Genomic DNA, 56,246 nt, shown 5'->3' on the forward strand with positions numbered 1-56,246 from the left:
CTCGTGTCGACCGTCTTCACCGGCATCTACTACCTGCGGATTCCCGCGGCGCTGTCCATCGGGAGATACCACGTCACCGTCGAGCTGCCCAGAGCCGGCGGGCTGTATCAGAGCGCGAATGTCACCTACGACGGTCACACCATCGGGCGCGTCACGTCGGTCGATCTGCACCCGAGCGGTGTGAGAGCCACACTCTCACTGATCGATTCGGTGCGAGTGCCCAGCGCTCTGATCGCCCGGGTGCGTTCGATGTCGGCGATCGGTGAGCAGTACGTGGACCTGCAGCCCAGCAGCAACGGCGGGCCCTACCTGCACGACGGATCCACCATCCCGGTGAATCAGGTTCGCGTCGCGGACCAGATCGGTCCCATCCTGGACCAGACCCGCACCATTCTCGCGTCACTGCCGCCGGGCACCCTGCACTCGGTGCTCGATCAGGCAGCACGCGCACTGGGCGGCGAAGGCGGGGACCTTGCCCAAATACTGGACTCCACAACGAATTTCGTCGATGCCCTCGCCGCCAACGGCAACGCGCTGGTCACTCTGGTGCAGCAGCTCACGCCACTGCTGAACACCCAACTGGTGAGCAGCGCCGAAATTCGTTCCTGGGCACAGAATCTCGCCGATCTGACCGAGCAGCTCCGCACCGCCGACCCCGCGGTGCGGGACATCCTGCAACGCGGCCCCGCCGCGGCCGACCAGGCCGATCAACTGTTCCAGCAACTCGCACCCACATTGCCGCTGCTGCTGACCAATATGACCACCCTCGGCCAGGTCGCACTGACCTACAACCCCGCCATCGAGCAGGTCCTGGTTCTGCTGCCGCCGCTGATCGCCGCGGAGAACACCGCGGGCAAACGCGGCGTCCCGGACGGCGCGGTCAATGTCGTGTTCTCCGCGGAGGTGCAGGACCCCGCGGCGTGCACCACCGGATATCTGCCCGCGAACCAGCGCCGGATGCCCACCGACACCGGATCGCCCGCCACACCCAGCGACCTGTACTGCAACGTCCCGCAGAATTCCCCCTTCGCGGTGCGCGGCATGCGCAACCTGCCGTGCCTGAACAATCCGGGCGTGCGCGCGGCGACCCCCGAACAGTGCTCGGGCGGCGCGCGGCCGCCGACCGGCGACAACAACCCCGGCGAACTGGGCCCCACACCCGCAGCCGCCGCCCCGCCACATCCCGCGGCGGCCCACACCACGACACCGGCGCCGGCTGCGCCCGCAGTGGCGCACTACCTGCCCGGCACACCCCTGTACCTCACCCCGGACGGAACCGCCTACCGGCACATCGAGATCGGACCGAATTCCCCACCAGCCCACCAGGACCCGGCATGGACACAACTGTTGACCGTCCCGATTCCCTGACCCCCGGCGCAGCCTCGGGCACGGCACTCGCGACACCGCAACGACGACGCAAGGCGACCCGGCCGACCGGACCTCCCGCAGAGCACGCAGGAGCAAACCCGGTCGCGGACCCTGACCAGGCGCGAGTTCCCTTGCAGCCCGAGGATCTCCAGCAAATGCGCCGCCTGCGCGACCGCATGCGACGACCCCTCCGAACGAGACTTGCAGTGGGACGCCGCGGTTTTCGCATCGCGTCGGTCGCTGTAGCGGTGGTCGCCTTGGCCGCCGCAGTCACCGTCGCGGCGCTGGCATGGCAGCAGCATCAGCACCTGACCGGCGAGGCGCAGCAGCAAGCCGCCATCGTCGACACGGCCAAGCAGGGCATCACGGCCCTGATCAACATCAGTGGCGACAACGCCGCCGCAGACCTGACCCGCCTGAACGAGCTGACCACCGCACCGTTCTCCGACGAATTGCACAATCAGTCAGCGAATTACGTCAAGGCGATCCACGACGCCGATGTGCTGTCCACCGGCCAGGTGATCGCCGCCGGGATCGCGACCGAGGACGGCACCGCCCGCGGCGGCGAGGGCACCACCGTGATCGTCGCCGCCGACGCACAGGTCACCGACCCTCAGACCCATCAGCAGCAGCGCCGCTCATACCGCTTCAGCGTTACCGTCAAGCAGGTCCACGGCGTTCGCAAAGTGTCCGATGTGGAGTTCGTACCGTGACCGAGCAGCCCGTACGCTATCACCGCACCCGAAAAGTAGTGCGCCTCAGCATCATTCCCGTCCTGGCCGCACTGATCATCGCGCTGACGGTCGCCGCGGTACTGCTGGTGCGGGACAACCAGCGCGCCACCGCGACCGCCACCGCCCGCCGCGACGCACCACAGGCCGCTCAGGAGACCGTCGCGAAGATGCTCAGCTACACCGCGACCACGGTCGGCAAGGATCTCACCGCGGTGCCCGGACTCACCGGCCCCTTCCGAGATCAGTACCGCGATCTGGTCACCAGGACGATCGTTCCGGTAGCCCAGGACAAGGGCGTCACGACCAGAGCACACGTGGTGTCCACCGGGATCCTGGCCGCCTCACCGGACCACATCACCCTGCTGATGTACATCGACCAGGTGACCGTGAGCACCGCCGTGCCCGCTCCGACCACCAGTTCCAGCCGCGTGAGCGTCACCGCGGAAAAGCACGGTGACCAGTGGCTGATCAGCGGCATGACCCCGCTGTAGCCGCAACGATGACCACGACGATGGTGCCCGAGACCTGGTTCGAGGAAGACCCGCGCAAGCAGCGCTCACGCGGCAAACTCCTCGACGCCGCAGCCGCGCTGCTCACCTCGGGCGGCCTCGACGCGGTGACGGTCGAGGCCGTCACCCGGATCTCGAAGGTCGCACGCACGACCCTGTACCGCCACTTCGGCACGGTGCGGCAACTGCGCGCCGCAGCGCTCGAGCGATTCCTGCCGCCACCGGCGGAGGTGCCGGAATCGGAAGGGACACTGCGTGATCGGCTCATCGAGCTGGTCCACCGCCAGGCCGTGCTGATCGACGAGGCGCCCCTGCAGATGAGCATGCTGACCTGGATCGCCACCAGCGACCCGACCGGCACGAACAGCGGACCCGAGGGGGCATCGCTGCGCCTGCACCTCATCGAGCAGTACCGCCGCCCGTTCGACGACCTGTTCGCCCGCCCGGACGCCCGCGCCGTCCTCGGCGACTACGACGCGACCACCGCGCTGGCCCGGTTGATCGGACCTGTCGTGTTCATCCGGCTCGCGGGTCTGGGCCGCAGCACTCGCGCGGACTGCCGCCGCATCGTCGACGACTTCCTCACCGCCCGCGCCGCCGAGCCGCCCGCGTCGTGATACCCGGACCGGGCCGATGACCGTGCACATCCGAAGGAGTACAGATATGACACCGCCGATCGATGCCTCGATCTTCGATGCCGATGCGCACATGTACGAGACGGCCGACGCGCTGACCAAGTACCTGCCCGAGCCATATCGCCAGGCCGTCCGGTACGTGCAGATCGGGCGGCACACCCGGATCGCCATCAACGGCAGGATCACCGACTTCATCCCGAACCCGACCTTCGAGCGCGTCGCGGCGCCGGGCGCGCACGAGAAGTTCTTCGCCGGCGAGAACACCGAGGGCCTGACCCTGCGTCAGATGCAGGGCAAGGCGATCCCGGCTCCCGCGGCCACCCGCAACCCGGAAGACCGGATCATCGAACTCGACCGCCAGGGCGTGCGCGAAACGTTCAACTACCCCACCCTGGCCAGTCTCGTCGAGCACTCCACCGCCGAGGATCCCGACTCACCCTGGCCGTCGTCCACGCGCTCAACCGTTGGATGCTCGAGCACTGGACCTACGCCTATCAGGACCGGATCTTCAGCACCCCGATCATCAACTGCGCCGAGGTGGACGGTGCACGGCGTGAACTCGAGTACATCCTCGACAACGGAGCCCAGGTCGCGCTCATCAAGCCCGCCCCCGTCAAGGGCCTGCGCGGTTGGCGGTCCCCGGCGCTGGCGGAGTTCGATCCGTTCTGGCGCGATGTGCAGGACGCCGGATTACCCATCGTGCTGCACGCCAGCCAGCCGCCTCTGGACGAATACGTCAACCGGTGGGAACCCCCGGCCACCGCCAATTTCATGGCGATGAGCTCGTTCCGCTGGCTCGCGCTCGGGCACCGCGAGATCTCCGACATGATCGGCAGCCTGATCTGCCACGGCACCCTGACCCGGTTCCCGCGATTGCGCATCGCGAGCGTGGAGAACGGGAGTTCATGGATTCGCCCTCTCCTGCACGACCTGGCGGAGCTGAACAAGAGGATGCCGCAGAACTTCCCCGAGGACCCGCTCGCGGTCTTCCGCCGCAACATCTGGGTCAGCCCGTTCTGGGAGGGGTCGGTCGCCGACGTCGTCGAGACCGTCGGATGGGACCGGGTGATGTTCGGCTCGGACTATCCGCACCCCGAGGGACTGCCCGAACCCAGCGGCTACTGGAAATATGCCGAAGGTATGGACACCCGCCGCACCCGAGATTTCCTGGGCGACAACGCCCGCCGGTTCCTGGGCCGTCCGATCGAGAATCCGGACCCCGCCGCGCAATACCCGCCGATCCCGGCCACAACCGAGTCCCACACCTGACCGACGCACCGACGGGATGCCTCGCAGTATAATTTACGGTTGGATATACTATGGAACTTCCGCCACACCCCGCGGCGGGCACATCGACACGGTGACAACGAACTACACGGAGGTGGTCGCGACCATGGCGAAGCGGGTAACCGCACCGAAACGGCCGCGGCGCGAGCGTGGGTCACTGAACCCCGAGGACATCATCGACGGCGCGTTCGAGCTGGCCGAACAGGTGTCGCTCGACAATCTGAGCATGCCGATGCTGGGTAAACATCTCGATGTCGGAGTGACCAGCATCTACTGGTACTTCCGCAAGAAGGACGACCTGCTCAACGCGATGACCGATCGCGCACTGCATCAGTACGGCAGGTTCGCCGGTCCCTTCGTGGAAGCCGGCGACTGGCGTGAATCGCTGCGCCACCACGCTCGTACGATGCGAAAAACGTTCCTGCAGAACCCGATTCTCTGCGACCTGATTCTCATCCGATCGGCGCTGAGCCCGGAGGCAGCGCAATTGGGCGCCCGCGGCACCGAGCAGGTCATCGCCAACCTGATGCAAGCCGGCCTCACCCTCGACGACGCGGTGGACACGTACTCGGCCGTTCAACTCCATGTGCGCGGAACCGTTGTGCTGCAACGCCTCTACGACAAGAACAAGGAATCCGAGGCCGGGGCCAGCGCCTACTACGAGAATCTCACCATCTCCCCCGACACCACCCCGCTGCTGGCCGCGGCGAGCGTTCAGGGCCGACACAACGGCGCCCCGGACGAGCACAATTTCGAATACGGCCTGGAACGCATCCTCGAGCACGCCGACCGGTTGAGCGCCGCTCCTGCGGCGAAGCCGCCCGCGGCACGTCCCACACGCCGCGCCACGGCAGCGAAATAGCCCTGCGCACAACCCGATACGGCAAGTCGCCTCAGCGCGCCGAGCGATATCGCCGCACCATCGTGTCGTAGCCATCGGACCGGGATGGATGCCGTCGAGCAAACCGGTCCCGGACCGTTGGTGCGGCCGATCCCGTGGGGCGCCGCCACCGGGCGTTCGACGGAGCGGTCCCGTCAGGCGGCGAAGACGGCGCGGACGATGGATTCGTCGCCGTCGATCTCGACCACTCCGAGGGCGCGGGCGTCACTCAGGGTGAGCGCGCCGGCGGCGAGGCCGAGGACATAGGCGGGTTCGGCGCGGACGGTGGCGTCGAGGTCCCGGCCGTCGTGCGGGCCGACTTCGAAGCCCGAGCGAGTCGCGCGGAGTTGAAGGGGCTCCTCGCCGATCTCTAGGCCGACCGTTGCCGAGGGGCGGACCTCGACCCGGGTGTCCAGCAGGGCGGGGACCGCCAGGGCCAGCCACCCCGGACGGAACGAGTCACCTTCGGGCCCGCGGACCATCAACGGGGTGGACCAGCGGATCAGGCTCTCGATCGGCCCGCGCAATTCGGCACCCCACGGCGTGAGGACGTATTCGACCACACTGCCCTGACCGGCCGGTCGCCGCTCGATCACGCCCGAGCGCTCCAGGTCGCGCAGCCGGTCGGCGAGCAAGTTGGTCGCGATGCCGGGGAGGCCATCGATCAGGTCACGGTAGCGGGCGGGAGCGATGAGGAGCTGGCGGACGATGAGCAGATTCCACCGATCGCCCACAACTTCGAGCGACCGGGCGAGCCCGCAGTACTGGCCGTAGCTACGCATCATATTCCTCTGCTTGCTTTTCTCAAGTGCACGTGACATTCTCAAGCTTACCGTAGGATCGAGCCGAAAGGGGGCACACCATGGCCGGTACCACCGAAAGCGCGCGGCCCACCTGGGTCGACGACGATCTGTTTCCGTTCGAGAGCCGCTTCCTCGAAATCGACGGGCACACCGTGCATTACGTCGACGAGGGTTCGGGACCCACGCTGCTACTGCTGCACGGAAACCCGACCTGGTCGTTCCTCTGGCGCGACGTCATCCGCGCGCTGCGCGACGATTTCCGGTGTATCGCCCTGGACTACCCGGGCTTCGGACTGTCCACGCCGAGGCCCGGCTACCGCTACCTGCCCGAGCAGCACGCCGACGTGGTCACCGCGTTCGTCGATGCACTCGGCCTCGAGGGGATCACCCTCGTCGGGCAGGACTGGGGCGGTCCGATCGGCCTGGCCGCGGCGCAACGGCGGCCAGGCGCCTTCGATCGGCTCGTGCTCGCCAACACCTGGGCCTGGCCGGTCAACGGCGTCCTGCACTTCGAAGGCTTCTCTCGCATCCTCGGCGGACCCCCGATCCGCTTCCTCGTCCGGCAACTCAACCTCGTGGTCAACGCGTTCATCCCGACAGGCCACCGCAGGCGCAGGCCGACCACGGCCGAGATGACCCACTACCGCCGGGCGCTGGACACGCCCGAGCGGCGCCAGGCCTCCGCCGTACTCCCCAGCCGGATCCTCGCCAGCCGCGCCTTCTTCACCGAGATCGAGGCCGGTCTCGCCGACATCGCCCACCTGCCGACACTGATCGTCTGGGGTGACGCCGACATCGCCTTCCGCCCCCAGGAACGCGAACGCCTGGAAGCCACCTTCCCCGACCACAAGACCGTCATCGTCGAAGGCGCCGGCACCTACGTGGAGTCCGATGCGCCCGAGGAATTCGTCGCCGCGATCCGCGACTGGACAGCAACGCACCACGACGACACAAGTCGCGCGGGCTAGCGGGACCGATAGACCGCCTTCACCTATCCTCTCATGTCCCGCTGACACCAGTCTTCTTCTGTACCAACATCTTCAGATCAGCGACGATGCCGACCCCCACTGGGAAGTGGCGCGGCAGATACCGCTGTGAAGTCACACGGACAACGTGGCAGAACACGAGTCGACGCTCAGCACCAACAGCTCGAGACCGTCACACAACAAGCGATCATCCGATATCCGGCGATGGCCGCCCGGGGCTGCCCGACAAAGCAGACAAGACAGCCCGATGCTCCCCAGCCACTCCCATCGGACGATTCTGCGGCAGCCCTATGTCTGTCCTTGTTTTTTGGGGTTGTATAGACATCGTGGATATTTAATTAGTTAATGCGCATATGTCGATACTGATATTTAGCAGACGCATAGGGCCTGCGTGATGCCGTCAACCGGTCCCAGTTGCGCGGGCCCATCTGCTCGTGTTCTCGGTCCAGGGCGTGTCGCCCCCACTGCCCCGCATGCATCCTCGAACCGCCACATGAGCAGCCTGTACGGTCTGACGGCTTTCGGACACCGCTCCCCCGGTCAGCGTCCTCGGAGCCGAGTCCAGGACCTCAGACCGTCTCGTAGCGAGCCCCGCAGCCATCTCAAAGGTCGTTGCACAGAGTGCTGACGATACGAGGTTCCCGGCATTGCCTGCGTGTCCGCACTTGATGCAAGAGCGCAGCTCACGCAGCCTTGCTGCCGAACCGAGAACTACACGGTGGTGATGAACCCACCATCGATCCTCATGTCGGCGCCGGTGATGTTCGCCGCCCGATCCGAGGCGAGGAACAACACCAGATCCGCGACCTCGTCGAGGGTGGTGAATCGTCCGGTCGGCGCTGCGGCCACTGCCTGGTCTGCCACCTCCTGGGCGCTGGTGCCACTTGCCTGTGCGACGGTCTCGGCGACTCCCCCGCTGCCGAGCCACAGATCCGTCCGCACCGGACCCGGACGGATCGAATTCGCCCGAATCCCCTGGCGGCCGAACTCTTTCGACAGCGCCTTGGTGAGGTTCGTCAGCGCCGCCTCGACCGCGCAGTAGTCGACCACACCGGGGGCGGGGAAGAAGGCATTCACCCGGTCGGACATCGAGTTCGTCACCGGTCAAGATCACCGCGGTGAGCGGATTGGCCAGCATCTGGGCCGCGGTGGAATCGCTCATTCCCGCGGGAACGGGCAGCACCCGCCGAGCCTCGGCAACGACATACTCCTGCCACGTGCCCGTCACTCCGATCGTGATGACACGTTGCCCGACGCTCAGACCAGCTGTGCCGCTACCGAGTTCGTCGATCACACCCACGGATTCGTCGCTTCAGGCCAGCGGTTTCGTCACCGGCTGGTACACTCCGCCGATGGGGTGGTCGGGCTCTACAACCCCTGCGCTGTTGAAACAGAACCAATACCAGTCGCCGCTGAGGTGATGGGATTTGCCTGTCGCGGGCCGGTGGCCAGAAAGATTGGCAAAGCCACTTCCCATCGAGCAATAGGACCCCATAGGGCCAGTCCTGAAGTAGATGCCGTCGCTGAGGCGTTCCACACCGCGAATGCGATAAAGGCCGAGGCGGTCACCTTCGAACGTCCGTGGATCGATCCCGGCACTCACCTGCTGTGCCGCATCGTCGAAGGCGTGCGACGAGAGGTGCCAGCGCACAGCCATTGGCAGATCTACGCTCCATAGAACGGCCGTGAGCGCGATTATCAGTGCGGGAGCAACCAGGGGGCCGAGTTCAGGTACCCGAAGCCGCCGGGATCGGACTGCCAGGATCGGGTAGACGATGACCACGGTCCACACCACAACCACCACGAATGTCCCCCCGAGGATCAGCAACGGCGACAACGACATCAGCTCGGCGCTGGCCGGCTTGCTCGCCGAGACGAGTATCCCGAGGCAGGCCACGATGGTGCAGACGAGCAGAAGATACCTGCGAAGCCGTGACCGCAATCGTCGGTTCCCCGCCCGGCTTTTCTCGGTTTGGGCCGTGCTCATGCCGGGAGCCTAGACTCCAGCCTGAGATCGTGGGTGTCGGCGTGTCGCCGCCGGTGAAAGGCTGGCACCGCGCCGTCGATGCCGAGCGAACCTCCCCTCGGCATCGACACACACGCCTGTCGAATTTGTCTGTAATACAACCAAATTCGCCGTGGCCGTCGCGCACGGCCTCGCGGATGATCGGCGGCAGGCCAGCCCGAAACCCTTAGCGCGACTTTTCACGTCATTGGACCCCATGTGCCGGCTACCGGTCCGGCGGGACTGCCGGAGGTTTCACGCTTCTCGGTCTGCGAGCGCGGCAGTTGTCAGGGTGAGGTGCTGAATCAGTATGTCGGCGGCGGTGTCGGGATCCCGCGCCAGCGCCGCTTCCTCGAGTCGACGATGCTTCTCGATACCGTCGCGCTCGGGGTTACGGTGCGACGACCAGCGGCGGGCCAGTTCGCTCGCGACCCACATACGGTCGAAGGTCTCCAACAACACCGGGTTGCCGCATCCCTGCAGCAGAGTTCGATGGAACACCCGGTGGGCTTCGGCCCACTCCTCGCTGTAGTACTCGCCGTCTTGCGGGGTGTACACCGGCGTGCGCGCCAAGCGGTGATGGGCGGCTCGAACCTCGCCCTCCCAGGTGACGTCGCCACGTTCGATCGACATGCGCAGCAGCACCGGCTCGATGGCCCGGCGGGCCTCACCGATCTGCTGCCAGCGGTGATCGGAGAATGCGGGGACCGCGAAGCCACGGTTGGTCAGCCGATCGGCCAGCCCCTCACCGACCAGACGCACCAGTGCCTCACGCACGACCGCGAGGCTCACGCCCTGCTGCCTGGACAGCTCCTGCGGCTTGAGCGCATCGCCGGGCGCGTACTCACCGCGCATGATCGCTGCGCGCAACTGTGCGTAGACCTGCTCGGAAAGCATCTGCTTCTCCGGCGCGGTCGGGGCATCGACTGTTCGGGCCATGAGCCGATCATAGACGATTACACAAATAATCGATCATTAATGCTATCGTCGATCTTGCATGTCCGGCACGACTCGAAAGGCGCGACACGATGAGCGCAAACAACCCCTTCGCCCGGCTCCCCGAGGCGGCCTCGTTCACGGTCACCAGCACCACGGTGCGCGACGGCGATACCTGGCAGCCCGCGCAGTGGTCCTCCGGCGCTCCGGGCGGCAAAGACCTTTCCCCGCAACTGAGTTGGAGCGGCGCGCCGACGGGCACCAAGAGCTACGCAGTGACCGTGTACGACCCTGACGCCCCCACCGGGTCCGGCTTCTGGCATTGGGCTATCGCCAATATCCCGGCCACGACGACGAGCCTGCCCGAAGGCGCCGACTTGCCGGCGGGCGCCTTCCAATTGCCGAACGATGCGCGCCTGCCGCGATACATCGGCGCGGCACCGCCCGCGGGCCACGGTGAGCACCGGTATTTCGTGACCGTGCACGCCCTGGACGCGGACGACATCGGCGTCGCCGCCGACGCCACACCGGCCCTGCTCGGGTTCACCATCGCCGGTCACATCCTGGGTCGCGCGACGCTCGTCGCCACGGTGGAGACGGTGCAGTGAATCCCGATATCGATCACATGACCGATCGCACCGTGCTGGTCACGGGTGCGACGGACGGACTCGGCCGCGCGCTCGCGGTCCGGCTCGGCGCGGCGGGCGCCCGTCTGATCCTGCACGGCCGCAACCATGAGCGGGCCGCAACGGTCGCGACCGAAGTCGTTGCCGCAGGTGGACCAACTCCGCAGATCATCCTGGCGGACCTGTCCCAACTCAGGGAGGTGGACCGGCTTGTAGACGAGATCATCGCCCGCACTTCGCATTTGGATGTCCTGGTGAACAATGCCGGGATCAGCGGCCGGGCGGACGGGAAACGCGAACTCACCGCCGACGGCATCGAATCAGTGTGGGCGGTCGACCATCTGGCCCCCTACCGACTGACGCGTCGGCTGCTACCGCTGCTGCGAGCCTCAGCTCCGGCGCGGGTGGTGAATGTCGCATCCGCCGGGCAGCAGGAGATCGACCTCGAGGATCCGACTCCCGAACGCGACTACAACGCGTTCGCCGCCTACTGCCGCGCCAAGCTGGCGATGATCATGGCAACCATCGAGTACGCCGAGGAACTCGACGGCACCGGTGTCACCGTGAATGCCCTGCACCCGGCCACTCTGATGCCGACGACCATGGTGCGCGAAGCCGGTGTCACACCGATCAGCACCATCGCCGAAGGCCTGAACGCGACCCTCCGGCTGATCTGTGATCCGAGCCTGGTTCGGACCACAGGCCGGTATTTCGACGGCACCCGAGAGTGCTCACCGCACCCGCAGGCCGATGATCGGCCGTCGCGCCGACGGCTACTCGAAATCAGCGACGCGGCAATCGGTTCGATTGTGACCTGAGCAGGTGGTGACGGGGTGCGTCACTGCACGTAGGACAGCACGGTCATCATGCCGGCTTCGCCGTGATAGGCGTTGTGGCAGTGCAACATCCACTGCCCGGGGTTGGTGGCGTCCAGGTCGACCTCGACCGTCTGCATGGGCAGCACGATGGAGGTGTCCTTGCGCGCGCCCATGCCGTTCGCGGTGACGACCTGGAAGGTGTGACCGTGCAGATGCATCGGGTGGAACATCATGGTCTTGTTCACCAACCGCAGCCGGACTCGTTGTCCCTGAGTCACATTCAGCGCGGCGGGCTCGGGGTATGCCTTGCCGTTGATGGTCCAGATGTACCGGGACGAGTCGGACCCGAGAGTCACGCCGAGGGTGACATCGGGGGCGCGACGGGGTAGCCGCACCGCCTCGGCCGCAGTGAGCCGGGCCGCTGTCAATGGCGCCTGCGCCAACTCCGCGGGCCGCGAGTCGGCGGTCGGCGGGGCGCCACCTCCGGTGCGGATCACCGCGAAAGCCTGTCCCGTCTTGCCTTCCGCGGCGGCGACGAGAGGGAAGACACCGTCGCCGAGATCGATGATCGCGTCGTAGCGCTCCCCCATACCGATCAGGACGGCGGCGGTGGTCACCGGCTGGACGGGGTAGCCGTCGCTGTGGGTGACGCGCAGCGTATGGCCGCCGACCGCGACCCGGAACGCGGTGTCGGCGGCGGCGTTGATGATCCGCAGCCGCATTCGCTGCCCGGGTTTGCCTGTGAGAACGACCGGGTCCGCGGCGGTGCGTCCGTTGATCAGATAGTACGGATAGTCCTTGATGTCACCGGCATCCGAGCCCAGCGGCGCATCCGGATTCGTCGGCATCGACCCCGAGCCCATGTTCATGCCGCCCATCGAGCCCATGTTCATCCCGGGCATGCCGCCCACACCCGTCTCGCGTAGGTGCCGCAATTGCTCGTCGGGGTTGCGGCCGTTGACGCCGTCGAGCCAATCATCCAGCACGACAACGGCTTCCAGGTCGTAGTCGGCGCCGTCGGCGGGGTCCTCGACGATGAGCGGGGCGTACAGGCCACGGTCGAGCTGGACGCCGGCATGCGGATGGAAGAAATAGGTACCCGCATCGGGCACGGTGAACTCGTAGCCGAAGGCTCCGCCGGGCGCGATGGCGGGCTGGGTGAGATCGGGCATGCCATCCATGTCGTTGCGTAATGCGATGCCATGCCAGTGGATCGATGTCGGGGCCGGTAAGGCGTTGGTGAGCTCGGCCCGCAGGACTTCGCCGCGTTTGATTCGTATCTCCCTGCCCGGCAGCTGGGAGTCGTAGACCCAGGTGGGCACCTGAACGCCACCGAGATCCACAGTGGCCGGGGCCGCGCGCAGGTTCACCTGCCGGACGAGGGCATCGGCGGCGCGACGAGAGTTTTCGGCTGTTCGGACGGCGTCGGAATCGGGCTGCACGAGGGGAGGTGAGCTCGACGAACCGGTCGAACACGAGGCGAGCACAGCAGCCGCCGCGGTACCGGCGCCGAAGGCCAGGAAGCCCCGTCGGGTCATCGGCGCGGCGGGTGGCGCACCGATGACCCGGGCCGTCCGAGGCATCAGTGGTCGCCGAGGGCGTCGATGGCGGCGCGGAGCCTGGTCGCTGCCTCCGAGGCGATCGGTTCCAGGCCCGCTTCACCGGTGACCTGAACCATGACGTCGGGGTCCATGGCTTCGACGATGACCGTACCGTCGTCGGAGCGGTCGCGACGAACGATCACGTTGCAGGGCAACAGCAATCCGATCTGGCGGTCGACCTCGACCGCGCGGTGGGCCAGTGGCGGGTTGCAGGCGCCGAGGATGCGGTAGTCCTCCATGTCCTGGCCGAGTTTGGCCTTCAGTGTCGCGGTCATATCGATTTCGGTCAGGACGCCGAAGCCCTGCTCGGCCAGTGCGGTACGAGTTCGTTCGACCGCGTCGTCGAACCGGTCGGTGCGTAGTGTGGTGGCGATGGCCAGTTTCATGATTACCGGCACTTCCTTTCGGTAGTGGATATGACGAGCGGTCAGGTTCCGGACACGTTGCAGGGTGCGGCGGCGGGCAGCCCGAGTCGGCGTAGCAGCAGGGTCGCCGGGCACCAGCCCGCGGTGCCGTACAGCAGCAGGTTAGCGCCCACGAACCCGGTGAAGACCAGCCACCAACTCGACCACGCCGCCGCCAGTATCACGCTGATCAGGACGAAGGCGCCTGCCAGCAGAGGAACGACACGGGCAATGGACCAGCCGTGGTGCCGAGGTAGGTTCGCCATGAGTTGACCTCCATAATCGGTTGCGCGCCTGCGGGTTCAGGCGAGGGCGAGGAAGAGTTTCTCGAGTTCGGCTTCGCTCATCGGTTCGGTTCCGTCGGCGGATTCGCCGGTCATGCATTCACGCAACCCGGTGGCGACGATCTTGAATCCGGCCCGGTCCAGTGCGCGCGACACCGCGGCCAGCTGGGTCACCACGTCCTTGCAGTCACGTCCCTGCTCGATCATGGCGATCACACCGCCGAGCTGCCCCTGCGCGCGACGCAACCGGTTCAGCACCAGTGCGATCGTCTCTTCGTTGCCCACCATGGCTGTAGCCCTTCTCGTTGGTTCACCTACCTCCCACCATACCCCTGGGGGTATGGAGAGAGGCTGTGATGTCAGTCGTGCGCGAAACTGATCGAGGGCAACACCGCGCGCAGCCATCGCGGGGACCACCAGGCGCGATGTCCGGTGAGCCGCAACAGTACCGGCAGCAGCACCAGGCGCACCGCGGCGGCGTCGAGCAGTACCGCGACACCGAGGATGACGCCCATCTCCTTCGGGGGCAGCGGCTGGGCGAGCGCGAAGGTGAAGAACACCGCGACCATGACCACCGCGGCGGCGAAGATCACCCGGCCGGAATGGGCCAGCCCGTCGATGAGGGCGCGGCTCGGATCACCGGACCGTTCGTAGTGTTCTTTCGCCGTGGCGAGCAGGAACACCGTGTAGTCCATCGCGATGGCGAAGATCATCGCGAAGAAGAACACCGGCCCCCAGCCGTCCAGGAATCCCTGCGGAGTGAAGCCGAGCAGACCCGCGCCGTGGCCGTCCTGAAAGATCAGCTTCGCCACCCCGAAGGACGCGGCGGTCGAGAGCAGGCTCACCACCGTACCCAGGGCGGCGACCAGCGGAGCTTGCAGCGCGATCAGCAGCAGCGCGAAGCCCAGGACCAGGATGATCCCCACGATGATGGGGAAATAGTGATTCAGCGCGTGTTGCAGATCCAGGTTCTCCGCAGGCGCGCCACCGACGAGCGCGTCGGCCGGGAGCCGCTCCCGCAACTGGTCCAGGATGGTGCTCATTCGCGCGTCGGACGGGTCCACGCTCGGCAGTGCCTGCATCATGACCAGGTCGCTGCCGTCGCGGGCGGTCTCGGGCGGGGTGAGCATCGCGATGCCCTCGACCGCTGATGCCGTATTCGCGACCTGGGTGGATTCGGCCGCCGGGGCGATGATCTGCAATGCTCCCGGCGCACCCTTGCCCAGTTGCGCTTGCACCAGTTCATATCCTTGGCGAACCGGTGCGTCCGAGGGAACGACCTGGATCGAGGGCATGGCGACCTTCAGACCGGCCACGGGGACCGCCAGGGCGATCAGTATCAGCAGCGCGGCGATCGCGAAGGGCCAGGGCCGGTCGTGCAGGCGCTGCCCCCAGGCGGCGAACCGCGGTGATCGATGGTGCTGCCGCCCGACCTTGGGCAGCGATCCCGCGTTGATCTTGTGGCCGAGCGCTCCCAGCGCGGCGGGCAGCAGCGTCAATGTCGCGGCCAGGACGAACGCCACCGCGAACATGATCCCGACCGCCATCGTCCGCACCGCGGGCGCCGGAACGATCAACACCGCCGACAGACTCACCAGAACCGTGAGCCCGGACAGCACGACGGCCTTGCCCGCCGTACTCATCGTCTCGGCCACGGCCGCGCGCGCATCGGACGTCCTCGCCAGAGCGCCGCGGAATCGCGCGACGATGAACAGCGCGTAGTCGATTCCCAGTGCCAGGGCGAACATCATCGCGAAGTTCATGGCCCACACCGAGATCGGGGTGAGGTGGTTGAGCAGCACCAGGCCGCCGGCCGAGGCGATCAACCCGGCCAGGGTCAACAGCAGCGGCAGCCCTGCGGCCACCAGCGACCCGAACGCGAGCACCATGATCGCCAAGGTCACCGGCCAGGAGAACATCTCCGCCTTCAGCATCGCCTCGTGGTTGGCCTTGTTGAAATCGCTCCACAGCGCCGACGCACCGGTCGGGTAGACCTCGATCCCGTTGCCGGACAACGTGGTCAACGCGCTCTTGTGCGCATCCACCGCCTTCACCATGTCGTCGGGGGAAGCATTCGCGCCGGCGATGAGGATTCCGGTGTGCCCGTCGCGACTGATCGAAGTCCCCGGCTGGGGCGCGACGACCTCGCCGAACCGCGGGTCGGCGGCGAAGATGGCCGAGGCCCGCCCGAGCACGGACTGCACCGCGGCACTGTCGATGGCCTGGGTGTCGGAATGCACGACGACCTGCACCGCGGCCGAGGAATTACCGCCGAAGTGCTGCTGCGCGAGTTCACGCACCCGCACCGATGCCGACCCGTCGGCCTGCCAGCCCGCACCCGCGAGCGAATTGAACACACTCGGCGCCGCGGCACCCAGTGCAAGCAGCAGTACCAGCCACACCCCGAACACGATCCGGGCTCGCCCGGCCATCACGGCCCCCAGCCTGCCCAACGCTCCGCGGGTATTCCACGTGGTTTCCTGCGGTGGCGACGCAATCCCCGACTCGGTCATCAGCTCTCCATTCATATACCCCCTGGGGTATTATCCAATGCAGCCGACCATACCCCTGGGGGTATCTCCGAGTAAAGGCGGTATGAGTCACAGACCGAATCCGACGCAGTCTCCCTCGGCAGCTGCCGCCGTACCGGGTGCGGCACCGGCCGATCCCGAGGGATCCGCATTCCGCATGCGCATTTGCGCTGATGGAGTGCGGCGCCCTCGCTATGCTCGACCTCGCAGCGCAGGATCGATCATGAGCCGTTCCGCACTCGTTCGAACTGGTCGAGGAGTCCGATGACCGTCATCCACAACTTGCCGGCACACGTACTGTTCGTGCATTTCATCATCGCGCTCGTGCCCTTGACCGCGGTACTCGAAATCGTGTGCGCCGTGTGGCCGGCCGCTCGGCGCGGGCACCTCGTCTGGCTGACGTTGATCCTCGCCGTGATCACGATGGTGCTGACTCCGATCACCATCCACGCCGGCGAATGGCTCTACAACCTGCGCGAGAATCCCGACGCGATCCTGCGCGAACACGCCGAACGCGGCGACACGATGCTGTATTTCTCGATCGCGCTGCTGGTCGTCGCGGTAGTACTGGCCGCACTCCAGGTGATCGAACGACGCGGGACCAAGCCACGCGCGATCCTCACCGTGGCCGTGGCAGCGCTGGCCGTGGTGGTCGGTGTCGCATCGATGGTGCAGCTCTACCGCACCGGAGACGCCGGATCACAGTCGGTGTGGGGCAACCAGATCGCACATCTGCAGAAGGCCGGCGGCAGCTGACACGCTCAGCACGGCAGCTCGGGCAGCAATACCCCACCGGCCGATGACCTTGGCATACCGCGCGCCGAACCCGTCGCGCAATAGTCGTGGTGAAGCCGTGGCGGTTCTCGCGGTCGTCGCTGTCCGATGCCGCGGCCACGGCGGAACAGGTGCTCACGATGACACATTTGGGCCCACTGGACATCGGATTCCTGGAACTCGAGGATTCCGATCCGCACATCAGTCTCGCCATCGGAGTGGTGGCGATCATCGCTGGTCCCGCACCGAACCAGCAGGAATTACGGATCTGGCTCGATCGAGGTCTGGAGTCGCATGCCCGGCTGCGGCAGCGAGTGCGCCGCACTCCCCTGGACGTCAGCGGACCGGCCTGGGAGGACGACCCCCATTTCGCCCTGGCGCACCATATTCGCCGGACCGCCCTGCCAGAGCCGGGCGGTGAACCACAGTTGCGCGAGCTGGTCGCCACCGAGATCACCGAACGACTGGACCGCGACCATCCGCTCTGGCGAATCACGATCGTGGAACATCTCGCCGGCGACCGGTGGGCGATGATCGTCCGGGCACACCACACCATGGTGGACGGAATCTCCGGTATCACCCTGCTGGAAAGCTTCTGTGACGGACCGACCGGGGCGGCCGAGCGAACGGCGCCGTGGGACAGCAGCGCCGATATGCCGTGGCGCGAGCCGAACTGCCCGAGGTGGACGAGATCTGCTCGGCGCAGGGCGTGACGGTCAACGACGTCGCCGTCGCGGCGATCGCCGCGGCGTACCGTCGCCTGCTTCTGCTGCGCGGCGAGACTCCGGTCCCGGGTGAGCTGCGGGTCGTGATACCGGTCTCGACCAGAGCGGTGGGTGCGAAACAGGTTCTCGACAACCGGATTTCGGCGACGGTCACCGAGCTTCCGATCCATGTGAACGATCCGGTCGAGCGCCTCGGGCTCGTGCACCGGCGGGTCCGCGAACACCGGGCCCGCGGGGAGGTCGAGGCCGAACAGTCGTTGCTCACGCTGGCTCGCCGACTGCCCGCCGGAGTGGTGGCGAGCGTATTCCGGGTCGCCACCCGCTTCCCGCAGCACGCGATCGGCACCCTGGCGACCAATGTGCCCGGTCCGCGGAACCGGCTGAGCCTGGGCGGACACGAAATCCTGGAACTGTGGCCGTGCATCCCCACCGCCATGCGCCTGCGCACCACGGTCGCGATCCTGAGCTACCGCGACCGGCTGACCTTCGGCATCACCGCCGACTACGACAGCACCCCCGACATCGACACGATCCCCTCGGCCATCGAAACCGAGATCTCGGTGCTGCTCGCCCACGCTCGCGGCCGGCGACCATGAAAGGGCCCATCTGCCCTGGCGCACCACACCGGCGCGGCGGAGCATCGGCAGCATGGAGCTCAGCACGGTGCCCATCGACAAACCCGAGGACCTCGATGTCGTCGTCGGGCAGTCGCATTTCATCAAAACCGTCGAGGACCTGCACGAGGCGCTCGTGGGAACCGGCCCGCAACTGCGCTTCGGGCTGGCGTTCTGCGAGGCGTCCGGGCCCCGGTTGGTCCGGCACTCCGGTAACGACCCCGACCTGGTCGACCTGGCGACCCGCAACGCACTGGCCATCGGCGCCGGTCACTGCTTCGTGGTGTTCCTGCGCGAGGGGCACCCCGTGAACGTGCTCAACGCGATCCGCCACGTTCCCGAGGTGTGCACGATCTTCTGCGCCACAGCCAATCCGGTCCAGATCGTGATCGCCGAGAACGACCTCGGGCGCGGCATCATCGGCGTCATCGACGGTCCCCCGCCGTTGGGTGTGGAAACCACGGCCGACCAGCAGGATCGCAGAGAACTGTTACGCCGCATCGGCTACAAGCTCTAGCCTGGCAATCCGACATTCCCCGCGCACGGGGACCTCCGGCCCTACAGCGACACTCGGTCGCAGCCGATGCTGACAGACATGTCCCACTCGAACGACCCCTTCGCATCCACCGTGCACACCGCGCATCACTGGCTCAATACCGTCGCCCAGGCGATCGGCACCGAAGATCGCCATTTCGCTTATCGCGTACTACGCGCATGGCTGCATGCTGTCCGGGACCGCATCGGATTATCCGGTTCGGCGCATCTCACAGCACAGCTACCGGAATTGCTTCGCGGCCTCTACTACGAGGGCTGGGTTCCGGTTCACTCCGCGGATCACCACACCGCCAGCTTCGTGCACCAGTTCGCCCACGAGGCCGGCGTGCCGCCGCAAGAGGTCCCCGCCTTGGCGAGCGCGGTGACCGATGCCCTGACCGATCTGTTCTCCCCCGGGCAACTCGGTCACGTCTTCGCGGTGCTCCCGGTCCACCTGTGCGGTCTCCTGTGCGGTACAACGGCTCATCTGCCAACCCGGGAAACCGTCCGGCCGAGCGAATACACCGAGCTCGAGCACCGGCTCAGAGTGCTCGGCGACGCGGTCGCGGAACTGTCGCGCGGGCTGATGGAATCGCCCGCGGACGAACGCGGCAACCGCCACCAGTCCATCGCTGCGCAACACGCACACAACATGCTCATCTCCGAGGGCCTGCTCAACGCTCCGGGTGGAGCCGTACACGCGTGACCCTGGCACCTCCGCGAATCGAGCCCCGTGTGACAGGTACCGACGTGGCGATGATCGACCGGGCGCGCCTGGACCGACTGGTCGAGGTGTTGCGCGATGCGGGATTTCGGGTGATCGGCCCCCGGTTGCGGGGCAGCGCCATCGTCCTGGACGAACTCGACTCGGGTGCACAACTGCCCGGCGGCTGGGGCGTCGAGGCCGGTCCGGGCCGATATCGGGTGCAGCGGCGTGCCGATGACGCGGTGTTCGCACACTGCGCGGGCCCCGGTTTCTGGAAGGAGTTCATGCACCCGCCACACCGCAAACTCACCGACATCGGGGCCGACCTGACCGTCGAAACCCTTTCGCGGACATCGGCACCGCTGGCCTTCCTCGGGGTGCGCGGCTGTGACCTGGCTGCCCTGGGCATCCTGGAACATGTCCTCGGCGATGCCGCCTACCCGCAGGTGTCGGCACCGGATCGTCGCCCGTTCGTGGTCGCGGTCGAGTGCGCGCACGGCGGCAGCGTCCGGCAATCGGGCGGGAGCCGATACCGGCTGTGGCTGAGTCACAAACTGAGCACCTGGTACGACCAGTTCGGCAGCTCCGGATGCGTCGGCTGCGGCCGCTGTATCGCTTGGTGCCCGGCCGGAATCGACCTGACCGCCGAGGTCGCCAGGCTCGCCGAACTCGACGCGGAGGCGGCCGATGACCACCGTTGAGGAGTTGTCGGAGTTCCCCCGTCTCGCAGGTCTGCCCGGCAGCGCGCTGTCGGTGCTGGCGGCCGCCGGACAGGACATCGTCCTCGCGCCAGGGTTGGCGTTGATCACCGAAGGCCAGGTCGCCGATCGCTGCTGGCTGATCCACAGCGGCCGGATCCTGTTGACCGCCTACGTGGTCGGCCGGGGCGATGTGCGAGTGCAGACGCTCGGCCGTGGCGAGCTGCTGGGCTGGTCGTGGCGGGTGCCGCCGTACCGGTGGCGGTTCAGCGCCAGAGTCGTGCAGCCGACAGCCGCGACCGAGTTCAGCGCTGCGGCACTGAACCAACTCACCGCCGTGGACCCGGAATTCGACCGGGCGCTGAGCGCGATGCTGTTCGAGGCACTGCTCGAACGACTGCAGGCCACCCGCGCCCGGCTGCTGGACCTCTACCGCAATCCGGTCGATGCGGGCTCGGGCGCATCGTGACACTCGGGTCGCACACCGGCTCGACCACCGCACCGCGACATCCCCTCGACGGCGACACCATGCTGCCGTAGCGGGTCCTGGCCCGCTATCCGCAGAATCCGGACGCCGTGACACTGCTGCTGGAGCCGGAACACCGTGCGGCGCAGCGCTTCCGGGCCGGTCAGTTCATGATGCCGTATCGCTGGGGAATCGGTGAGATCGCCGTCTCCGTCAGCGGCGATCCCACCACCACCGGCGACCTGCTCGAACACACCGTTCGCGCGGTCGGGGCGGTCAGCCGAGCACTGCACGACTCCCCCGTCGGCGCCATGATCGGTGTCCGCGGACCGTTCGGCCGAGGCTGGCAACCGGATTCGGCGGCCGGGCACGATCTGGTCATCGTCGGCGGCGGTGTCGGGCTCGCGCCGCTGCGTCCGCTCGTGCTGGCCGTGCTCGCCGCTCGCACCGACTACCGGCGCGTCATCCTGATCACCGGCGCCGGCACACCGGCAGATCTGCTGTTCCGCGACAATCAGGCCGACTGGTCCGCAAGCGGCGCGATCGAGCTGTATCAGACCGTCGATCAGCCGACGCCGGGATGGACCGGGCCGGTCGGATTCGTCCCCGAACCCCTGGCCCGGCTGCGCTTGGACCCGCGGCACACCACCGCCTTCCCGTGCGGGCCGGAGCCGATGCTGCGCTTCTGTGCGCAAACGTTGCAGCGCAACGGAATTGCGGCCGGGCGATATCCGAGTGTCCTTGGAGCGCAACATGCAGTGCGGCATCGCTCGATGCGGCCACTGCCAACTGGGCCCGCTGCTGCTGTGCCGTGACCGACCGGTCGTGGACTACGCCGTCGCCGGACCGCTGCTCGCCGTACGGGAGCTGTGATGACCACCCCGACCCTCGCGGTGTGGAAGTTCACCTCCTGTGACGGCTGCCAGCTCACCCTGCTGGACTGCGAGGACGAACTGCTGACCCTGTCGCGTCGAATCCACATCGCGCACTTCCTGGAGGCATCGAACGCACCCGAACCGGGCCCCTGCGACATCTCCCTGGTCGAAGGTTCGATCACGACACCGGACGAGCTGGGCAGGATCATCGAAATCCGGGAACAGTCACGGATACTCGTCGCGATCGGCGCGTGTGCCACGCACGGCGGCATCCAGGCATTGCGCAACTTCGCGGACGTCACCGAATTCACCTCGCTGGTCTATGCCGACCCGCAGTACATCTCCACGCTCGCGACCGCGACACCGATCTCGGCACACGTCCAGGTGGATTACGAACTGCGCGGCTGCCCATCGACCGCCACCAGCTCGTGCGCGTCCTGGACGCCTTCCTGGCCGGTCGCGCACCCGATATCCCCGACTCCAGTGGACCGAATGCAAACGCCCCGGTACGCCCTGTGTGACCGTCGCCGAGGGCATCCCGTGTCTGGGCCCGGTCACCCACGCCGGCTGCGGCGCGCTGCGCCCAGCATACCACCGCGGCTGCTACGGCTGCTTCGGACCGATGACCAGACCGAATATCGCTGCGCTGCTTCTCATTCTGGAAGTCAACGGCATGCTGCCGCCCGACATCGACCGGGTGTTCCGCACTGTCGCGGCGGCTGCGCCCGAATTCGCCCAGCGAAGTTCCGATGACGCACCGCGGTAGGCAATTACAGGTCGGCTCGCTGGCCCGGGTCGAAGGTGAAGGCGCACTGCGCATCACCGTCCAGGACGGCACAGTCGAATGTGCGGAACTGAATATCTACGAGCCGCCCCGCTTCTTCGAGGCGTTCCTGCGTGGCCGCGGCTACACCTAGCCGCCCGACATCACTTCGCGCATCTGCGGCATCTGCCCGGACACCAGCTCGGGAATTCGCTTCCCGCCGGAGGAATTCTCCGCCCACGTGAGCGAACATCAGGCGCCGCACTCCACCGCGCTACAGGCCACCCTCGACGGGAGCCGGTATCTGACCGGCCCGCTGGCCCGGTACACCCTGAACTCGGACCGGCTCTCGCCCTCGGCACGCCAGCTCGCCGCGCAGATCGGGCAGGGCACAATCTGCCGCAATCCGTTTCGCAGCATCCTGGTGCGCGCGGTCGAGGTCGTCTACGCCTGCGACGAGGCGATCCGCATCATCACCGGCTTCGAAACCCCTTCCCGCGCTTCGGTTCCGATCACTCCCCGGGCGGGAACCGGGCACGGGGTGAGCGAAGCGCCGCGCGGGCTGCTCTACCACCGGCGACATCGACGCTGCGGGGTCGATTCGCGCGGCCACCATCGTTCCACCGACCGCCCAGAACCAGGCCGTCATCGAGGACGATCTGCGCCGGGTCGTCGCCGAGCACCTCGACCTCGACGACGTCACGCTCGCCGGCCTGTGTGAACGCACCATCCGGAACTACGACCCCTGCATCTCCTGCTCGGCACATTTCCTCGATCTCGAGATGCGGCGGCAATGACCCTGCGGCGCGCGGTCGTCGCGGGGATCGGAAACGAATACCGCCACGACGACGGAATCGGTCCGCGGGTCGCCGAGGCTCTGGCAGGTCCGGCCCTCCCCGATGTGCCGGTGGCGGTCTGCGACGGCGAGCCCACCGACCTCATGGATATCTGGAGCGGCGTCGACCTCGCCGTGGTCGTCGACGCGGCGCTGTGCCGCCCGAGCCACCCCGGCCGGATCCACCGAACCACCGTGGAGTCCCTCTCGAGCGTCGCAGCAACCAGCTCCCATGCACTCGGCCTGCGGGAGGCGATCACACTGGCCCGGCTCCTGGGCAGACTTCCCGGCGAACTGGTCGTCATCGTCGTGGAGGCGGCGCGAATAGATCCTCGGTGTCGGCCTCTCGCCGTCCGTGGCATCGGCCGTGCCGGTGGTCGTCGACACCGTGCTGGACGTACTGCGCCTGGACCGCGCCGACCGGCACTGATGTCACAGCTGACAGTCCTCGAGCGGTGCGCACGCCGGAGGTTGGAACGCGTCGCCGGGCTCTTGTCGTGGCGGGTCCCGAGTTACTCGTGCCCACTGTGCGTGTCGCGTTGACCGACGCGCGTCCGGTTCCGAGGATGAGCGGCGTGACCTCGATCGGGATCGCCGTACGAGCACGGGGTGGTCGGCCGTGGACGGTATTGGTCGTGCTGGCCGGTGTAGTGCTCTCGATGACGCTCGTGCCAGGCACGGCGAGCGCGGATCATGGTGCGATGACGGAGTGGTCGGCCGTCTCGGATTCGTTCGCGCCGAACGACTTTCGAGCCGCCCCGTATCTGGGGAACGGGAGGATCGGCACGATGCTGCCGCCCAGCGGGGGCGGATATCACGACTACGGCGACACCGCGCGCACGTCGTTTCCGTTGCAGCAGCCTCGATATACCGGCACCTATCTGGCCGGCTTCTATGCGCAAGCGGCTCCCTCGCCGCAGTACACCCAGGTAATCGCGGCGTTACCGGCCTGGTCGGGGCTCACCGTCGGGGTCGCGGGCCACCGATATCGACCCGAGGTGGATCCGGCGGAGGTGCACGATTACCGGCAGACGTTGGATTACCGGACCGCAACGGCGACAACGCAAGTCGACTGGATCCCGGATTCCCGGCATCGGGTGCGACTGCGTTACGACACGTTCGTGTCCCGGGCGAGACCCGATCTTGCGGTGCAGCGGCTGACTCTCACACCGGACTTCTCCGGAGATCTCGATGTCACCGACCTGATCGACACCGCGGCCGCGCGGCGGGTGTCCACGGTGGCCGCCTTCGCCGATCCGGACCGCAAGCGGAGCGTCGCCGGGGTGCGCGCGGACGGTTCGGCGGACACCGCATTCGTGGTCTCGGCCATCGACGCGCCCCGCAACACCGCCGCAGCCGCGCTGCCCGCCACCAGCGGGATCCGCTACACCACGCCGGTGACCGAGGGAGGCAGTTACACCTTCACCAAGTACGTAGGGATCTCCTCGACCGACTACGGTTCCGATCCGCAGGCCGCCGCCACCACCGCAGCCGAGTCCGGGCGTGCGCAGGGCTACGACACCGAGCACGGCGCACACGCCGCCGCATGGAATAAGTTGTGGCAGAAAGGGTTCGATATACCCGGTCGCGAAGACTACACGCGATGGATCCACGCGGCCCTGTATACGCTGCTCTCCAGCGTCCGGGCGGGCGAGCGATGGGCGGTGCAGCCCGCAGGACTGTCGTCCGACGACTACGCCGGTATGACGTTCTGGGACGCCGACACCTGGATCTTCCCGACGCTGCTGGCGCTGTACCCGGACCTCGCGCGCACGATAGTCGACTTCCGTAGCAAGGCCCTCCCGACCGCGCTGGCCAACGCTCGCGGCTACGGGCTCCCGGGTGCGTTGTATCCGTGGAACGACGGCCCCGCCCAGCGGTGCGCCTCACCAACGGTGTGCGGGCTCACCGAGGAACACCTGCACAACGAAATCGCCCTGGCCCAGTGGCAGTACTACATCGCGACCGGCGATCGGCAATGGCTGCGCACCAGCGGTGCGCCGGTGATCACCGCGATCGCCGAATATCTCACCGCCCGGGTGGGCCCGAAACTGCCCGACGGCAAATATCATTACGTGCCCTCGGCCGGCGCCGACGAGTACGTCGCACTCTCGGTCGACAACGCCCTCACCAACGGCGGCGTGATGAACACGATGCGCATCGCCGCCCGCGCGGCCGAGTTGGCGGGACTGCCGGTCGACCCGCGCTGGGCCGACATCGCCGCCACCATGGCCATGCCGCCCGACATCGCCCCCGGCGTACCCGCCGAATACCTCGGGTACGCGGGAGCGCCGATCAAGCAGGTGGACACCGTGCTGCTCAGCTACCCGTTCGCCTACGCCGCACCCGGATACTCCCCCGTCGACACCCTGCACTTCTACTTCGACCGGACCGATCCAGGTGGCCCGAACATGAGCAGTCCCGTCGGCGCGATCCTCAGCGCCGAATACGACCCGCGCCGCACCCAGTACTACTTGGACCGGTCGGTGCAGCCGTACGTGCGCGGTCCCTACAACTTCCAGTCCGAGGCGCGCGGCGACCGTTCCGGCGCCAACGCGCTCGGTCAATCGGCCTGGATCTTCGTCACCGGCGCGGCAGGTTTCCTACAGGGCTTGCTCTACGCCCTGACCGGTCTGCGCTGGAGCGAACCTGGTCCGCGACTGAACCCCATGCTGCCCAACGGATTTCCACACGGCATCACCATCCGCGGGCTCTCGGTGGGAGCGAGCGTCGTCGACGTCCGCATCACCCCGACCACCACGACGATCACCCTCACCGCCGGCGGCCCGATCACCTTCGACACCCCCGCGGGCTCACGAACCGTCACCGCGACACGACCGCTGCGGATACCTACTCGATCAGCCCGCTGACCGTTCGGCCAACGCGCCGCGCGACGCCGAATCACGGTGCGGGACCATGTCATCACCGAATTCTTCGATCGACGACTCGGACCGCAGCGACCGTACGGGCTGGTCGTCGCAGGCGTGCAGCCAGACGAACTCGTGCATTCCGGCCAGCCACAGCAGCACCCGATCTCGCGTCGGCCACACGTACGTCGCGTCGGCCCCGGATACGACTTCCGGCCGCTCCAACCGGAACGTGCGGCCTTTCCAGGCGAGTTCGCCCGACCCCGCGGCCATCAGGTTTCGGTACCAGTCGGTATTCGTGCCGTACCCCAAGGGCAGCAAGAAGCCGTCATGATAGGCATGCGCGCCCAGCGGCGTGTGGTAAACCCTTCCGCTGCAACGCCCCACGTGGGTCAGCAGTCCCGAGGACGATCGCTCGGTGCCGGACGTCGAACGGGTCGTGTCGTTGTATTTGTCCACCAGCTGCCGGAACAGACCGCGACCCAGCAACATATCCCGGTGCCGCCGCACGAACCTCGGCAACACCACCAGCCAGGCCAGCACCACACCGGCTACACCCGACGCCACGACGAGAACCAAACCGGCGAGCCGTTGTCCGCCCGATCCGCTGTCACCTTTCATGAACGCCTCCTTCCCCACCAGCTCACACCGGGCATCCAGCAACACACCAGAGACGAAGGTCATCGCCGCCGAGGCGACCGACACCGCCGGGCACGATCAGGACATCTACATCATTGATCTCCATGACTGCTCGGCGGCAGGCGGCGCGGTGCCATCGTGGCCGGCAGACGGTTCGCAGATGACGTTGGTGATGACTTCGCCGAAGGCGTGCGGATCGGACATGAGCCAGATGTGCCCGCCGGGCACGGTGATGGTCTGCGGGTCACCGAGGGCGGTCTGCAACGACAACATGGTGGATTCGGGGATGACTGTGTCCCGCTTGCTCCACACCACGAAGATGGGCAGTCGACGTTCGGCGAGCGCAGCGAGTTCGGGGGCCAGGTCGGCGCTTCGGGCGAGGTGGGCGACTTCCCAGACCGCGGTCGGGTTGCGCAACACGTTCGGCACCGCATCGCGCAAGATCACCGGCATGACCCGGGTCAGTTGACGGCCGAGGAGCAGATCGGCCTGTAGGTGCAGGCCCCAGTCCCACAGCGGCCGTTCGCGCAACGCGCGCGGCACTCCCCGGCCGTCGGTCCATGCGGAGCCGCCGATGGAGTTCACGAGCACGAGCCGCCCGGCGAGGTCGGGTAGATCGTGGGCGGTCTCGATCGCGACGCCGCCGCCGAAGGAGTGCCCGACCAGTGTCACCGGTCGGGGCAGCTCGATCGCGTCGGCGAAGTGGCCGACCCACCGGGCATATCCGGCGAGGGTTCGCTGCTCGACCGGAAGGCTCGCGGTGCCGCCGAACCCGGGCAGCGCCGGAGCGTATACCCGCACTCCCATGCGGACGAGCTGTTCGAGCGGGCGGGCATATGCGCGTCCACCGACGCCCCAGCCGTGCAGGAACAGAACGTGCTGGCCGAGCCCGCCAACGGCGTATCGGGTGATACGGCCATCGACCGGGATCGATCGCCAACGTAGTCGAGGAAAGCGAAGCTGTGCCGGCCGTTTGTCGTTCATGCCCACCACCGCATAGCGCCAGAATGCTCGGTGGCTTCCTCCGGCCGCAAGGGCGCAACGTCCGGTGTGTCCGAGTAGGCGGGCTCTCGATCTCGGGACTTTCGGCGTCCTCGAGTCCTACTGCCCCGCGTACACACTCTCCACGAACTCGGCGATCTCGTGGTCGCTCAGGTGCCTACCGATATCGGCCTCGCTGATCATGCCGACCAGCCTCTTGTCTTCGATCACCGGGAGCCGCTTGATCTGGCGGACCTCGAGTTCACGCAGAACGTCGTCGACACCGGCATCGGCCTCCACCCACCGCGGAGTTCCCTCACACAGCTCGGAACAGGTCGTCCGTGCCGGATCACGACCGAGGGCAATGGCTTTCACCACGATGTCGCGGTCTGTGATGATCCCGCACAGCCGATCGTTCTCGTCGCTGATCGGTAGTGCGCCGATATCGAGTTCTCGCATCAACCGGGCGGCGTGCTCGAGTGTGTCCTGACGAGAAACCCACTGGGCGCCCGGGTGCATGATGTCCTTCGCTGTGGCCATGATGTGCCTCCTGCTCGAACGATGTGTACTCCACGATCACTCACTGCCTTCACCTGCATAAAGAGGACTAGGTCCCGAACCTCCTCAGGTTGTGCATGGCTCCCGACCGTGCGCTTCGACCGCCTCGTCTCCGTCCTTGCTTTTCGGGTTGTCGTAGGCTTGTCGGCTATTAATTCGTAGATGCGCATATGTAGATACTGCTGTGTGTAGGACTGACATCACGCCCCTGGACATCAAGGCGCTCAGCGATCACCAGGAAGGTGCGTCCGAGTCCGCATGAGATGCGCTCGACCGCCTTCGCGGTGAACGCTCAGCCAGACTCGCAGACTCGCGGCTTGCCTTATTTTGCTGTCGGTGGGGATGGGTACCGTCTCGTGCTGTGGAAACTGGGGAACGTATCCAAGAGCTCGCGGACCGCGTCGTGGCGCTGCGTGATGCCTACTACCAGGGCTCGCCGCTGGTCGCCGATGCCGAGTACGACGCGATCGAGGACGAGCTGCGCGGCTTGATCGAGGCGCACCCGGATCTGACGCCGGAGCCGAATCCGCTCGCACAGGTCGGTGCGCCCGCGGTGTTGCACGCGCCGATCCGGCATTCACATCCGATGCTGTCGCTGGAGAAGGCCACCAAGCCCGAGCAGGTCGCGGCATTCTTCGAGCGCTTCGCCGGTCAATCGGTGGTGGTGATGCCCAAGCTCGACGGGTTGTCCCTGGCGCTGATCTTCGAGGACGGGCAACTGGTGCGCGCGGTCACTCGTGGTGACGGCACCACCGGTGACGACGTGACCGTGCTGGTCCGCGCGTTGGTCGACGGTGTGCCGAGCCGGATTCCCGTCGCCGGGCGGGTGGAGGTGCGTGGCGAGGCGGTGATGCTGCGCTCGACCTTCCTGGCCTACAACACCGCGCATCCGGACAAACCGCTGATCAATCCGCGCAATGCCGCGGCGGGCACGCTGCGCGCGAAGGACCCGGCCACCGTCGCCGAACGGCGTCTGCAGTTCTTCGGCTTCGACCTGGACACCTCCACCGACGACACGTCGGTCGACCTGGCGGAAGGGTTGCGGGCCTTGGGAATCGCGGGTGCGCAGATGCGCCTGTGCGCCGACGCCGAGCAGGCTCAGGCCGCGATCACCGCGATCGAGCAGGGACGCAACGACCTGGATTACGACATCGACGGCGCCGTGCTGCGGCTGGCCGACCGCGACGCCTACGCCGCGGCCGGGACGCGGTCGAACTCCCCACGCGGCGCGCTGGCGTTCAAGTTCGCCGCCGAGGAGAAGACCACGCTGCTGGCCGACGTGGTCTGGGACGTCGGCAAGACCGGCAAGATCGTCCCGGTCGCCTGGCTGGAACCGGTGTTCGTCGGCGGCACCACGGTCACCAAGGCCACGCTGGCCAACCAGGAGGTGATCCGCGCCCGCGACATCAAAATCGGTGACACCGTGCTGGTCCGCCGCGCCGGCGACGTGATCCCGTTCGTAGCGGGTGTGCTCGACGCCTCCCGACGCACCGGCGAGGAACGCGAGATCCTCCCACCCACCGCCTGCCCCTCGTGCGGGCAACCGGTCACCGAACAGGGCAACAGCCGAGAACTGTTCTGCACCAACGTTTCCTGTCCTGCTCAGACGGTGCGCAGGCTCATCCACTGGGCCTCCCGCGCCGCTGCGGACATCGACGCCATCGGGCAGGTGTGGATCGAACGTCTCGCCGAGGCAGGCATCCTGGAACGCCCCTCGGACTTCTACACACTCACCGCCGAACGCCTGCTCGAATTCGACCGCATCGGCGAAGTCTCGGCCACCCGCATGATCGACTCCATCGATGCCAGTCGCCAGGTCGGCCTGCGCCGCGCGCTGATCGGGCTGGCCATCCCGATGGCCTCCGACGGCACCGCCGCGCGCCTGGCCCGAGCCGGATTCCGCACTCTCGAAGAGGTCGCCGACGCCGACCAGGAGCAACTCGTCGCGGTAGAGGACATCGGACCGAAGGTCGCCGCGTCCCTCAGCGAGCACCTCACCCGCCTTCGCCCCGAACTCGACAGGCTGCGAGAGTTGGGTGTCTCGTTGGACGTCCGCGAAGAGGATCTGCCGCCCGTGGTCGCGGCCGGTGCTCCGCTGGAAGGTAAGACGGTGGTGATCACCGGCGCCATCAGCGACCCACGGTCCGGCGAAAAGGTCCCCCGCCCTACCTTCCAACGCCTCTGCGAGAAAGCCGGGGCATCAGCCGCCTCCTCGGTGTCGGCCAACACCGACCTCCTCATCACCGGCGCGGGAGTCGGCGACAGCAAACTCGCGAAGGCCGAAAAACTCGGCGTCGAGGTCATCGACCAGAACGAGATCTGGAATCTGTTGATCAGCGCCAACGTCATCTAGGTCCGGTTCGGTAATCCGTTCTGCGCGTTGACGTTATCGTCGACGCCGCGTACCTCCTCCGCTGACCTCGGCACCGTGCCGACGTCTATTCCCCCGATCGCCCCGTACGCCGACGGTCTGCTCGAGGTCGGCGAGGGAAACCAGGTGTACTGGTGTACCAGCGACAACCCCGCGGGACGCCCGGCGCTGGTGGTGCACGGCGGGCCGGGCAGCGGGAGCAGCCCGGGGCCGCGGAAGTCGTTCGATCCGAACGTCTTCCGGATCGTGCAGTTCGACCAGCGCGGTTGCGGACGCAGCATCTGGGAACTCGCGAAAGTCTGGCCGGACGCGCGCCTGCACGTCATCGACGATTCCGGCCACACCGGCAGCCCCGCCATGGGTGCGGCACTCGCCCGCGCCATCGCCCGCTTCGCGTAGTCCGATACCGATCGGATCGGCTAGGTTCGGTCCGGCGCGTCCTCGACCGGAAACAGGATGGGGCTGAGCAGATATCGCCCTCGCCCCGGGGCCGGCTCGTTCTCCATGCGGGGCACGATGACGCGGCGCAAGTCCAGGATGAGCTGTTCGAGCTCCTCGTGGTCCAGCCACAGCGCATGCTGCCGGTAGCCCACGAGATCCTCTGCCGGATCGGCATTCTCATGGTCGAGATAGGACATGAACTCTGAAGTCAGCACAGCCATCGCGGTGACGAAGACCCGGCGATGATCATCGACCGTCGCCTTGGCGACCTCCTCGGCTCCGATCACCGCCCGTTCCGCACGCAGCCGATAGTGCCGTTCGACCGCGCCGCGCACCCGCCGCTCCTGTGCGACCTCCAGGATTTCCGCCGCGGCCAGTGCCTCGACGTGCCGGTACACCATCGCCTTCGACACCCCGGGCAGCAGGGCGCACAGCTCGGCGGTGGTCAGGGTGCGACCACCGCGCAACGCGTGCACGATTCGCATCCGAGCAGGATGTGCGACCAGTTCGAGAGCATCCACTTCTCAATGTTCTCATATCCTGATACCGTTCTCATACAACGAGAAAGGTTGGAGTTATGGACATGCGGACAGACCCGGCAGCCGTGGCGACGACCGTGGTGGAGATGCTGCGCGAGGGACGCTTCGACGACCTCGTGGAACTGTTCGCACCTGCGCTGGCGGCTGCGGTGTCCGCTGACACCGTCCGGACCGGGTGGGCTGCGGAGACCGCGAAGACCGGCCCGATACGCACCCTCGGCGAAGTGACCACCACGCCACTGGATGACCGGCTCACCCGAGCAGTCGTGCCGATGCACTGCGAGAACGGCGGGCTCGAGGTACGGCTCGGAGTCGACGCGGCCGGTCGGCTGCACGGCCTGCGGCTCGCGCCGGCGACCGAATCGGACTGGACGCCACCGCCTTACGCGACGCCACGCCGGTTCACCGAACAGGAGATCACCCTGGAGTGCGGACCGCTCACGGTCCCGGGCACGCTGACCATGCCCCGGGGTGGTCGCGGTCGGCCGGGGGTGGTGCTGATCCCTTCCGGGGCCAACGATCGCGATGTGACCTGGGGGCCGAACAAGCCATTCAAGGACCTCGCGTGGGGCCTGGCCGGCCGCGGTATCGCGGTGGTGCGGTTCGACAAGGTGACCCATGTGCACACCCGCATGCAGCATGAACCCGGTTTCACCATGGTCCAGGAGTATCTGCCGAATGCGATTGCCGCCGTGCGGCTGTTGCAGCAGCAGCCCGGAGTCGACCCCGCACGGGTCTTCGTCGCCGGCCAGAGCGGCGGCGGTAAGGCCGCGGTCCGTGTCGCCGCCGCCGAACCTTCGATCGCGGGCGTGGTGATGATGGCCGCGGATGCGGTCCCGCTCCCCCGCGCCGCGGCGCGCATATTCGACTATGTCGCCGGGCCAGGCCCGGCTGCGGATACGTCGGCAACACTCGCGGGCACCGCCGAGACGATCGCACGCACCGAGGATCCGGACCTGTCACCCGAAACCCCCAGCGCGGAACTGCTGTTCGGCTGGCCCGCCTCCTACTGGCTGGACCTGCGCGAGTTCGATCAGGTAGCCACCGCCGCGGCCCTGGACCGGCCGATCCTCGTGTTGCAAGGCGGTCGTGACTATCAGGTCACCGAGGCAGACGACCTGGCCAGGTGGCGGGCGGGACTGGACGCGAAGCCCAACGTATCCGTTCGGGTCTTCCCCGCCGACGACCACATGTTCTTCCCTGGAAGCGGACCCTCGCGCCCAGCAGATTTGCAGGCACCACAGCATGTCGATCCGGCGGTGGTGGCAGCCATGGCGGATTGGCTGGTCCCCGAAGCGAGTCAGGGGCCATTGTCCCGGTTGCTGGCTCGCCTCGGCAGGTGACCATACGACCAGCCGCCGGCAATGCGGCGGCGCAACCGAACTGGTTCATCACCGCCCATTCGTCCCGAAAGACACTGCCGGACAGAGCAATCCGTGATCACCTCCCCGGCTGTCACCACCCCGGCCGTCGCCCCAGCAGCTGCCGACCCCCACGGCGTCGCACACTTCGCTGCCGCCCGCGTCTTCGTCTTCGAGCACCTGCTGGACCTGAAAGGATCGAGGCGATCACCATCCGTTCTCGGACATAGGGTTCGGCGGCAGGAGACCGTCGATCACACGGCGTAGTTTCTCGACGCTGTCGGATTCGTCGAGCCGTAGGGCAGTGTTGGTGGCGTTGAGGGCGGCGTCGAGCTGGAAGACGGTCAGGCCGACGTCGATCCCCGGAGGTGGGTAGGCCGCGGCGGCGCGTTCGATTTGTCCGGCCAGGATGTCGAGCCAGGCGCGGCGTTGTCGCATCAGTGCGTCGCGAACCGGTCCGGGGCGGCTGTCGAACTCCGGCAGATTGGCGTTCCAGAAGCAACCGCCGGGAAAGAGTGGTTCTGCGACGTACGCGATCCAGTGTTCGAGCAGAGCACGCAGCCGCGGTGCCCCCTCCGACGCTCGCTGTGCCGGGCGGATGACCGCGTCGATGAACACCGTGCGCGCGGTGTCGACCGTACTCAACTGCAGATTCTGCTTGGTGCCGAACAGTGTCTGGATTCCCGCTTTGCTGATCTCCAGGTCATCGGCGAGACGTCCGAAGCTGAGCCAGCCGAGGCCGTCCAGCGATGCGACGTCGACCGCGTGCCGAGTGATGATCTGCCGAGACCGCGCTCCCCGCAGCCGACGCCGATCACTGTTCGAGTCCGGTTGGGGCGGTGCGTGTTCGGTCATCGCGAACTCCTCACAGCACGTGCTCGACGTGGTAGGCGACGCCACCGTCCACCAGGTATCCCGTGCCGACCGCGACGACGTCGTCGAGCCAGGCGTAGCGGGTGGATCCGGTTTCGAACAGCGGATTCGTGCGGAAGTAGTACCGCGCAGGGTCTATCCGGTGCCGGGTGGCCGGGTCGGACATCTCGGCACGGACGTCCGCAGGGATCACCCAGCGGCCCTGATAGGTCATGTGCACGAGCTCGCCGTCGTCCGTGCGCAACGTCAGACGCACATCGAGAAGCATCGTGCCGTCGGGGCGGAACAGCGCCCAGTCACCGCCGCCTGCGACCACCTCACCCCGCAGGCGCGGACCCTCGAAGGATCCGCCCGCCGCACCGTAGAGCACACGTCGCCCCAGCGGGCCGTCGCCGAATTCCACTGGCGCCTTCAGGTCCACGACGATGTCGAAAAGTGCTGCGGTCCTGATTGTTTCGACGGACTTGATGCGCGTTTCGATGCTCATCCCCGGACTCCTTCCAGCTCGGTGGCGCCGAACAGGGTGTGCCGCACCGCGTCGGTGGACACCCCGGACTGGGCACATAGAACGGAAAGGTCGAAGAAGAACTGTTCGCCGGCGATCAGGTCGTCGGCGAAGGTGAAGGTGATGAACACCGGCAGCTCGGCCCGCACGCCATTCGGGGTGACGCCGAATCTGTTGCCGGTCATGGTCATTCGAGCCGTGCCCCAGCAGACGAGCGTCTCGCCGTCGTCTGCGTGACCTGCGAGCTCGACCTGATAATCCGGAAAGGACGCAAAGAACCGCGCCAGAGCCCGCGCGTTCTCCGCCGGACCGCGAGCCGTGGTCCCGAACGCCGGACTCCGCAACACCATGTCCGGGTGCAGCAGTCGCAGTGATGCGGGCAGATCCTGCCTGCTCTTGGCCACTGCCAAAGCCTGGGCCAGCTCGAACATCCGGTCACTGTCCATGGTCATCCCTTGGTAGCTCGTCCTGTCGGGGGCAACACCCGACAGAACAAAGCATACATACGACCGTATGTATTATGGGTTCAGATGCCCGTCAGACGAATTCGTCCAGGTCCACGGAGTGCAGGAAGCGGGTCAGCATGGCAGTCACCGCCGCGGGCTGTTCCAGCGTGCTGGTGTGCCCGCAGTCGGGGATGAGATGGCACTGCGCGCCGGGGATCAGATCGGCGATGCGCCGGGAGCGGTCGGGCGGAGTGGCGCGGTCGTCGGCGCCGACCGCGACCAGGGTGGGCATCGTGATCGTGGCTATCTCGTCCTCGACCGACGCGCGATCGGCCACTCCGAGCACGGCGCGGCGCACACCGGCACGATCGCATCGGGCCAGTCGTGCGGCCCACTCGTCGATCACGGGTTTGCGCGACCGGTCCGCACGCATGGACGGGCCGAACAGATGCGGTGCGATCAGTCCGCGGATCGGCCGCACACCGAACCATTGCAGCGCGCGGGCGAGGCGCCTGTATTCACCGATCTTCGCCGCCTCCTCAGGCCCGGCGCTGGTGTCCAGCAGAGTCAGCGAGCGCAGCAGCACGCCGTGGCGGGCGGCGAGTCGCAACCCGACGAAACCGCCCATCGACAAGCCCACCCAGTGCACCGGCTCCAGGTTCAGTGCGCGGATCATTGCCTGCGCGTCGTCGGTGAGGGTGTCCATGTCGTAGCCGTCGGCGGTGGCCGGGGTGTCGCCCTGGCCTCGCCAATCGATGCTCACGCATCGGTACTGTTCGCGCAGGGCCTCGATCTGCGGCCCGAACATCCAGCCGCCGAACAACAATCCGTGTCCGAAGACGATCGTCGCGGCGTCCGGACGGCCGGGCGGGACGCCGGTGTCGGTGTACGCGATCGACATGTCGTCGATGGCCATGATGGGCATGATCTCCTCGTTTCCCGTCCGCGGCATCCCGCGGCGACTTACACCGTCACCGACAGCAGCGCCGGTCCGCGCACATTGATCCGGCCGTTCCAGCGCACTTCGTCCACTTCGGCGGATGGGAAGCGGGAAACGAAGAGCGGGAACACGATTCGTGCCTGCATCCGGACCAGCGCCGCGCCGAGACAGTGGTGGATGCCCGCGCCGAAGGTCACGCCGCGGGGAGCCTCGGGCCGGTCCAGGCGCAGCAGGTCCGCGTCCGCGCCCCAGAACTCGGGGTCGCGATTGGCCGCCGCCAGACAGGCCACCACCCAGGCTCCGGCCGGAATCTCGGTGTCGCACACGCGCACCGGAGTCACCGTGACCCGCCGCATGAGGTGCACCGGAGTGTCGTAGCGCAGCAGTTCCTCCACCGCGTTCGCGCTCAGTTCCGGGTCCTCGCGCAGCCGACGAGCCTGGGCGGGGTGCTGCAGCAGTGCCAGGATGCCTGCGGCGAGGTGGTTCACCGTCGTCTCGTGTCCGGCGATGTAGAGCAGCATAACCTGCGCCACCAGTTCGTCCTCGCCGAGCACATCGCCCTCGTGCTCGGCGGTGATGAGCGCGGTGAGCACGTCGTCACCGGGATTGTCGCGTTTCCAGCAGACCAGATCGGCTACCATCGCGCGCAACTCGGCATCGGCGGCCCGGATCCTGGTCTGCAGGGCCGGATCGGCGAGCGGTTCCAGCGCGAGGACCAGGACCGCGGTCAGCTCGCGCAGCCGGGCGCTCTCCAGCACCGGGATACCCAGCAGTTCGGAGATGATTGTGAACGGCAGCGGAAAGGCCAGTTCCGCAACGATATCCGCCTGTCCGGCCGCCGCGATCCGGTCCAGCGCGTCGGCCACGTGTGCGGCCACCCGCAGTTGCAGGGCGTCCACCGACCGGGGCGTGAAAGCCTTGGCGACCAATCGCCGCAGGCGGGTGTGGTCGGGCGGATCCTGATCCAGCATGGACAGCCCGCCCATGATGCGGTTCGCCTTGCCGAGCCGGGCGCTGTCACTCTTCCAGGCCGGGAGGCGGGTGAGGTGCCGTTCGTCCACCGACTGGGTGGTCGAGCGTTGCAGCGCAAGCACATCCGCGTACCGGGACACCAGCCAGAAACCGAGGGGGTGTTCGTGCGCGGGACTCTCGACGCGCAACCGGGCGTAGTGCGGATAGGGATCGGCGGTGAAGTCGGCGGCGAACGGATCGAACACGAATGCCTCGGTCATGACAGCTCCCGGGTCAGGGTGTGGCCAGTTTCACGTTCCGCATGGTGACAAGTGCTGTGGCGCAGAGAATTTCGCCCTCCGGTTCGACGGAGAAGACCTCCGCCGCCGCGACCGTCAGCAGCGCACCGGGATTGACCACCCGACCGCGGGCCACAACCGTCGCCCCCTTGGCTGGTGCGAGGATCTTCACGGTGTAGTCGATGGTCATATTCACCCAGCCGGGCCGCAGCAGAGTTCCGGCCGCGGAACCGGCCGCGAAATCCGCCAGCGAGCCGAGCACTCCGCCTTGGAAGTACCCGTCGTGCTGGGTCAGTTCCGGGCGATGCGGTTGCACGATCTCGACGCGGCCGGGCGCGATCTCGCCGAAGTCGAATCCGAGATGCCGGGCGGCGGGCATGCTGAGCACCACCGCTCGCACCGTCTGCTCGAAATCCGGATCGAGCGCTTCCCAGGTCTGCACGATGATGGCCCTTCGCTGCGATTCGGTGGATTCCTGCTGCTGCGGCCAGATCTCGAATTCGGCCGCCAGATAGTGGCGGCGCGCCGCCGCTCGCATGATCTTCCCGCTGCTGGTCTTCGGCAACCGGCTCGGCAGTGTCAGTACCAGATCGCCGAGCGAGAGTTCGTGTTCGCGCAGTACCGCGGCTCGGATCGCGCCCAGCACATCGGCGGGTTCGGCGTCCTCGACGTGCTCGCGCCGCAGTTCCTGGACCACCACCAGCCGGTCGGTCTCGGTGCCGGGCACCGCGAAGGCGGCGCATCCGCCGGGCCGCAGGGCGGGATGTGCGGCCTGCACGGTGAGTTCGATGTCCTGCGGATAGATATTGCGGCCGCGGATGATCACGACGTCCTTGAGCCGCCCCACCACGTACAGTTCCTCGTCCAGCAGCAGGCCCAGATCTCCGGTGCGGAGGAAATCGCGGCCGGGATCGTTGGCGCAGCGGGCGCGGAAGGTTTCCGCGGTGGCCTCCTCGCGTTCCCAATACCCTTGTGCGACATTGTCTCCTGACACCCATATCTCCCCGACCCGATCCGGCGGGCAGACCTGCCCGGTCTCCGGGTCCACGATGCGCAGCACTTCCCCGCGCGGCGCGCGCCCCGAGGCGACCAGCGTGCGGGACCGCTCCCCCGCCGGGGCGTAGCGCCGTTGCGCGAGCGCGTCGGGATCGACCTCGAGGGTACGCGCACCGCGGCCCTTCACACTGCCGGCGGCCAGCAGGGTGGCCTCCGCCAGGCCGTAGCAGGGATACAGGGCCTCGGCCCGGAATCCGTACGGGGCGAAGGCTTCCGCGAATCGGCTCAGGGTCTGCGCGCGGATCGGTTCGGCGCCGTTGAAGGCGACCTGCCAGCTGCTCAGATCCAGGCCGGGTTCCGGTTCGGCGCCCGCGGCCAGGCGCGCGACGCAGGCGTCGAAGGCGAAATTCGGTCCGCCGCTGGTGTGTCCGCGATATCGGGAGATCGCGGAGAGCCACAGGAGCGGTCGCCGGATGAACGTGGTCGGGGCCATCTGCACTCCGGTCGCCCCGACGTACAGCGGTTGCAGCGCATTGCCGATCAGGCCCTGATCGTGGAAGAACGGCGCCCAGCCGACCAGCGTCGAATCACGGTCGTGGCCGAAGGAGCGGCGGATCATCTCCTCGTTGGCGATCAGATTGCGGTGCGTGACCATCACGCCCTTGGGCGTGGCGGTCGACCCCGAGGTGTATTGCAGGAACGCGATCGAATCCGGTTGTGCGGCAACGATCGGACCAGTGTCGACCGCAGGCAGCAGGTCCACGCCGATCCAGTGCACCGCCGGGCACCACGCCTCGGGTTGTGCGCGCAACAGGTCGACTCCGGCCCCGAGGGTGAGTACCGCGGTCGGGCGGCAGTCCCGCACGATGGATCGCGTCGCCTCCGGAATACCGTTGCGGCGCGGTGGATTCAGCGGTACTGCCACGATTCCCGCGTACAGGCAGCCGAAGTAGGCGACGAGGAATTCGGGGCATTGCGGGAAGATCAGGAGTGCGCGGTCGCCGCGCGAGCATCGAGCGCCCAGTTCGGCGGCCACCGCCAGCGCACGGCGGTGCAGGTCCCGGTAGCTCAGAACGGTACTCTCCGTGCCGTTCTCGTCCAGGAAGACGTAGGCGGTGCGGTCGGGCTCCTGGCTCGCGCGCCGGGCCAGGATGTCGGAGAGCAGCTCACTGTCGGTGCTCACCACGTCGGAAGTCACGGCGCTGCCTCCTCGAGGTCGTCTGCGCGCCGCGCCCGGCTCAGCGATTCGGTGATGATCGCCGCGATCGCGGTGCGGTGCTGCTGGTGGAACAGGTGGTCGCCGGAGAACTCGTGGATGGTGAACCGGCCGTCGGTCAACTCCTGCCAGGCCGCGAGTTCGCGGGCCTCGACCACGGGATCGCCGGTGCCGTAGAAGGCCGTGACCGTGCAGTCCAGCCGAGGCTCGCGGCCGTACCGGTACTCCTCGGACAACTCCAGATCCGCCCGGGTCAGCGGTAACGCGTAGCGCAGGAAGACCGCGCTGCGGGCGGCTGCGCCCCAGGCGCCCAAATCGGCCAGAGCCGCGGCGAACGCGTCGTCGATCAGGTCGTGAATGGGCGGACGGCTCGCGGCCAGTTGCGGCGCCCGGCGGCCGGAGACGAACAGGTGCCGCGGCGGCGTACCCGCCGCGGTCAATGCCCGGGCCAGCTCGAAGGCCACCAACGCGCCCATGCTGTGGCCGTAGAGCGCCAGTTCGGCATCCCCGAGCGCGGCCAGTTGGGGTAGCAGGCCCGCCACCGCGTCCTGCACCCGGCGCAGCGGCGGTTGCCCCGCGGCGTCCTCGCGGCCCGGCAGTTGTACACGGACCGCGCCGATTTCGGCGGGGATCAGGCCGAGCCAGCGGTTGAACGAGGACGCTCCGGCGCCCGCGTGCGGAACGAACAGCAGTCGCAGCGCTGCGTCGGTAGGTTCGTAGCGCAACCAGGATCGCGCGGTGGTCATGCCGCCCTCCGCAGCGTCACCGGCAACCCGGTCAGCCCGCGCACGATGAAACTGTGGTCCTGCCAGTGCCATTCGTCGCTCAGCAGCGCCATGCTCGCCGAATGCCGGTACAGGAATTCGAACGCCACCTGCGCCTGTAGTTCGGCCAGCAGGCCGCCCAGGCAGCCGTGCATGCCGTGACCGAAGGCCAGGTGACCGCTCGCATCCCGGGTGAGGTCGAATTCGTCGGGCCGGTCGAACGATTCGGGATCGCGATTGGCCGCGCCCAGGCATACCAGCACCTGATCACCGGCACGCAGCAGCTGCCCGCCGATCTCGACGTCGCGGGTGGCCAGTCGTTTGGTCAGTTGCAGGGGGCAGTCGTAGCGCAGCGCCTCGGTGACCGCGGCGTCCACCAGTTCCGGGCGTGCCCGCAGCAGCGCGTCCTGGGCGGGATGCCGCAGCAGTGCGAGCAGGCCATTGCCGATCAGTGATTTCGTGGTCTCGTTACCGGCGACGAAGCACATGATGCAGACGAAGATCAGTTCCTCGTCGGCGAGCCGGTCCCCGCCCGCGGTGTGCGCGGCCAGCAGACGGCTGATCAGGTCGTCGCCGGGCCGCAGACGACGTTCGGCGATCACCTCCGACAACGCGGCGGCGAACAGTTCCACGACCTCGCGCACCCGCGCGAAATCGGCCGCTTTCATCATGCCCGGCTCGAGCAGGAATCGGATGTCGTGGGTCCAGGGTCCTACCTGCGCGCGCAGCTCCGTCGGCAGCGCCATCCATTCGCACAGCACCGTGATCGGCAGCGGCGCAGCCAGATCCGCGATCACGTCGAACTGCCCAGCGGCCCAGGCCGGTTCCATCAGCCGCGCGGTGACCGCACTCACCTGCGGCCGCAGTTCGGCCACCGCGCGGGCGGTGAACACGCGGTTGACAAGTCCGCGCAGACGCGCATGGTCCGGATTGTCGGTGAAGACCAGGGATTTGCGGCCCAACCGGCCGATCCGGTCCACCTCGCCCTGCCCGAGCCGCGCGGCCTGTTCGTCCACCAGCCGCGGGATCAGGCTCGCGCTGAACGAACGGTCGTGCAGCACCGCGCGCACGTCGGCGTGCCGGGTCAAAACCCACATACCCAGCGTCCGGTGCACCGGATGCGCCTCGCGCAGTTGCCGATACATCGGATACGGATCGCGGCGGAACTCTGCGCCGAACGGATTGAATCGGACCCGGCCGGGCGAGACGGTCATCGCGGCTGCCCCGCGCGATCGGCGAAATACTTGCCCGTATATGGCTGCAGGACGATCCGGTACAGTGCGATCTTGCCCATCCGGAACCCGAGCGCCGACTGCGCCAGATAGCGCCGATACCGGTCCACCGTCTCGGCACCGACCAGTTCCGTTGCCCGCGTGCGGTTTTCCCGCAACCGCGCAGCCCATTGTGCGCAGGTCCACGCGTAGTCCGACCGGCCGTTGCTCATCGAGCGGATCTCGAAGATGCCCTCGGCGGCGGCGAGGATCTGCGCCGGTGTCGGCAGGTCGGCGTCCGGGAAGATCTCCTGCTGAATGAAGCTGCTGGCCTGCTCGCGAGACATGTTGCCGTAGGCGATGGTCTGCAGCGACAACGTCCCGGAATCGGTCAGCCAGTCCCGGCAGCGGGTGAAGAAGTCGCGGTAGACCCGGATCTTCGCGGCATCGGAATCGTCCGGGCGGGCGAAGTGCTCGAAGGCGCCGATCGAGACGATACCGTCGAAGCTGGTGTCCGGCTCGTAGTGCAGCCAGTTCTCGGTGCGCACCTCGACGCCCGGAAGCTCCTGCGCGCGAACGTAGTCCGCTTGCTCCGGGCTCAGCGTGAGACCGACCGAGCGGTCCACCCGGTGTCGTTGCGACAGTTCCCGCAGGATCGCTCCCCAGCCACACCCGATATCGAGCACGGCGCCGGCCCGGTAGGCATCGATCGCGTCGAGGTGGTGTCGGAGTTTGCGCTGCTGGGCGATCTCGAGGGTGTCGTCGGGATGCTTGCGCAGCGCGCAGGAGTAGCTGAGGGTGGGATCCAGCCAGAGCCGGTAGAAGTCGTTGCCGACGTCGTAGTGGTGCCGGATCGCGGCCGCCGCGGCGGTCGCCCGGTCGGCGCCGGTCGAGGCGACCATGGCTAGGCCACGCTCCGGGCGCTCTGCTCGTGCAGATAGGTGGCAACGGCGTTCAGGTTGGGGTGCTCGTAGAGGTCCTCGGGCGACAGGTCGATCCCGTAGCGATCCTCGACCTCGATCAGCAGGGCGACGGCCAGCGCCGAGTCGACACCGAGCCGGTCGAAGTCCGCGGCCGGGTCGATGGTCCGCGCGGGCACCTCGAGCAGATCGGCCAGGTACTCCTGGCACCAGGCGACGATGGCGTCCTTACTGGTATCCACGATGGTATTTCCTTACGCTGCTGCGGCATTGCCGCCGACGGTGGATTTTCCGGAGAGTCGTTTGGCCGCCATGCGTTCGTCGGAGGGCAGCTCGAGATCCCAGGCGAGCCCGAGCAGCGCCAAGGTCTTGATGAGCCAGTACCCCGGATCGAGGCGGTACCAATGCAGTCCGAAGGACGGCGAGGTGGGAAAGGCGTGGTGATTGTTGTGCCAGGATTCCCCGAAGGTCAGCAAGGCGAAGATGCCGCCGTTGTGGCTGTTCTCCCGCGATTCGTAGGCGCGAGTGCCGAACATGTGCAGGAAAGAGTTGATCGCCCAGACGGTGTGCTCGAGCAGGAACATGCGCGCGAATCCGCCCCACAGCAGACCGGCGACCGCGCCGGTCCAGCTCATCGTGAGCAGTCCGCCCAGCACGGTGGGGATCAGCAGGCCCAGGCCCACCCACCAGTAGTAGAGCCGGGCCACCCGGACCAGTCGCCGGTCCTTGATCAGGTCGGGCGCGTAGTGCACGACGTTGGGGTACTCGTGTCGGCGCATCCAGAGGAAGTGCGAGTGCATCAGCCCGCGCAGCCGTCCCGACCAGCCCGCACCGGACAGGTTGGGCGAATGCGGATCTCCCGGGCGGTCGCTGTACTCGTGGTGCCGCCGGTGCAGCGCCACCCAGGACACCACCGCACCCTGACCCGCCATCGACCCCATGACCGCCAGCACCGACGCCACCCACGGGGCGGCCTTGAAGGTGCGGTGCGTGAACAGGCGGTGGTAACCGGCCGTCACTCCCAGCCCGGTCACCACCCACATCCCGAACAGCAGCGCGAATTCGACGATCCCGAACGGTCGCACGAACAGAAAAGCGACCGCGCCGACCATCCCGAATATCGGCAGCACATCGAACAGCAGAAAATGCCTGCGCTGCAACCGGTGGATATACGGGCTGTCGATCGTCTTGCGGCGCGGCGCGGGTTTTCCGGTCTCGCCCCCGGACTCCGGGGAACGGTCCGGCTCATGGTCTGTGGTCATCTGTATCCAACACCTTCGCGAATACCGGATCCGGTTGTCTCCCGGACGATTTCGAGATTAGCGTTGGTTGGGCCGCGCCCCGGCCCCGTGCGCCTCTACCGATCGGCGGATCGGAATTGCTTATCGGCTGCTTGTGCCCCAGCTTCGACATGTGCATTCGGTCCCACAATCGGGCAATTCAGGCGCGCAGTCGGACCGGAAGGGACAGCGGGCCACGCATCGAGACCGAGTTCCGGAACGACGGCGCAGGGTCGAGCAGTTCGAAATCGGGTGCGCGGCACATGAGTTCGGTGAACAGAACCTCGCCTTGCAGCCTGGCCAATGGCGCACCGACACAGAAGTGCGGCCCGTGACTGAAGGCGAGATGGCGTGGCGTGCCGTGGCCGGGCGCGAATCTGAGCACATCGAGCGAGTCGGGGTCGGTGAACGCCGCCGGATCCCGGTTGGCCGAACCGACGAGCAGGATCAGACCTGTCCCCCGCGGCAACGTACACCCCGCGAACTCGACCTCACGCAGGGTGACGCGGGTCGGGAACGGGACCGGGGTGTCGAAGCGGAGAAACTCTTCCACCGCGTGCCGAGCGGATTCCGGTTCGGCCCTGAGGATTTCACGCTGCTCGGGATGGCGGGCGAGAGCCAGCAGGCCGGTCGCGATGAGGTTCATCGTGGTCTCGTGCCCGGCGATGAGCAGGAGTACCGCCATGTCGACGAGTTCGCGCAACTCGAGCGCGGTCCGGGTCGCGAGTGTGGACAGCAGATCCGCGCCCGGCTCGGCGCGGCGGCGTTCGATGAGGTCGGCGAAGTATTCGGCGAACGCTCCCACCGCATCGACGCGAGCATCCTTCTCTTCATCCGACAGCAGTGCGTCCGGGTCCAGGCCGCGGCTGATCGCGGCGGCCCACACACCGAACCGCGCGTGATCGGCTGTGGGAACGCCGAGCATCGTGCAGATCGTGTTGAGCGGCAACGGGTATGCGACATCGGTGACGAAATCGACCTCCCCGGCCTCGACGGCGCGGTCGAGCAGTGCGGCGGCGGTCTCGGTGATCCGCTCGCGCAATGCGGCGATCGCGCGGGCGGTGAAGGCCGGAGCCACCGAGGCGCGCAGTCGCGTGTGCTCGGGCGGGTCCATCAACAGGAACGAGCCGGGCAGCGTCCGCGGATCGACACCGGGCCGGAACGGGTTGATCCCGGAGAAGTAGCCGTGCCCGAACGCCGGGTCGCCGAACACCGCGTCGCAGTCGGCGTAGTGCGGCACGAGATGGATGCCGGGCCGGAATTCGTGCAGCCTGCCCGCTGCCCGCAACGACCGGTAGGCCGGTGCCGGGTCGGCACGGAGTTCCGGGGAGAACGGGTCGAGTATGCCGGTCATCGCACAGCCCCTTCGACAGCCCGCGAGCGCGTCGGAACACGCAGAATCCGCGTCTGCGGCAACGCCGGACACCGACCGTCGGGCAGGAACAATCCTGCTGGTGGACGCGACGTGACCGCGGACGTTTGCGCTGAATTCACGTTTCGCAGCTCAACACCGTACGGTGGCGAATTCATGAACGGCCCGCGAATTGCCTTCTGTCATCGTGTAGTTCGATGACGCCATAGGATGCGGCCGATAGGGTTTGTCCGAGATATCCCGTCGGTCGACGATTCGGTGGGTGAATTCCGATTCCCCGCATGCCGTAGTTCTGGGCGCAGGTATCGCAGGATTGCTGGCCGCCATCGTGCTCGCCGAACACTTCCCGCGCGTCACCGTACTCGAGCGCGACACCTTCGCAGGCAGCGAGCCGCGCCGAGGGGTCCCGCAGGCCAGGCATCTGCACGGTCTGATGGAGGGGGGCCGCGCCGTCATCGAAACGCTCTGTCCCGGACTGACCGAGGAGATCGTGGCCGCCGGCGCACCGACCACCGAGGTGCTGGCCGGATCCCGGTGGTATCTCAGCGGGCTGCGTGCCGCGCCGACCGAGACCGGACTCGTCACGCTGCTCGCCAGCCGCCCACTGCTGGAATGGGGATTGCGCCGGCGCGCGGCCGCGCTGCCGGAGGTGAGGTTCCGGGAAAGCGTTGCCGCACATGGCCTCGTCGCCGTGGCGGGCCGGATCACCGGAGTGCTGGTGAGCGAGTCCGGCGGCCACGCGCAGGCCGTGGCCGCCGACCTGGTGGTCGACTGCACCGGGCGGGCGTCGCGCGCACCCGAGTGGCTGCGGGCCGTGGGTGCGCACGTGCCCGAGCAGGACAGCGTGGTCATCGACCTGGGCTATTCCTCGCGCACCTACCGGCACCGGCCCGAACACCTGGACGGCCAACTCGGTGTGGTCGTTTCGACGATGGCCGGTCGTCGCGGCGGCGGGGCGATCGTGGTCGAGGGCGACAGGTGGCATGTCACCCTGGGTGGGATGCTCGGGGATCACCCACCCACCGACCACGAGGGGTTCACCGCATTCGCCGCGACGCTTCCCGTGCCCGACATCCACCGCATCGTCACCGACGCCGAACCATTGAGTGATCCTGTGCCACATCGCTTTCGCGGTTCGGTCCGCAGGTATTTCGAACGCCTACCGGCGTATCCGGAGGGATTTCTCGTGCTCGGCGATTCGCTGTGCAGTTTCAATCCGCTCTACGCGCAGGGCATGACCGTGGCTGCGCAGCAGGCGCTCACCCTGCGCGCATGCCTGCGTGCAGGCGTCGCGGAATTGCCGGGCCGGTTCTATTCCGGTGCCGCGCGTCATGTCGATGTCGCATGGCGAATGTCCACCGGGGCCGATTTGAATCATCCGGGCGTGGTCGGTCGGCGAACGCCTCGAATCCGGCTGCTGAATTCGTATATCGGACGTGCGCATCGTGCGGCACACATCGATCCGATTGTCGCGCGCGCATTCATGCGGGTCGCCAATCTCGTCGACCCGCCCGAGACGCTGCTGAGTCCCGGGACGGTCGCGAGAATTCTGTGGCACGGTCGCGGGGTGCGGCCCGAAGGCTCGCCGCTGCACTCGCAATGACCGCCCGTTCCGGCCGGGCCGGGTGGCTCCGGCCGGCGGGCTCGATCAGGCCGCGGTGAACCGGACGGGCAGCGACTCCAGCCCGCGGATCACCACATTCGGTTTGTACGAGGGCGTCTCGGTGAGCACCTCGAGCTGCTTCACCCGGCGCAGCAGCACATCCAGCAGCACTTCCATCTCCAGCAGCGCCAGCGGTGCGCCGAGGCAGTAGTGGATGCCGAGGCTGAAGCCCAGATGCTTCTTCGCCGGACGCATCGGATCGGAGTACCGCGCCACATCGACCTTGTCCGGGTCGGTGTACGCGGCGTCGTCGCGATTGGCCGAATTGATCAGCACCACCACGCCCTCGCCGGTCTCGAACTCGTGGCCCGCCACCGTGATCGGCCGGGTCGCGGCCCGGGTGGTGACCTGCACCGACGGCTCCAGCCGCAGCAGTTCGTCGGGCGCGTACTCGGTCAGTTCCGGACGCTGCCGCATCAGCTCCAGCTGATCGGGATTGCGCAGCAACTGCAACATGCCGGTGCCGACCAGATTCGCGGTCGTCTCGTGACCGGCGACGAAGGTGGTGATGCAGGTGGCGAGCAGTTCCTGTTCGGTGAGCACGTCGCCGCGATCTTCCACCTGCGACAACACGCTGAGCAGATCGTCGGCCGGGCGGCGGCGGCGCTCGTCCAGCAGCTCCCGGAAGTAGCCCATGAAGCCGCGGGCCGCGACGCTCCGGGCACGCAGCGCCTCGGGCGGCAGCGTGTAGTCGTGGTCGAATCCGCGCGCCAGATCCTGCGACCAGCGATGCACCTGGGCGTACGCCTCCCGCGGTACACCGATCAGCTCGGCGGCGATCGTCAGCGGCAGCGGGTAGGCGATCATGTCGACCAGATCGAATTCGCCTGCGGCCAGGGCGTTGTCGACCAGCTGTTCGGTGACCTCGGTGATCCGGGGCCGCAGCCGGGTCACCATGCGCGGGGTGAACCCCTTGGTGACCAGGTTGCGCAGCCGCGTGTGGTCCGGCGGCTCCATCCACAGGAACGAGGTCGGCAACTCCTCCGCCGCATCCTGCGCGGAGACGGTGGGGTGCATCATTCCCGCCTCCTCGGCGTGACTCCACGCCGTGGTGGACAGCACCGCGCTGCAGTCCTCGTAACGGGTGATCACCTTGTGGCCCAACGGGGTGTTGTGCAGCGGGCCCGCCTCGCGCAGCACCCGGCCCGGGGTGTACGGGTCGGCGCGTCCGGCGGGGCCGAACAGGTGCTCGATTGCGGTGGCGATCGCCGGATCCTCCCCGGCGACGGTGGTGGTCGGTGCTGCCAGATCCATCTCGGATTCCCTCCTGATCGGTGGCAGACCGGCTCCGATGCCGGATCTGCCGGTCATGGGTTGCGGTGCAATAGGATTCGTCGTGCGATGCGCGGACTGAGCAGGGCCGCGGGCGGATCCACGAGGTTCGCCACGCGCAGGAACGTGCGCGCCACCTCCGGATCGAGGTGCGCGGCGCGCTGCGCCCGTGCGACATAGGCATTGGTGAACCGGGTGCGCAGGTTACGCGGGGCCACCACGCCGGGGTGCGCCAGATCCGCCGAGGAGGCCAGCCCCCAGGCGGCCGACACCACTGCCCCTGCGGCGGCATAGAACCGGACCGGGAGTTCGCGGTCGGGCACGTGCAGGCAGTCGCGCAGTGCCAGCGCCTGCTGTGCGGCGACCGTCATCCCTTGCGCGTACAGCGGATTGAAGCTGCACAACGCGTCGCCCAGGACCAGGAAGCCCTGCGGGACGACCGGCTGGCGGTCGAAACGCCGCCGGACCGAATGGCGAAACCGGTGCGGCACCGGATCACCGAGCGGTTCACAGCCGGTGACGATGTCGTGGATGTCGGGTCCGGCCAGACCGGCGGCGAAGGTCGCGAACTCCGCCGGATCGGTGGGTGGATGATCACCGAGCATGCCTGCCAGCGTGACGTGCCAGCGGTCGTCCTCGACCCGGATCGCGCCGCCGCCGTGCCCGTTCGCGCCGGTGGAGATGATGATCGAGGCCGGGCCGCCCACTTCGCCCGGATCGCGCCGATAGAACCGGGAGGTGTAGCCGAGATCGACCTCGAGCCGCTCCTCCTGCGGAGCGCGGGCGCCCAGCCGGGTGAGCCATTCCGGCGCCCGCGAGCCGCGTCCGGTCGTGTCGACGACCAGATCGCCTGCTAGCGTGTGGTTTTCGCTATCGGTGACAGTGACCACGCCGCGCACCCGGTGCGCGGTTCCGACCAGTCCGTGCGCGGTCGTGTGCGACCGCAACCGCACGTTCGGCAGTGTCAGGGTCCGCTCGCGCAACACCGCTTCGAGTAGCGGCCGGGTGGCCATCACCGAAGTCAGCCCGGTTTCGGCCGTCGCGACCCGCAATCCGGCTACATACCAACGGGTTCCGATCAGCACCTCGGCGGTGCTGGCCCCGCGCCGCGCCATCTCACTGGTGAAGCCGGGATACAGCTGTTCGATAGCCGTGCGGCCGCGATCGAGCAGCCCGTGCAGGTGCCGGGCCTGTGGAACGCCGCGCCGGGTCGCGGTCCCGCCCGGTGTCTGCCCGCCGTCTTCGGCGAATTCGTCACGTTCGACCAGCGTCACCCGCGCGAATCGGTCGGCGAGGACCCGGGTCGCCAGCAGTCCGGCGATCCCGGCGCCGAGCACGATCGCATGACCCTCGCCCGTCGCATCCGCAGCGTGCGGATGCGACGGTGAATCGGGCCGGGCCGGGGTCGGCCCCGCCACCGTGGTCTCGTCGGAACTCACCTGGGCAACTCCTGAAAAGCGAACGGGCACCGAGGGAAACGAAAGCGCCGTCCCGCACAGGCGGGAGGAACAACCGTGTCGGCGACCATCCTCGCCGCGGCCTGCCGCCCGCCCCGCGGCGATCACCGGGTCCTATCGGCTGATAGCCCAATGGCCATATCCGGCAACGCAATTGGACGATCGACAACGCTTATCACCGCATGCATTTCACAGCCCGTTCAAGGCCCGGAAACCCGGCGCTGCTGGGCTGGCCGCATGACGATATCCGCAGGGACCCTGCCGGAGCAGCTGGCCGCGATCGCCGCCCGCCACCCCGAGGTATCGGCCAGGTTCTGGTCGCTGTCGCAGACCCTGGACTACGCCACACTGCACCGGACGGCGACCGACGCGGCGGCGGCACTGGTGCACCGCGGTGTGCGGCGCGGCGAACCGGTGGGCATCCTGTGCCCCAACGCGCCGGAATTCCTGATCGGCCTGTTCGCGGTCGCCGCCGCCGGGGCCGCCGCGACTCCGCTGCCGCTGCCCGCCGGCACCCGGCAACTCCAGACCTATCCGGACAAACTGGCTGCCATCGTCGCCGCCGCGGGGATGCGGACGGTCCTGGTCTCCCCGCAGTTCGCGACCATGACCTCCGCGCTGTCCGCGGTTCCGGTCGAATTCCTGGACACCGCGACGTTGTTCGCCGAGACCGCCGATGCCGAGCTGCCGCCGGTGCGGCCGGAGGATCCGGCGGTCGTACAGTTCACCTCGGGCAGTACCGCCGCCCCGAAGGGGGTGCGACTGACCCACCACAACGTGCTGGCCGGACTGGCCGCCATCCGCACCGGCATCGACCTCGGACTGTCCGATCAGGGCGGCTTCTGGCTGCCGCTGTTCCACGATATGGGCCTGTTCGGCACGCTGTCGGCCATCCTGCGCGGCATTCCCGCCCACATCTGGTCGCCCACCGCATTCGTGAAGGATCCGGCGCGCTGGCTACACGAATTCGCAACCAGCGGAACGACTATCACGGCGATGCCGAACTTCGGTTACGAGGCGCTGCTGGCCGCGGTGCCGCCGGAGCGGGTGGCCGATTACGATCTGCGGCACTGGCGCATCGCCTTCAACGGCGCCGAACCCATCTCCCACGACGTGGTGACCGCGTTCTGCGAGCGGTTCGGTCCGGCCGGTTTCGACCCGGCGGCGATGTTCGCGGTGTACGGGATGGCCGAGGCCACGCTCGCGGTCACCTTCCCGCCGCTGGGCCGGGTTCCGCTGTTCGACTGGGTGGATCGCGGCACATTGTCCGATTCCGGTTGGGCGCATCGGATTTCACCGGGAACGCCGGGCGCTCGCGCGGTCGCCGGGGTGGGTCGGCCGGTGGCCGGGCTCCGGCTGCGGGTGGTCGATCCGGACTCGGGAGTGGCGATCCCCGACGGGGAGGTCGGGGAAATCCTCATCAGCGGCGATCCGGTGACCGAGGGCTATCTGACCGCCGATCCGGCGCGCACGGCCGAATTGTTCACCGATGGCTGGCTGCACACCGGCGATCTCGGCTACCTGCGCGCCGGGGAGCTGTTCGTCACCGGCCGCAGCAAGGACATGATCACCGTGCGCGGCGTCAACTTCTACGCACAGGACGTGGAGGCCGCCGTCGGCGACCTCGACGGCATCCATCGGGGCCGGTGCACCGCCACCACCGACCCGGTCGATGCGGACACCATCGCTCTCATCGTGGAGACCGACCACACCGATACGGCCGCCGACGAGCTCGTCACCGCCGTCCAGGCTCGCATCGCCGCCCGCCTGGGCCTGGCCGCGGTGCGGGTGTACCTGGCCGCGCCGCGCACCATCCCACGCACCAGCAGCGGCAAACTCCAGCGATCGGCCGCTCGTGAACTGATCGCCGACGGTATTGCCGCGCAACACCTTCTGTAGAGAAACCGGAGCCCCTGTGCACAGCTACGACGTCTTCCGCCACTACGAGCGCCTGCACTGGAAGCTGGGCGACCTGGACCTGGGCAGCATCGATCCGACGCTGGTCCGGCCCGAGTACGTGACCCTGGCCAAGAGCGCCACCATGGGCGAGTCCAATGTCATCGCCGCGGTCCACGGCTTCCTCGACGAATTCGTCGACGACTACGACTTCTCCACCTTCGCGGTGGTGTGGGGATTCCAGGAAGTGCAGCACCACTATGCTTTTCGCGCCTGGCTGGCCGCGCTCGGGGAGAGCGTCGACGACAGCGCGGTACACGCCATGCGGGCGCCGTACGCCCCGGGCACCACGCCGTCGGCGACCCTGGCGACCAACATCATCTCCGAACTCACCGTCAACCACGTCTATCGCACGATGTCGCGCTGGGTGGCGGAGCCGGTCTTGCAGCGCCTGCTGCTCGAGGCCAGCCGCGACGAGGCCGGGCACGCCCGCGAATTCATCCACTACACCACCGAGCGCCTGGCTCGCCGCCCCGAGGAACTGCCCTCGGTGCTGGAGACGCTGTACGTCTACAGCTCCGAGGCGAAGATCAAACATCCGGTGAGCACCTTCAAATCCGGTATCTCGGAGGTCGGCGACCACGCGACCATCGACACCGGGTTCGAGCTGTTCCTCGAGCAGATCGCCGAGGACGGTGAACTCGAGGTGCTGCACGACAAGGTGCGCCGTACTTTCGCCGGTATCACCGGGCTGGATCTGTCCTCCAATGCCAAGGTGCGGCGGGCGCTGGCCGATGCGATCGCCTGAGCCGATGACCGACCACACCGGCACTCCCCCGCCCGACGCCGTCACCGTGCCCTGGTCGGTGGTGCCGGATTACCACTGCTTCGGCTGCTCACCGCATAATTCCTCGGGTCTGGGACTGCGTTTCACCCGGCACGCGGACGGCCTGCAGGCGCGGTTCCGGCTCGATCGCCGCTTCGAGTCCTATCCCGGGGTGGTGCACGGCGGGCTCATCGGGGTGATCTGCGACGAGGTGATGGGCAATCTCATCGTGCTGGCCCGGCGGGTACCGGCCTTCACCGTTTCCCAACGCACCCGCTTCCTCACGCCGCTGCTCGTCGAGCGCAACTATCGCTGTGTCGCAACACTTTCCGCCGACAACGACGGCACGATCGGGGCGGTCGCGGACATCCTCGACGAGGAAGACGGACTGTGTGCCTCCTCCAGCGCCGTGTATCGGCCGTTCGTCCTCGCCGACGTACGGCACCAGCTCACCCTCGGCGACGCCGACGTCGCCCGGCTCGAGCACGCCCTGTCCACACCCGACACACATTTCGCGCCGGACACCCCGTCCGGCTCGAAGACCCTGCACCGGAACGGAGTTCACACATGACCGCGCCCACCAGCGAGCAGATCCTGTCGACCGTCACCGAGATCGCGGTCGCCGAGACCGCCATCCCCGCCACCGAACTGCGTCCCGATGTCGACCTGCGCGGGATGGCCGGTGTCGATTCGGTGCGGGTGCTGCGCATGGTGGCCCGCATCGAGCGGGCCTACGACATCGAACTCGAGGATTCCGACGTCTTCGGCATGTCCACCCTCGCCGACGTGGTGACCGTGGTGGACAAGGCGCTGCGGGCGGAGGCGGCATGACGGTCACCGCGGACACCAATCAGCATTACGATCTGGACCCGGAGATCTTCGGCGAATTCCTGGATCCGTTGCGCAAGTACAGTTCCGCGCGGTACCTCGGGCCGGATGACACTCTGGAGCAGGCGCAGCAGCACAAATTGCGGTTCGTCGCGGACCGGCTGGGCCTGCGGGGTGGCGAGCGGCTGCTCGATGTCGGTTGCGGCTGGGGCGCGCTGATCCTGTTCATGGCATCGGAATTCGACTGCGACACGCTCGGGGTCAGCCCAGCGCCGCGCCAGCACGAGTACATCGCCGCGCAGGCCGCCGCCCGCGGGCTGACCGATCGGGTGCGCACGCGCGTCGGATATTTCGAGGAACTCGAATTGCCCGCACGGGGTTTCGACGCGGTGACGCTGCTCGGATCGATCGTGCACATGCCCGATCCGGATGCGGTCTTCCGCCGGGCGCGCGGCGTGCTGCGCCGCGGTGGCACGCTGTACGTCTCGGAGAGCTGCTTCCGGAATGCCTCGGCGCGTCGGGCTTTCGACGAGCGCGACGGCACCCGGTTCGTCCGGTCGGACATCTTCGGGTTCGGTGAGTTGCGCCCGTTGTCGGAACTCGTGGCCGCGGCGGAGAACGCCGGATTCTCGGTGATCGCCGTCGACGATCTGACCGCGGACTACCGCCGCACCATCGACGCGTGGATCGCCAATGTGGACGCCGCCGCGGACCGGATCGAGGCGCACGGTCCGGGCCTGGCCGCCACGTTGCGGCGCTATCTCGAAATCGCCAATGCCGGATGGGGTTACACCACCAAGCATTACGCGCTGACCTGCCGCAACGCTCGTTAGCCGGAGGGATTTCCGATGACCCGAGACTTTCCGGCACACGCGATACCCACAGCGGCGATCCTGCTGCCCGCCGACGAACTGACCACGGCGGTGGACGGCTTCCTGGCCGCGTCACCGGCCGCCCGCGCCTGGGACGTGGAAACCGCCTTCGACTGGGCCCGCGCCGATGCCGGCCGGCTCACCGAGGGGCAGCGTTCGGCGGTGCAGTTCGTCACCTACATCGAGGACCACCTGCCCGGCTATTTCGATGTGTATCAACGGTATTTCCCGGTGGACGACAGCGTCGACGCGGACACCTTCGTGCACAATCGCGAGCTGTACCACTTCACGGTGCGCTGGGCGGTCGAGGAGGACACCCACGCTCGGGCGCTGGCGCGCTATCAGCAGGCCGCCGGAATGGCCGAACGATCCACGCTCCGAGACGAACTCGCGGTCGAGGGCCGCAAGCCGTTCGATCTGCCGTATCGGCATCCGGTGCAGTTCTTCGCCTACGCGCTGGTGCAGGAGAAGGCGACGCAGATGTACTACCAACAGCTGCGCGAGGTTTCGGGCGATCCGGTGCTGGCCGCGGTGCTGACCCGACTGACACGTGACGAGGCACGGCACTTCAGTTTCATGGCCGACGTGGTGGGCCGCTATCTGCGCACGCAGGGCGACGCGGTCGTGGAGCCGATCCGCGAGGTGGTCGCCGGATTCCGGATGCCGTTGGCCGACAGCATGCGTGGCTACTGGCGGTGGGCGCTGCGGATCGCCGACGTCGCCGACTACGACCACACCGCCGCCTACGAGCATCTGGTGAAGATCATCGACCGGGCGGTCGACACCCGCACCGAACCGCTGGACGAACTGGTCCGGTTCCTGGACCGCTGTCGTTCGCTGGCCTGATCCCGATCGGCCCGGTCGCTGCGGCGCGACCGGGCCGATCCGGGCGGGACTACTGCGGCTGCAGCACCAGAATGGTGGTGGAGCCGTGCGCGATCAATTTGCCGTTGACATCGGTGATCCGGCCCTGGGCGGTCGCGGTCCGGCGGCCGACGTGCACGGCGGTGGCCTCACAGGTCAGGCGGCTGCCGTCCAGGGCGACCGAGCGGATGAAATTCACCTTCAGCTCCAAGGTCGTGTACGCCACGCCGTCGGCCAGGGTGGTGAAGACCGCGCTGCCCATCGCGGTGTCCATCAGCGTCGCCAAGACCCCGCCGTGCACGGTGAACATCGCGTTGATCGTCGCCGGGTTCGGGTCCAGGTAGTACCGGGTGAATCCGGCCCCGGCGGCCTCGAGCCGGATACCGAGCGAGGCGCCGACCCCCAGCTTCTCCTGGAGCCCGCGCTCGAAGATCTCGGTCAGTTCGCCGACCCTGGCCGCGACGACGTCCGCGGCCTGAATATCGGTGCTGGTCATAGCTTTTCCTCCCTGCAGAACGATACGCAGCCATTCGAGCAGCGTTCGGTGAACTGCGGATGGCCGCCGCGGCAGCGATTTTCAGCTCCGATCGAGTGATCGGAACACGTTGCGCCACCGTCGCCGACTCGGCGCGGCCGGTACCGTCGCGATCGTGGTCGAGACGCTGGGCGCCGATTTCTTCGCCGATCCGCAGTCCTACTATCGGCGCTGGCGCGCCCGAGGACCGGTGCACCGGGTGCGATTCCCGGACGAGACCGAGCGCTGGCTGGTGATCGGCTATCCGGAAGCCCGTGCGGCGCTCGCCGATTCGCGTCTGCGCAAGGACATCACGAACCTGAACGCGGTGATCAGCGCACAGCGTGCCGACGCCGCGGCCGACCCCCGCACACTGGCGCTGATGTCACACATGCTCAACAGCGATCCCCCGGTGCACACCCGCCTGCGCAAACTGGTCACCAAGGCGTTCACCACCCGCCGGATCGCACTGCTGCGGCCGCGGATCGAGCAGATCGCCGACGACCTGCTCGATGCCCTGCGAGGGCGGGACCGGGCGGATCTGCTGGCGGAATTCGCTGTGCCACTGCCTATTACGGTCATCTGCGAGATGCTCGGCGTGGCCGTCACGGACCGGGACTCCTTCCGCCGCTGGACCACCGATCTGGTCGGGGTGGTCGGCCGGGAGGAGCAGCGTCGCCAATCCACCGTGGCGATGGCGGGTTTTCTGGCAGATCTGGTGCGGGACAAGATCGCCCGGCCCGGCGAGGATCTGCTGTCCGCGCTCGCGCACACCACCGACGACGGCGATCGCCTCACCCCCGCCGAACTGGTGTCCATGTCCTTCCTGCTGCTGGTAGCCGGGTACGAGACCACCGTCAATCTGATCGGCAACGGCGCCTCGGCGCTGCTGCGCACCCCCGACCGCATGGCGGAGCTGTGCGCCGATCCCACCCGGATCTCCGCCGCCGTGGAGGAATTCCTGCGGTTCGACGGTCCGGTCGACCTGTCGATGGCCCGCTACACCGCCGAGCCGATCACCCTCGGCGACACCGAGATTCCGGCCGGCGAGGTCGTGTACATCGCGCTGGCGGCCGCCAATCACGACCCGTCCCGATTCTCCCATCCGGACATCCTGGACCCCGCCG

56 protein-coding genes and 5 pseudogenes (2 of these 61 running past the window's edge) are annotated in these 56,246 nt (G+C 67.6%); 32 read left to right on the plus strand and 29 right to left on the minus strand.

Going from position 1 to position 56,246, the window contains the following annotated elements; all coding sequences use genetic code 11:
* The 6 genes and pseudogenes from ON40_RS13755 to ON40_RS13780 all read left to right on the plus strand — a co-directional run.
* A protein-coding gene (locus ON40_RS13755; protein ID WP_051193067.1) for an MCE family protein crosses the window boundary here: on the plus strand, positions 1-1,368 show its 3' portion. 54 nt of this gene lie to the left of the window's left edge; the window shows 1,368 of its 1,422 coding nt (coding positions 55-1,422); its start codon lies off the left edge, out of view; its stop codon occupies positions 1,366-1,368.
* Positions 1,369-1,574: 206 nt separating this feature from the next.
* Positions 1,575-2,081, plus strand: a complete 507-nt coding sequence (locus tag ON40_RS13760; RefSeq protein ID WP_040822304.1) for an Rv1363c family protein — start codon at positions 1,575-1,577, stop codon at positions 2,079-2,081.
* Complete coding sequence (locus tag ON40_RS13765) at positions 2,078-2,593, plus strand: hypothetical protein (protein WP_051193068.1); 516 nt, start codon at positions 2,078-2,080, stop codon at positions 2,591-2,593. Before ON40_RS13760 ends, ON40_RS13765 begins: the two co-directional genes overlap by 4 nt.
* A gap of 8 nt (positions 2,594-2,601) precedes the next feature.
* The gene (locus ON40_RS13770) at positions 2,602-3,228 is read left to right on the plus strand and encodes a TetR/AcrR family transcriptional regulator (RefSeq protein ID WP_040822305.1); all 627 of its coding nucleotides are present in this window, start codon (positions 2,602-2,604) and stop codon (positions 3,226-3,228) included.
* Between the two features lie 46 nt (positions 3,229-3,274).
* Positions 3,275-4,515 (plus strand): annotated as a pseudogene (locus ON40_RS13775) (amidohydrolase family protein).
* A 124-nt stretch (positions 4,516-4,639) separates the two neighbouring features.
* Positions 4,640-5,395 (plus strand): TetR/AcrR family transcriptional regulator, encoded by a 756-nt coding sequence (locus ON40_RS13780; protein ID WP_040822638.1) that lies wholly within the window; start codon positions 4,640-4,642, stop codon positions 5,393-5,395.
* Positions 5,396-5,568: 173 nt separating this feature from the next.
* Here the strand turns inward: ON40_RS13780 and ON40_RS13785 are convergent, their stop codons facing one another.
* A complete protein-coding gene (locus ON40_RS13785; RefSeq protein WP_040822639.1) occupies positions 5,569-6,195 on the minus strand; it encodes a winged helix-turn-helix transcriptional regulator in 627 nt (208 codons plus the stop codon).
* Positions 6,196-6,275: 80 nt separating this feature from the next.
* Here ON40_RS13785 and ON40_RS13790 point away from each other — a divergent pair, with 80 nt between their 5' ends.
* A complete protein-coding gene (locus ON40_RS13790) occupies positions 6,276-7,184 on the plus strand; it encodes an alpha/beta fold hydrolase (RefSeq protein WP_040822308.1) in 909 nt (302 codons plus the stop codon).
* Between the two features lie 729 nt (positions 7,185-7,913).
* On the opposite strand, the gene ON40_RS13795 is transcribed toward ON40_RS13790, so the two are convergent.
* From ON40_RS13795 to ON40_RS13805, 4 genes and pseudogenes are all read right to left on the minus strand, one after another.
* Positions 7,914-8,303: an SDR family NAD(P)-dependent oxidoreductase gene (locus ON40_RS13795; RefSeq protein ID WP_245567790.1), complete on the minus strand. Its 390-nt coding sequence runs from the start codon at positions 8,301-8,303 to the stop codon at positions 7,914-7,916.
* A 79-nt stretch (positions 8,304-8,382) separates the two neighbouring features.
* Positions 8,383-8,502 (minus strand): annotated as a pseudogene (locus ON40_RS56040) (NADPH:quinone reductase); the annotation flags it as partial.
* A gap of 12 nt (positions 8,503-8,514) precedes the next feature.
* On the minus strand, positions 8,515-9,189 hold the full coding sequence (locus tag ON40_RS13800; RefSeq protein WP_157186287.1) for a hypothetical protein: 675 nt from the start codon (positions 9,187-9,189) through the stop codon (positions 8,515-8,517).
* Positions 9,190-9,462: 273 nt separating this feature from the next.
* On the minus strand, positions 9,463-10,146 hold the full coding sequence (locus ON40_RS13805) for a GntR family transcriptional regulator (RefSeq protein WP_040822312.1): 684 nt from the start codon (positions 10,144-10,146) through the stop codon (positions 9,463-9,465).
* An 89-nt stretch (positions 10,147-10,235) separates the two neighbouring features.
* Here ON40_RS13805 and ON40_RS13810 point away from each other — a divergent pair, with 89 nt between their 5' ends.
* Both ON40_RS13810 and ON40_RS13815 read left to right on the plus strand, forming a co-directional pair.
* Complete coding sequence (locus ON40_RS13810; RefSeq protein WP_040822314.1) at positions 10,236-10,751, plus strand: YbhB/YbcL family Raf kinase inhibitor-like protein; 516 nt, start codon at positions 10,236-10,238, stop codon at positions 10,749-10,751.
* A gap of 17 nt (positions 10,752-10,768) precedes the next feature.
* Positions 10,769-11,587 (plus strand): SDR family NAD(P)-dependent oxidoreductase, encoded by an 819-nt coding sequence (locus ON40_RS13815; RefSeq protein ID WP_040822643.1) that lies wholly within the window; start codon positions 10,769-10,771, stop codon positions 11,585-11,587.
* A 20-nt stretch (positions 11,588-11,607) separates the two neighbouring features.
* Here ON40_RS13815 and ON40_RS13820 read toward each other — a convergent pair whose 3' ends face one another.
* From ON40_RS13820 to ON40_RS13840, 5 genes are all read right to left on the minus strand, one after another.
* Positions 11,608-13,170: a multicopper oxidase family protein gene (locus tag ON40_RS13820; RefSeq protein WP_051193070.1), complete on the minus strand. Its 1,563-nt coding sequence runs from the start codon at positions 13,168-13,170 to the stop codon at positions 11,608-11,610.
* Positions 13,170-13,574: a DUF302 domain-containing protein gene (locus ON40_RS13825; RefSeq protein WP_040822317.1), complete on the minus strand. Its 405-nt coding sequence runs from the start codon at positions 13,572-13,574 to the stop codon at positions 13,170-13,172. The genes ON40_RS13820 and ON40_RS13825 overlap by 1 nt, the downstream gene beginning before the upstream one ends.
* Positions 13,575-13,615: 41 nt before the next feature.
* Entirely contained in the window at positions 13,616-13,858 is a 243-nt protein-coding gene (locus tag ON40_RS13830) for a YgaP family membrane protein (RefSeq protein WP_040822319.1), read from the minus strand.
* 36 nt (positions 13,859-13,894) lie between these two features.
* Positions 13,895-14,164, minus strand: coding sequence for a metal-sensitive transcriptional regulator (locus ON40_RS13835; protein WP_040822320.1), 270 nt, complete (start codon positions 14,162-14,164; stop codon positions 13,895-13,897).
* Positions 14,165-14,235: 71 nt separating this feature from the next.
* Positions 14,236-16,389 carry an MMPL family transporter gene (locus ON40_RS13840; RefSeq protein WP_083895627.1) on the minus strand — a complete coding sequence of 718 codons (2,154 nt, stop codon included), beginning with the start codon at positions 16,387-16,389 and terminating at the stop codon, positions 14,236-14,238.
* 282 nt (positions 16,390-16,671) lie between these two features.
* Here ON40_RS13840 and ON40_RS13845 point away from each other — a divergent pair, with 282 nt between their 5' ends.
* The 12 genes and pseudogenes from ON40_RS13845 (at position 16,672) to ON40_RS13895 (ending at position 26,267) form a co-directional block, all read left to right on the plus strand.
* Entirely contained in the window at positions 16,672-17,163 is a 492-nt protein-coding gene (locus ON40_RS13845; RefSeq protein ID WP_040822325.1) for a DUF2231 domain-containing protein, read from the plus strand.
* A gap of 158 nt (positions 17,164-17,321) precedes the next feature.
* On the plus strand, positions 17,322-17,894 hold the full coding sequence (locus ON40_RS54555) for a wax ester/triacylglycerol synthase domain-containing protein (RefSeq protein WP_245567791.1): 573 nt from the start codon (positions 17,322-17,324) through the stop codon (positions 17,892-17,894).
* Positions 17,816-18,502 (plus strand): WS/DGAT domain-containing protein, encoded by a 687-nt coding sequence (locus ON40_RS54560; protein WP_245567792.1) that lies wholly within the window; start codon positions 17,816-17,818, stop codon positions 18,500-18,502. Before ON40_RS54555 ends, ON40_RS54560 begins: the two co-directional genes overlap by 79 nt.
* 52 nt (positions 18,503-18,554) lie before the next feature.
* A complete protein-coding gene (locus ON40_RS13855) occupies positions 18,555-19,037 on the plus strand; it encodes an adenosine-specific kinase (protein WP_040822327.1) in 483 nt (160 codons plus the stop codon).
* A 78-nt stretch (positions 19,038-19,115) separates the two neighbouring features.
* A complete protein-coding gene (locus ON40_RS13860; RefSeq protein WP_040822329.1) occupies positions 19,116-19,760 on the plus strand; it encodes a DUF2267 domain-containing protein in 645 nt (214 codons plus the stop codon).
* Between the two features lie 50 nt (positions 19,761-19,810).
* Positions 19,811-20,461 (plus strand): 4Fe-4S dicluster domain-containing protein, encoded by a 651-nt coding sequence (locus ON40_RS13865; RefSeq protein ID WP_083895628.1) that lies wholly within the window; start codon positions 19,811-19,813, stop codon positions 20,459-20,461.
* Entirely contained in the window at positions 20,448-20,927 is a 480-nt protein-coding gene (locus ON40_RS13870; protein ID WP_051193073.1) for a Crp/Fnr family transcriptional regulator, read from the plus strand. The genes ON40_RS13865 and ON40_RS13870 overlap by 14 nt, the downstream gene beginning before the upstream one ends.
* A gap of 77 nt (positions 20,928-21,004) precedes the next feature.
* Positions 21,005-21,797 (plus strand): annotated as a pseudogene (locus ON40_RS13875) (FAD/NAD(P)-binding protein).
* A pseudogene (locus ON40_RS13880) lies at positions 21,797-22,565 on the plus strand (NADH-quinone oxidoreductase subunit B family protein). Before ON40_RS13875 ends, ON40_RS13880 begins: the two co-directional pseudogenes overlap by 1 nt.
* Positions 22,549-23,359, plus strand: a pseudogene (locus ON40_RS49225) (nickel-dependent hydrogenase large subunit). The pseudogenes ON40_RS13880 and ON40_RS49225 overlap by 17 nt, the downstream one beginning before the upstream one ends.
* Positions 23,356-23,940 (plus strand): hydrogenase maturation protease, encoded by a 585-nt coding sequence (locus tag ON40_RS13890; protein ID WP_051193075.1) that lies wholly within the window; start codon positions 23,356-23,358, stop codon positions 23,938-23,940. Before ON40_RS49225 ends, ON40_RS13890 begins: the two are co-directional and overlap by 4 nt.
* A 32-nt stretch (positions 23,941-23,972) precedes the next feature.
* Positions 23,973-26,267, plus strand: coding sequence for a glycoside hydrolase family 65 protein (locus ON40_RS13895; protein ID WP_169541858.1), 2,295 nt, complete (start codon positions 23,973-23,975; stop codon positions 26,265-26,267).
* On the opposite strand, the gene ON40_RS48150 is transcribed toward ON40_RS13895, so the two are convergent.
* The 3 genes from ON40_RS48150 to ON40_RS13910 all read right to left on the minus strand — a co-directional run bounded on the left by ON40_RS48150 (position 26,256) and on the right by ON40_RS13910 (position 28,424).
* Entirely contained in the window at positions 26,256-26,885 is a 630-nt protein-coding gene (locus tag ON40_RS48150; RefSeq protein WP_157186289.1) for a nitroreductase/quinone reductase family protein, read from the minus strand. The genes ON40_RS13895 and ON40_RS48150 overlap by 12 nt on opposite strands.
* A gap of 105 nt (positions 26,886-26,990) precedes the next feature.
* Entirely contained in the window at positions 26,991-27,887 is an 897-nt protein-coding gene (locus ON40_RS13905) for an alpha/beta fold hydrolase (RefSeq protein WP_051193078.1), read from the minus strand.
* 117 nt (positions 27,888-28,004) lie between these two features.
* Positions 28,005-28,424, minus strand: coding sequence for a CBS domain-containing protein (locus ON40_RS13910; protein WP_040822334.1), 420 nt, complete (start codon positions 28,422-28,424; stop codon positions 28,005-28,007).
* A gap of 379 nt (positions 28,425-28,803) precedes the next feature.
* On the opposite strand from ON40_RS13910, the gene ligA reads away from it, so the two are divergent.
* Together ligA and ON40_RS55765 are read left to right on the plus strand one after the other, a co-directional pair.
* Entirely contained in the window at positions 28,804-30,795 is a 1,992-nt protein-coding gene (ligA, locus tag ON40_RS13915; RefSeq protein WP_040822336.1) for an NAD-dependent DNA ligase LigA, read from the plus strand.
* Between the two features lie 27 nt (positions 30,796-30,822).
* Entirely contained in the window at positions 30,823-31,212 is a 390-nt protein-coding gene (locus ON40_RS55765) for an alpha/beta hydrolase (protein ID WP_174435032.1), read from the plus strand.
* A gap of 20 nt (positions 31,213-31,232) precedes the next feature.
* Here the strand turns inward: ON40_RS55765 and ON40_RS13925 are convergent, their stop codons facing one another.
* A complete protein-coding gene (locus tag ON40_RS13925; protein ID WP_040822342.1) occupies positions 31,233-31,775 on the minus strand; it encodes a helix-turn-helix domain-containing protein in 543 nt (180 codons plus the stop codon).
* Between the two features lie 56 nt (positions 31,776-31,831).
* Between ON40_RS13925 and ON40_RS13930 the strand changes: the two genes are divergently transcribed.
* Entirely contained in the window at positions 31,832-33,136 is a 1,305-nt protein-coding gene (locus ON40_RS13930; protein WP_040822345.1) for an alpha/beta hydrolase, read from the plus strand.
* A 225-nt stretch (positions 33,137-33,361) separates the two neighbouring features.
* Here the strand turns inward: ON40_RS13930 and ON40_RS13935 are convergent, their stop codons facing one another.
* The 12 genes from ON40_RS13935 to ON40_RS13990 form a co-directional block, all read right to left on the minus strand.
* Positions 33,362-34,009, minus strand: a complete 648-nt coding sequence (locus ON40_RS13935; protein ID WP_040822347.1) for a TetR/AcrR family transcriptional regulator — start codon at positions 34,007-34,009, stop codon at positions 33,362-33,364.
* Positions 34,010-34,019: 10 nt separating this feature from the next.
* Positions 34,020-34,514, minus strand: a complete 495-nt coding sequence (locus ON40_RS13940; RefSeq protein WP_040822348.1) for a DUF3237 domain-containing protein — start codon at positions 34,512-34,514, stop codon at positions 34,020-34,022.
* Positions 34,511-34,984: an ester cyclase gene (locus ON40_RS13945; protein ID WP_218008782.1), complete on the minus strand. Its 474-nt coding sequence runs from the start codon at positions 34,982-34,984 to the stop codon at positions 34,511-34,513. The genes ON40_RS13940 and ON40_RS13945 overlap by 4 nt, the downstream gene beginning before the upstream one ends.
* Positions 34,985-35,069: 85 nt before the next feature.
* On the minus strand, positions 35,070-35,903 hold the full coding sequence (locus ON40_RS13950) for an alpha/beta fold hydrolase (RefSeq protein ID WP_040822657.1): 834 nt from the start codon (positions 35,901-35,903) through the stop codon (positions 35,070-35,072).
* Between the two features lie 38 nt (positions 35,904-35,941).
* Positions 35,942-37,150, minus strand: a complete 1,209-nt coding sequence (locus ON40_RS13955) for a cytochrome P450 (RefSeq protein WP_040822351.1) — start codon at positions 37,148-37,150, stop codon at positions 35,942-35,944.
* A 13-nt stretch (positions 37,151-37,163) separates the two neighbouring features.
* Complete coding sequence (locus ON40_RS13960) at positions 37,164-39,362, minus strand: AMP-binding protein (RefSeq protein ID WP_063712995.1); 2,199 nt, start codon at positions 39,360-39,362, stop codon at positions 37,164-37,166.
* The gene (locus tag ON40_RS13965) at positions 39,359-40,126 is read right to left on the minus strand and encodes a thioesterase II family protein (RefSeq protein ID WP_218008783.1); all 768 of its coding nucleotides are present in this window, start codon (positions 40,124-40,126) and stop codon (positions 39,359-39,361) included. The genes ON40_RS13960 and ON40_RS13965 overlap by 4 nt, the downstream gene beginning before the upstream one ends.
* Positions 40,123-41,358 carry a cytochrome P450 gene (locus tag ON40_RS13970; RefSeq protein WP_040822353.1) on the minus strand — a complete coding sequence of 412 codons (1,236 nt, stop codon included), beginning with the start codon at positions 41,356-41,358 and terminating at the stop codon, positions 40,123-40,125. Before ON40_RS13970 ends, ON40_RS13965 begins: the two co-directional genes overlap by 4 nt.
* Positions 41,355-42,257 (minus strand): SAM-dependent methyltransferase, encoded by a 903-nt coding sequence (locus ON40_RS13975; RefSeq protein WP_040822355.1) that lies wholly within the window; start codon positions 42,255-42,257, stop codon positions 41,355-41,357. Before ON40_RS13975 ends, ON40_RS13970 begins: the two co-directional genes overlap by 4 nt.
* 2 nt (positions 42,258-42,259) lie before the next feature.
* Entirely contained in the window at positions 42,260-42,517 is a 258-nt protein-coding gene (locus ON40_RS13980; RefSeq protein WP_040822357.1) for an acyl carrier protein, read from the minus strand.
* 12 nt (positions 42,518-42,529) lie between these two features.
* Entirely contained in the window at positions 42,530-43,537 is a 1,008-nt protein-coding gene (locus ON40_RS13985; RefSeq protein ID WP_040822360.1) for an acyl-CoA desaturase, read from the minus strand.
* Positions 43,538-43,715: 178 nt separating this feature from the next.
* Complete coding sequence (locus ON40_RS13990) at positions 43,716-44,909, minus strand: cytochrome P450 (protein WP_040822362.1); 1,194 nt, start codon at positions 44,907-44,909, stop codon at positions 43,716-43,718.
* Between the two features lie 280 nt (positions 44,910-45,189).
* Between ON40_RS13990 and ON40_RS13995 the strand changes: the two genes are divergently transcribed.
* Entirely contained in the window at positions 45,190-46,530 is a 1,341-nt protein-coding gene (locus ON40_RS13995) for an NAD(P)/FAD-dependent oxidoreductase (protein ID WP_040822661.1), read from the plus strand.
* Between the two features lie 45 nt (positions 46,531-46,575).
* Here the strand turns inward: ON40_RS13995 and ON40_RS14000 are convergent, their stop codons facing one another.
* Both ON40_RS14000 and ON40_RS14005 read right to left on the minus strand, forming a co-directional pair.
* On the minus strand, positions 46,576-47,844 hold the full coding sequence (locus ON40_RS14000; protein WP_040822663.1) for a cytochrome P450: 1,269 nt from the start codon (positions 47,842-47,844) through the stop codon (positions 46,576-46,578).
* Between the two features lie 53 nt (positions 47,845-47,897).
* Positions 47,898-49,301, minus strand: coding sequence for an NAD(P)/FAD-dependent oxidoreductase (locus tag ON40_RS14005; protein ID WP_245567793.1), 1,404 nt, complete (start codon positions 49,299-49,301; stop codon positions 47,898-47,900).
* Positions 49,302-49,556: 255 nt separating this feature from the next.
* On the opposite strand from ON40_RS14005, the gene ON40_RS14010 reads away from it, so the two are divergent.
* From ON40_RS14010 to ON40_RS14035, 6 genes are read left to right on the plus strand one after another with little or no spacing between them, the layout of a single operon-like run.
* A complete protein-coding gene (locus tag ON40_RS14010; RefSeq protein WP_040822365.1) occupies positions 49,557-51,218 on the plus strand; it encodes an AMP-binding protein in 1,662 nt (553 codons plus the stop codon).
* A gap of 16 nt (positions 51,219-51,234) precedes the next feature.
* Positions 51,235-52,023, plus strand: coding sequence for a ferritin-like domain-containing protein (locus ON40_RS14015; protein ID WP_040822367.1), 789 nt, complete (start codon positions 51,235-51,237; stop codon positions 52,021-52,023).
* Between the two features lie 4 nt (positions 52,024-52,027).
* The gene (locus tag ON40_RS14020; RefSeq protein WP_051193079.1) at positions 52,028-52,612 is read left to right on the plus strand and encodes a PaaI family thioesterase; all 585 of its coding nucleotides are present in this window, start codon (positions 52,028-52,030) and stop codon (positions 52,610-52,612) included.
* Entirely contained in the window at positions 52,609-52,872 is a 264-nt protein-coding gene (locus ON40_RS14025; protein WP_040822370.1) for an acyl carrier protein, read from the plus strand. Before ON40_RS14020 ends, ON40_RS14025 begins: the two co-directional genes overlap by 4 nt.
* Positions 52,869-53,702, plus strand: coding sequence for an SAM-dependent methyltransferase (locus tag ON40_RS14030; protein WP_040822372.1), 834 nt, complete (start codon positions 52,869-52,871; stop codon positions 53,700-53,702). The genes ON40_RS14025 and ON40_RS14030 overlap by 4 nt, the downstream gene beginning before the upstream one ends.
* Before the next feature lie 15 nt (positions 53,703-53,717).
* On the plus strand, positions 53,718-54,587 hold the full coding sequence (locus ON40_RS14035; protein ID WP_051193080.1) for an acyl-ACP desaturase: 870 nt from the start codon (positions 53,718-53,720) through the stop codon (positions 54,585-54,587).
* 49 nt (positions 54,588-54,636) lie between these two features.
* Here ON40_RS14035 and ON40_RS14040 read toward each other — a convergent pair whose 3' ends face one another.
* Complete coding sequence (locus ON40_RS14040; protein ID WP_040822375.1) at positions 54,637-55,101, minus strand: PaaI family thioesterase; 465 nt, start codon at positions 55,099-55,101, stop codon at positions 54,637-54,639.
* Positions 55,102-55,255: 154 nt separating this feature from the next.
* Here ON40_RS14040 and ON40_RS14045 point away from each other — a divergent pair, with 154 nt between their 5' ends.
* Positions 55,256-56,246 carry the 5' portion of a cytochrome P450 family protein gene (locus ON40_RS14045; RefSeq protein ID WP_245567794.1) on the plus strand. It continues 266 nt past the right edge of the window, so 991 of the gene's 1,257 nt are visible here — the first part of the coding sequence; the start codon lies at positions 55,256-55,258; its stop codon lies beyond the right edge, outside the window.

Source organism: Nocardia jiangxiensis NBRC 101359 (assembly GCF_000308615.1).
Classification (GTDB): domain Bacteria; phylum Actinomycetota; class Actinomycetes; order Mycobacteriales; family Mycobacteriaceae; genus Nocardia; species Nocardia jiangxiensis.

Bases quoted from the DNA above. Each gene is read 5' to 3' on its own strand.
- ON40_RS13770 (WP_040822305.1), top strand. From the start codon at position 2,602: ATGACCACGACGATGGTGCCCGAGACCTGGTTCGAGGAAGACCCGCGC.
- ON40_RS13780 (WP_040822638.1), top strand. From the start codon at position 4,640: ATGGCGAAGCGGGTAACCGCACCGAAACGGCCGCGGCGCGAGCGTGGG.
- ON40_RS13785 (WP_040822639.1), bottom strand. From the start codon at position 6,195: ATGCGTAGCTACGGCCAGTACTGCGGGCTCGCCCGGTCGCTCGAAGTT.
- ON40_RS13790 (WP_040822308.1), top strand. From the start codon at position 6,276: ATGGCCGGTACCACCGAAAGCGCGCGGCCCACCTGGGTCGACGACGAT.
- ON40_RS13800 (WP_157186287.1), bottom strand. From the start codon at position 9,189: ATGAGCACGGCCCAAACCGAGAAAAGCCGGGCGGGGAACCGACGATTG.
- ON40_RS13805 (WP_040822312.1), bottom strand. From the start codon at position 10,146: ATGGCCCGAACAGTCGATGCCCCGACCGCGCCGGAGAAGCAGATGCTT.
- ON40_RS13810 (WP_040822314.1), top strand. From the start codon at position 10,236: ATGAGCGCAAACAACCCCTTCGCCCGGCTCCCCGAGGCGGCCTCGTTC.
- ON40_RS13815 (WP_040822643.1), top strand. From the start codon at position 10,769: ATGACCGATCGCACCGTGCTGGTCACGGGTGCGACGGACGGACTCGGC.
- ON40_RS13820 (WP_051193070.1), bottom strand. From the start codon at position 13,170: ATGCCTCGGACGGCCCGGGTCATCGGTGCGCCACCCGCCGCGCCGATG.
- ON40_RS13825 (WP_040822317.1), bottom strand. From the start codon at position 13,574: ATGAAACTGGCCATCGCCACCACACTACGCACCGACCGGTTCGACGAC.
- ON40_RS13830 (WP_040822319.1), bottom strand. From the start codon at position 13,858: ATGGCGAACCTACCTCGGCACCACGGCTGGTCCATTGCCCGTGTCGTT.
- ON40_RS13835 (WP_040822320.1), bottom strand. From the start codon at position 14,164: ATGGTGGGCAACGAAGAGACGATCGCACTGGTGCTGAACCGGTTGCGT.
- ON40_RS13840 (WP_083895627.1), bottom strand. From the start codon at position 16,389: ATGACCGAGTCGGGGATTGCGTCGCCACCGCAGGAAACCACGTGGAAT.
- ON40_RS13845 (WP_040822325.1), top strand. From the start codon at position 16,672: ATGACCGTCATCCACAACTTGCCGGCACACGTACTGTTCGTGCATTTC.
- ON40_RS54555 (WP_245567791.1), top strand. From the start codon at position 17,322: ATGACACATTTGGGCCCACTGGACATCGGATTCCTGGAACTCGAGGAT.
- ON40_RS13855 (WP_040822327.1), top strand. From the start codon at position 18,555: ATGGAGCTCAGCACGGTGCCCATCGACAAACCCGAGGACCTCGATGTC.
- ON40_RS13860 (WP_040822329.1), top strand. From the start codon at position 19,116: ATGTCCCACTCGAACGACCCCTTCGCATCCACCGTGCACACCGCGCAT.
- ON40_RS13865 (WP_083895628.1), top strand. From the start codon at position 19,811: ATGATCGACCGGGCGCGCCTGGACCGACTGGTCGAGGTGTTGCGCGAT.
- ON40_RS13870 (WP_051193073.1), top strand. From the start codon at position 20,448: ATGACCACCGTTGAGGAGTTGTCGGAGTTCCCCCGTCTCGCAGGTCTG.
- ON40_RS13890 (WP_051193075.1), top strand. From the start codon at position 23,356: ATGACCCTGCGGCGCGCGGTCGTCGCGGGGATCGGAAACGAATACCGC.
- ON40_RS48150 (WP_157186289.1), bottom strand. From the start codon at position 26,885: ATGAAAGGTGACAGCGGATCGGGCGGACAACGGCTCGCCGGTTTGGTT.
- ON40_RS13905 (WP_051193078.1), bottom strand. From the start codon at position 27,887: ATGAACGACAAACGGCCGGCACAGCTTCGCTTTCCTCGACTACGTTGG.
- ON40_RS13910 (WP_040822334.1), bottom strand. From the start codon at position 28,424: ATGGCCACAGCGAAGGACATCATGCACCCGGGCGCCCAGTGGGTTTCT.
- ON40_RS13930 (WP_040822345.1), top strand. From the start codon at position 31,832: ATGGACATGCGGACAGACCCGGCAGCCGTGGCGACGACCGTGGTGGAG.
- ON40_RS13935 (WP_040822347.1), bottom strand. From the start codon at position 34,009: ATGACCGAACACGCACCGCCCCAACCGGACTCGAACAGTGATCGGCGT.
- ON40_RS13940 (WP_040822348.1), bottom strand. From the start codon at position 34,514: ATGAGCATCGAAACGCGCATCAAGTCCGTCGAAACAATCAGGACCGCA.
- ON40_RS13945 (WP_218008782.1), bottom strand. From the start codon at position 34,984: ATGACCATGGACAGTGACCGGATGTTCGAGCTGGCCCAGGCTTTGGCA.
- ON40_RS13950 (WP_040822657.1), bottom strand. From the start codon at position 35,903: ATGCCCATCATGGCCATCGACGACATGTCGATCGCGTACACCGACACC.
- ON40_RS13955 (WP_040822351.1), bottom strand. From the start codon at position 37,150: ATGACCGAGGCATTCGTGTTCGATCCGTTCGCCGCCGACTTCACCGCC.
- ON40_RS13965 (WP_218008783.1), bottom strand. From the start codon at position 40,126: ATGACCACCGCGCGATCCTGGTTGCGCTACGAACCTACCGACGCAGCG.
- ON40_RS13970 (WP_040822353.1), bottom strand. From the start codon at position 41,358: ATGACCGTCTCGCCCGGCCGGGTCCGATTCAATCCGTTCGGCGCAGAG.
- ON40_RS13975 (WP_040822355.1), bottom strand. From the start codon at position 42,257: ATGGTCGCCTCGACCGGCGCCGACCGGGCGACCGCCGCGGCGGCCGCG.
- ON40_RS13985 (WP_040822360.1), bottom strand. From the start codon at position 43,537: ATGACCACAGACCATGAGCCGGACCGTTCCCCGGAGTCCGGGGGCGAG.
- ON40_RS13990 (WP_040822362.1), bottom strand. From the start codon at position 44,909: ATGACCGGCATACTCGACCCGTTCTCCCCGGAACTCCGTGCCGACCCG.
- ON40_RS14000 (WP_040822663.1), bottom strand. From the start codon at position 47,844: ATGGATCTGGCAGCACCGACCACCACCGTCGCCGGGGAGGATCCGGCG.
- ON40_RS14010 (WP_040822365.1), top strand. From the start codon at position 49,557: ATGACGATATCCGCAGGGACCCTGCCGGAGCAGCTGGCCGCGATCGCC.
- ON40_RS14020 (WP_051193079.1), top strand. From the start codon at position 52,028: ATGACCGACCACACCGGCACTCCCCCGCCCGACGCCGTCACCGTGCCC.
- ON40_RS14025 (WP_040822370.1), top strand. From the start codon at position 52,609: ATGACCGCGCCCACCAGCGAGCAGATCCTGTCGACCGTCACCGAGATC.
- ON40_RS14030 (WP_040822372.1), top strand. From the start codon at position 52,869: ATGACGGTCACCGCGGACACCAATCAGCATTACGATCTGGACCCGGAG.
- ON40_RS14035 (WP_051193080.1), top strand. From the start codon at position 53,718: ATGACCCGAGACTTTCCGGCACACGCGATACCCACAGCGGCGATCCTG.
- ON40_RS14040 (WP_040822375.1), bottom strand. From the start codon at position 55,101: ATGACCAGCACCGATATTCAGGCCGCGGACGTCGTCGCGGCCAGGGTC.